Consider the following 57,671-nt stretch of genomic DNA (forward strand, 5'->3'; position numbering starts at 1 on the left):
GTCCCGATGAAGAACTTTATAAATTGCTAGATATTTTAAGTAATCAACCGAACACGGATGCTTATTTGATCAGTGGCCGTGATAAGGAAACCTTTTCCAAATGGTTTCTCCCGAAAAAATATAATATGATCGTGGAACACGGCGTATGGATTTCACAAGGTGGGGAAGACTTCCACCTGTTAGAGAATGTAAAAAACGACTGGATGGTAAAAATACGTCCCGTATTGGAATCTTTTGTTGACCGTACCCCAGGAAGCTTTATCGAAGAAAAAAATTACTCGCTTGCCTGGCATTACCGAAAAACAGATCCCGATTTCGGAAGTCTGAGGGCCACAGAGCTATCGGAAGTATTGACCAGTTTGATAGGTACCGATGATCTTAGTGTGCTCAACGGAAATAAGGTAATGGAGGTTAAAAGTAGCAATGTCAACAAAGGTCGCGCTTCGGTGCGCGTTCTTGGCGAAGGTGATTATGATTTCGTTTTTGCGATTGGCGATGATTGGACGGATGAATTCATGTTTCAAGAACTACCTGAAAGTACGGTGACGGTGAAGGTCGGCAGACAAAAAACCTCTGCTAAATATTATGTCGAGAATACTGAGAAAGTTCGAGAGCTTTTAGACCGTTTTGCAAAGCTGAAATAAAATAATACGGTTACGGGCATGTGTCCTCAAGATAGATATATAGTTACAATGATCATTTAAACACTCGAGGAATCTTGAATTGAAACGAAGACCCCATATTCTGCCCATTATTATCATATCTCAATTTGCATGTACCTCTTTATGGTTTGCGGGCAATGCGATAGTAGACGAACTTGCTATAAAAACAGGATTGGGTGCCGAAATCGTAGGCCATGTACTATCGTCGGTTAATTTTGGGTTTATAATTGGCACCTTGGTTTTCGCACTTTTGATGATTGCCGACCGCTATTCCCCGTCGCGCGTCTTTATGGTCTGTGCATTGCTGGCATCTGTCTGCAACCTTTTACTTTTAGCTAATAATGTTACGACCTCGCTTTTAGTGGTGGGCCGATTTGGCACCGGTTTTTTCTTAGCTGGAATTTATCCCGTAGGAATGAAAATTGCGGCAGATTATTACAAATCGGGCCTTGGAAAAGCTTTGGGCTTCCTCGTAGGGGCACTGGTTTTTGGCACGGCTTTCCCGTATTTGATGGGCGGTACCACATGGGGCAATGATTATACGCTCATTATCAAAGCTACCTCCGGACTTGCTCTATTTGGCGGACTTTTACTTTGGATATTGGTACCCAACGGTCCATTCAGAAAACCCGCCACACAACTGCAACTGAAGGCGGGGCCGGCACTTTTTAAAATTGTAGGATTCCGAAAGGCAGCGCTCGGCTATTTTGGTCATATGTGGGAATTGTACGCCTTTTGGGCCTTTACGCCCTTAGCCGTTCAAACATTCAATATTCTCAACGAGGCTTCACTGTCCGTCCCTTTATGGACAGGCATTACCATAGCATTGGGTGGACTCTCTTGTGTTCTGGGCGGCTTACTATCCGAGCGACTAGGAAGTTATAAAGTCGCAACCAGCGCATTGCTCGTTTCGGGTTTATTTTGTTTGCTATCTCCCCTATTGTTTCAACTCCCTCCGTATGTTTTTCTCGTTGGATGGTGTTTATGGGGAATGGCCGTAACCGCCGATTCGCCTCAATTTTCCAACTTGGTAGCTTCTGCGGTGCCTCCTGAACTAAAAGGTACGGGGTTGACCTTGGTCAACTGTATCGGGTTTGCCATAAGTATTGTTAGTATTCAACTAGTATCCTTTAGTGCAGAAAAAATCAATCCGAGTTGTATCTTTTTGATTTTAACATTGGGACCAGCATTGGGGGTTGCCAATCTATTGAAGAAAAACAACTAGCTTTATTTATGATATTTGGCAGTACTAAACCACTTCGGAAAATGAAAAAATTGACTACCCTCTTTGCCATTCTTATAGCCACTACAATTTGGTCTCAAACCGATTCTCGTATCTATGACATTATCGACGCTGTTTCGGAAGAACGTATTAAAGAAGATGTGACCAAACTAGCGAACTTTGGCACCCGCCATACGCTAAGCGATACAATTTCGCAAACTCGGGGCATTGGTGCCGCACGGAGGTGGATAAAGTCCGAATTTGAAAATATAGCTACTACTTGTAATAATTGTTTGGAAGTTTTCTATCAAAAGAATTTTATAAAAAAGGGCGATAGTGACCGCATCGTAAAAGATGTCGAAATCGTCAATGTGGTCGCTATTCAACGCGGTACAACCTACCCCAATCGCTTTATTATTATGAGCGGGGATATCGACTCACGTGTCAGCGACGCCAACAATTTTACTTCCGATTCGCCCGGAGCCAATGACAACGCCAGTGGAATGGCCGGAACCATCGAAGCCGCAAGGGTACTCTCAAAATACCAATTCGAAAACAGTATCATCTACGTCGGACTATCGGGTGAGGAACAAGGCCTTTATGGCGGTCAAGGGTTGGCAACCTACGCCAAAGAAAAAGGTTGGGATATTATCGGCATTTTCAATAACGACATGATCGGGAATATTTCGGGGGTCGACGGCATCGTCAGTAATGTCGATTTTCGAATCTTTTCAGAACCAGTTCCCCCGACCGAAACCGATAAAGAACGGATGGCCAGACGATTTTATGGCGGCGAGGTCGATGGTATTTCCCGTCAACTCGCCCGCTATGTGCATAAAAACACTCAAACTTACATGCCAGAAATGAACCCCATGCTAATATATCGGTTGGATCGCTTCGGTCGTGGCGGACACCATCGGCCTTTCAACGATGCCGGTTTTGCAGGAATTCGAATCATGGAAGCCCACGAAAATTATACCCAGCAACACCAAGACATTCGTTTTGAAAACGGAATCAATTACGGTGATGTGCTCGAACATGTGAATTTTGCATATGCCAAAAAACTGACTGCGGTCAACGCCATTAATTTGGCATCCCTTGCTTGGGCACCACCAGCCCCAAGAGAAGTAAAAATTGGCGGTATCGTAGCACCTGCAGCCAAAATGCAATGGAGCAAAGTCCACGGTGCCGTTGGCTATAAAATATACTGGCGTGATACGACGGCACCGACTTGGGACCATAGTCGATATGTTGGTGATGTCTCCGAACACACCCTGACTGGCGTGGTTATTGATAATTTCTTTTTTGGAGTAGCCTCCGTCGGAAAAGACGGATTTGAAAGTCCGGTGGTCTTTCCCAATGGAATTTTTCGGTAAATCCTGATAAAAAAATTCCAAATTCCAATTATTCTTTGGAATTTGGTCCTTATATAAAAGATAGATTGCGCTTTTGAAATTGAATGATATGAAAAGGAAAGTATTCGTTGCCTGTATAATGACCGTTGGACTCTCTATAACCTCCTTTGGTCAAACTTTTACCGAACAAGATACCTTACGGGGTAGTATTACCCCAGAACGTGCCTGGTGGGACCTTAATTACTATCACCTCGATATAGAAGTAAAACCCGACGAAAAGTTTATTTCAGGCAGCAATACCATTCGGTATAAGGTTTTAGAGGAAAACAAAGTACTTCAAGTCGATTTGCAACCTCCGCTAAACATTGAAAAGGTTACTCAAGATGGAAAGACGTTAAAAGTACGGTCTAACGGAAATGCCCATTTTATACAACTGGAAAAACCCCAGCAAAAAGGAGCATTCAACGAAGTGGTCGTACACTATTCCGGTCACCCCAAAGAAGCGGTACGGGCCCCTTGGGATGGTGGATTTTCATGGAAAGAAGACAGTACCGGCAAACCTTTTGTCGCCACCTCTTGTCAAGGCTTGGGCGCCAGTGTATGGTGGCCCAACAAAGATCATATGTACGACGAAGTCGATAGCATGGCCATTAGTGTGACCGTGCCCAAAAACCTTATGGATGTCTCTAACGGAAGACTCAGAAGCATAGAAGAAAACAACGATACCAAAACCTACCATTGGTTTGTGGCAAACCCGATCAACAATTACGGAGTCAACGTAAATATTGCGAACTATGCCCATTTCGATGAACTATATCAAGGGGAAGCCGGCCCTTTGACGATGGACTATTATGTGCTTCCCCAAAATTTCGATAAGGCTCATAAGCAGTTTCTAGATGCCAAAAAAATGATGAAGGCTTTTGAACATTGGTTTGGCCCCTACCCTTTTTATAAAGACGGGTATAAATTGGTAGAAGTGCCTTATTTGGGTATGGAACACCAGAGTTCGATAACCTATGGCAACCAATATAAAAACGGTTATTTGGGCAGAGATCTTTCGGGTACCGGTTGGGGCCTAAAATTTGATTTTATCATCATACACGAGTCCGGGCATGAATGGTTTGCCAACAATATTACCTATAAAGACGTTGCCGACATGTGGATCCACGAGAGTTTTACGGCCTACTCGGAAAACCTATTCGTAGATTACTATTATGGAAAAGAGGCCGCGTCGGATTATGTTATCGGAACCCGAAAGAATATCGTTAACGACAAACCCATCATAGGAACATATAACGTAAATGCGGAAGGCTCTGGCGATATGTATTACAAAGGGGCGAATATGATACATACCCTACGACAGCTGGCCGATGATGACGAAAAATGGCGACAGACGTTACGCGGACTCAACAAAGAATTTTACCATCAAACCGTCACGACCGAGCAAATAGAAAATTACATCAGTGAACAATTAGGGCAAGACCTTTCCGTTTTCTTTGATCAATACCTACGCACGAATCAAATTCCTTTTTTAGAATATAAAATCGAGGGTAACTCGGTAAGCTACCGCTACACGGATGCTGTATCCGGTTTTGCTATTCCCATTCGGGTTTTTGTAGACGAAAAACCGCAATGGCTCAGCCCTACTTCGGAATGGAAAACCGAAAAATTGATAGGTGATTCATCGACCTTTACCGTCGATCGTAATTTTTATATCAAAACAAGGAAACTATAAGATTTCGTGTAAAACCTTAACGTGTTTTAAATCGCTTTCACCGGACACCCGATAGCCTTGGTAAAAGTAATTTCGGGCTTCTCCCCTTTTTGAAGTGCCTGTATGGCGTTTTCAAGATAATTGACCTTTGCATCGGCGGCAGATCGTGCGTTGTCGTCTATGGTACCGATATACTGTACTTTTCTATCTTGGTCTAGCAGAAAAACATGCGGCGTTCGTACGGCACCATATTTTGGGAATACCTCGTGTTTTTCATCCGCTAAATATACAAACGGAAACTTCTTTTCTTTGGCTCTTTTTTGCATGGCCTCAAGACTTTCCCTTTCATTACCTTCACTTACATTGGGGTTAATGGCAACCACAGCATACCCCTTTGGGGCATATTCATTATGAATTGCAATTAAGCGATCTTCATACATTTTGGCAAAAGGGCATTCATTACAAGTGAAGACTACAATGTACCCCTTGGCATCTTTAATATCCGACAACGAAAACATCGAACCGTCAACATTTTTAAGTTTAAAGTCCGTGGCAACTTCCTCAATTTTATAGCCTCCGATTTCATCTAAGGTTTTGGTTTGTTCTGGGTTGTGACCACCACCTCGAGGCCCTTTGCGTTCGCCATTTGGCGGTGGCCCTTTTCTGTCTTGGGCGTTTATAGTTGTAGTGGATAAAAAACCACATAACAGGAACAGTGCGACTAAAGCGATATTACTTTTTTTGATCATTTTTTTGGATGTATTGTATTATTGATTTCTTGTTTTAAATCTTCACTATTTTCAAAAGCACGCTCGTAAAAGGCGCGTTCTTTATTATTAAAAATTATGGTAAACGGAATTGCACCCGACCAATTGGGGTCAATTTTGTCTATCCAGCTATTGGCATCGGGATCATCTAATACGACCACGTTTGTAGTGATGCCTTTTTTCTTTAAAAAAGGTTTTAGTTTTGCTTCAATATCTTCGGGAAAATCGAGACTTACCAACAGCATTTCTACTTCTGGATGGTCTTTTTGATACTGTTCAAAAACGGGTAACTCTTTTACGCAAGGCGCGCACCACATGGCCCAAAAATTAATGATATGGGTTTTGTTGGTTTTCGTATATAACAAAGGTTCTAGAGATTCAAAGTCATAGATAGGAATCTCTGCCGTACTTAAGTTCTTCTGTGCTATAGCTGAATCGCTTTGATCTGTAAAACCCAGCAATAGAAAAGAAATCAGAAATACACTAATTTTATACATCAGCTATTTGCTATTATATTGTAGTGTTAAGACGAATGCTTTTGCAAAAGGTTTAATGGATAGACTGCTAATTTCAGGGAAAGTCACAGGAGCTTGCATCTTGCCCTTTATCATTGATTGTATTTTTTATATAAAAAAAGAAGATTATAGGGCTTGCCAGCAGACCATTACATTTATCGAGCTTGTTCGTAATTAATTGAAAAGCATAGAAAATTAGGATTTCATCTTTGGCCAGACACAAAAAAGCCTCTTAAAGTGGGGTATACGAATCAGTTTGGCATCTAATTAATGGCGTGCCTGGCGGTCACCTTTTGCCCGATGTTACTTTTGTATTTATTTGTATTTTTGGTCAATGGGCTTTTCAAAGGAAATAAAAGATGAACTTTTAGTTTTATGTGCAAGGCACTGTTGCGTTTGTAATAGACCTGTAAGACTTAAAATGGAAATACACCATATCCATCCAAAGGAGAAAGGTGGAGAAGATACTTTTGAAAACGCTATTCCATTATGTTTTGATTGTCATTGCGATGCTGGTCATTATAACCCTAAACATCCAAAGGGATTAAAATTTTCTCCTGAAGAGCTAAGAAAACATAAAACAAGATGGTTTCAGAAAGTTCAAGATAATAATATTCAACCACCAAAGGTTGAGTTGGTCAAGTTGAGTTTTCAGGATAGTGATTTTGATGGAGTTTTTAAACCAGTTTTTGTAAAAGAAGTGACGATTTATAATGACAGAAATTTACACAAAAGAACCTATGAGCTTTTGGGAAAAGATCCAATGGAATTCCTTATTGATTTTAAAAAGAAAAATGACCCTTTTAGTCCATATTCCATTCAATTTTTAAACAAAATCGAAACCTACGACGATTATATAGATTTTTTAAATGAAGATAAAATTGAACTTGATGATATAGAAAAAAATAAAGATTGTCAACCAATTGTTCATAGTGCACCAGGTTTAATTAACTTTAGTAGTAGAACAGAAATAAATCTAAGCAACTGTGTTTTGTCACTTAAATTGTCAAATATCGGTGACGAAGTTCTAGAGGACTATAAAGTTTATCTTACTTTTATTAATGCGTCTAGTATAGACTCTGTAAATAAAAAGCGTACTTTTTATGATTTACATGAATACAGTTATAATGTTTTGTTTGATAGAGATGGCAAAGGTGAATTTGAACCCAATTCCAATGTTTTGGTCCAAAAGGATTCAGTTCTTATTGATGATATTTGCTTTAGAGTAAAACCAGATACAAAAGAAGTAATTATTGATTGGCAATTTCTGGCACGAGGTTATTCAACAAATGGTTCTATAAAACTAAAAATCGAATCAGTAATTGAGGATGTTGAAAAAAATAAATTTGTAGAAAAACCAGAAGAAATGGATGAGAAAATCCGATTTCTACCTAAACTAGATTTCAATTAAGTAAATAGTGTAGACGTCTGACAATGATAATTGGAATTTAGAGTAACTGTTTTGTCTCCCCAAAATCCTGTGATTTTTACTTTTTTATCTTTCTCATTTTGATTGTTTCAAATGTTGCATAACTCTCAGCTATAGAAACCACATCTTTCAACATAGGTCCGACAGCTCTTTAGTTATCCAAGCGATATGTATCGTATTTCCCGATTAATTTTTTAGCCCCCAAAAGCATACCCGTTTGTGCACTTGTGCCCAAACGGGGCAACTTGCTTGCCCAATCGAAATCGGAACCGCTTTCGGCCATCGTCGGCTATACCTGAGACGATAAAATCAGCCTACCGCTATTTAAGTCGTAAATAACTATCGACTATTTGCCCTGCGGCTTGTCCTCATTTTTCTTTAGAACAATTGATTTTACCCCTGTCAGCGGCATGGTTCCTTCTTCCCCATTATCGGTATAGCTGGCCGTAAGCACCATTACATTGGCGTCTTTTGTTGGTTTGGGACGAATGGTTCCGGCAACGGGCAACGACTTCTCTTTGGCCGAATTGCTTGCCAATGACATGATATATTCGGTAATCTGTCGGGTTTCGTCTTTAGTAATATTCGGGTGTGCAGGCATCGTTACCTCGCCCCATACGCCGCTACCCCCATTGGCAATTTTCTTTTGCAGGTATGCTTTCGCCTTTCTATCCTTTTGATATTTGTTCGCTACATCGACATACTTGGGCCCAATGGACTTTTCATTTTCCTTATGGCAGGTCTTGCAATCCATTCCTTGGGTAAGCGCTTTGCCTGTAATCGCGGCCGAAACCTGTTGGTGCCCCAACGATTTGTTGACTTCGTCAAGACTTTCCATATAATCGACGGAGACAAAAATATTCTTTTGGTCTATCGCGCTGCCATCTGCATCGGTCACCGAAACCGCATACGCCACAGGAACATTTTCTTGAAAAAAGGAAGAATCCCCTCCTTTTAAATCAATTGCAACTTCAGGTCGTGAATTTCCGGCAACCACGGAAACAATCTCGCTTTTGGTCGTTGCCTTCTTAGCATCTTTGGCTTCTACCGAAATTTTATAATCGCCCGCTTCGGTGTACGAATAGGATACCTCGGGAGTCGATGTTTCCTTGGTCTCCCCGTTACCAAAGTCCCAGAGGTAGGTAATCGCATCATCCTCACGATCACGAGCCTCGACCTTGGCGGTAACATTCAACGGTAATTTACCCGCTGTATGGTCCACAATAATATTATCGATCAATGGAGGTCGATTTCCGGCGTTGTATTCGATATAGCTTAATGCGGAATCATCATTTTGTGAAAACCAACCGCTACCATATTCCAAAAGATAAACCGTACCATCGGGGCCCATTTCCATATCGATCAGGTTGTTTAGGTCGATATCGGATCCAAAAGGCTCCATTTTATTAAAAGTACCGTCTTCAAACAGGGTTACGGCCATCATCCAACCACGGATCCAATCGTAAATAATAACTTTTTCATTGTAATACGCGGGCAAAGTTCCGCCATTGGGGTACATATCGGAATAATACGTCGGACCGGCCATTGCATTTCTACCTCCTGTTTTCACTTGTGGGAAATCGGGGGTCTCAACGTATGGATAATACACATACGCCGGTTGCGCGGGTGGAAGTTCGGTAAGTCCCGTATTGTTTTTTGAATCGTTGATCGGATGTTCGGGGTCGAAGAAATCACCGGACTCTCCCGTCGCATAATCATAGTCACGGTACGCATAATTACCGCCTACGAACAACGGCCAACCAAAATTTCCGGCTTCCCGGGCCTGGTTCATTTCGTCATAGCCCCGAGTTCCACGGGTATCCCATTTATTCTCGCGTGCGTCAGGTCCGACATCGCCCCAATATACCCAACCTTTTTTAGGGTCAACGGAAATACGATACGGATTTCGGTGGCCCATCGTAAATATTTCAGGACGTGTTTTAGCGGTACCTTCGGGAAACAAATTGCCTTCGGGAATAGCATAACTTCCGTCTTCATTTACTTTTATGCGAAGAATTTTTCCTCTTAAATCATTCGTATTACCTGAAGATCGTCGTGCATCGTACTGCTCTTTACCAGGTAGATCATTCAGAGGTGCAAAGCCATTATTGACATATTTGGCTCCTTTTTCATTGAAAGGTGTTGAATTATCGCCAGTCGACAAATACAACATATTGTCGGGTCCGAAAGCTATGGAACCCCCTGTATGACAGCAAATTTCACGTTGACTGTCCACTTCTAAAATCACTTGCTCCGAAGCCAGATCGAAATTGTTATCGATAAATTTAAAACGGGACAAACGGTTTACCCATTTGTCACCTGTAGGAGCGTAATAGGCGTAAATCCAGTGATTATTCGCAAAATCGGGGTCTTTTTGAAGTCCCATCAATCCCTCCTCGGCATTCACGCCAGGTGTGTTCAGCGTTTTGTGATACACATCGAGCTTTGCAACTTCTTTCAATTCTTTGGTTGCAGCATCGTAATGCACTATTTCACCCCGTCTCTGGGAAACCAATATGTCGTTGTTGGGAAGCACCGCCATTTCGGTAGGCTCAAAAAATTCACCATTGACCAATACCTTTTTCGAAAAACGATCGACATCGGGTGGTATTTGAGTTATCGCCTTTTCATAGTTTAAGTTTTTATTTTCACCTATCGCATATTGAATACCGCCCAAAACATGCTTTAAGAAGTTTTCTTCGGTATAGCACTCATCGGTATGCCCGGCTGCCGTATAAAAAGCACGACCCCCATCATACTCATGGTACCAGCTCATCGGATGAAAATCACCATTCTTACCTCCTTCATAGGTCGATTCATCAACGGTCATCAAAATGTTGACATCCGGATTGATTTTTTTGAAGTTGTATAACTCATCTGTTCGGTGCCAGATAGAATCCGTAAAAAAGCTGGTCGCCGCAAAGTTTTTATCCTTAATCACAAAATCGGCTTCGGGCGTACCGGCAGGATGGCTCAAGAAATAGGCCCCGACCAATTTGTTGTACCAGCCCCAATCGTATTCGGTATCCGTTGCCGCATGAATACCTACAAAGCCACCTCCGGCCTGCATATACCGTTCAAAAGCGGCTTCCTGTTGCGCATCTAGTACATTGCCCGTCGTATTTAGAAATACGATAGCGGAATACTGCTTCAGGTTATCTTCGTTGAAAAGTTCGGCATTTTTTGTGGTGTCTACTTCAAATCCGTTCGCGGCACCTAGCTTTTGTAAAGCGGCCATTCCTTTCGGAATCGAAGCGTGTTTGAATCCCATGGTCTTTGAAAAAACCAACACTTTAGGCTTTCCCTCCCTTTTTGTCTTATCGGTGCAAGCAGCAGTAAATACAAGAGCAATAGCAGTAACTGTCAACAAAAAAATCTTCCTCATCAAAGTAAATATTTTATCTTTATTTAATCCTTAAAAATCCAAGCTTATAAATGTAAGCAATGTTTGTGCTATTGACCAAACATGAGCTTTAGATAAAATTTGTCGTGATGAACGAAATGCCCGTGCTCTATTTTAAAACCGATACCGAATGGCGTAATTGGCTGCACGAAAACCACAATAACCACAAGGGGGTATACTTGATATTTTACAAAGTAGATCATGAAAAAGACAGTATGCGCTGGGAAGAAGCCGTAAAGGTTGCACTATGTTATGGTTGGATCGACAGCACGGTCAAAAGTTTAGGAGACGGCAAACGGCGACAGTACTTCTGCCAGCGTAATACAAAAAGTGCTTGGAGCAAAGTAAACAAAACCCATATTGAAGAATTGATAGCCAACGATTTCATGCACGAAAGCGGTTTGGCCAAAATCGATGATGCCAAAAATGATGGGTCATGGGCAGCACTTGATGATGTCGAAAACGGTATTTTACCGACCGATTTGCAAGCGGCTTTCGATGCTAACCCAATTGCCTTTTCAAATTATCAAAACTTCAGCTGGAGCAATCAAAAAAGCTATTTGTATTGGTTGCACCAAGCCAAACGGGAAGCTACAAGAAAGAAACGCATTTCAGAAATTGTGAAGTGCTGTGCCGAGAATATAAAATCACGCAATTAAAACCATTATCATGAAAAACTATATTATTTGTTTGTCAATGCTAACGTTTTTAGCCTGTAACCAGAATAAAACTACGGTTAGTGACACGGCCACATTAATCACCAACGTTGCCATTATTGATGTAACGAACGGTGATATATTGAAAGACCACCAATTCGTTATCGACTCTGGAAAAATAAAGGAAATAACCCGACAGGTCGAAAATGCCGACAAGTTTTCAACTCAAATTGATGGGCAGGGCAAATATATAATTCCCGGTCTAGCCGAAATGCACGCCCATATTCCGCAGCCACCGACTTCGGCCCAACGCACCGAAGATGTTCTTTTTTTATACCTCTCGAACGGCATTACCACCATTAGAGGCATGCTTGGCGACCCTAACCATTTAGAGTTGCGCGAAAAAGCCAAAAACGGCGAAATTTTGAGTCCGCGAATTTTCACCTCCAGTCCTTCTCTAAACGGTAATTCGGTAACGACCCAAGAAGAAGCCATTGAAAAGGTGACGGCCTATCAAAAAGAAGGCTATGATTTTTTAAAAATACATCCCGGCATAAAACGAGAGGTCTTTGACCAAATTGTAAAAACGGCCAATGAAGTGGGCATTCCCTTTGCGGGCCACGTTCCCGTGGATGTCGGCATTCGCCATGCCCTTGAAAGCAAATATGCCTCTATCGACCATGTTGATGGATTTTTAGAGGGACTCGTACCCGAATCGGCAGCTGTAAAACCTACGGAAAACGGATTCTTTGGCTATAGCTTTACCTCCTTGGCAAACACCACAAAAATTGACGAATTGGTACAGCTGGCAAAAGACAACGAGGTTTGGATCGTGCCCACCCAAAGTCTGTTCGAGAGATGGTTTGCTCCCATTTCGGCCGACGATTTGCTAAAACAACCGGAAATGAAATACATGCCAGCAGCTACTTTAGAGGATTGGAAACGCCGCAAAAATCAGTCTACCGACGAAAAAAATGGGTTTGATAAAGATACGTGGCAAACATTCATTACCATTCGACAACAGTTGATAAAAGCGCTCCAAGCTAACGGACATGGTATGCTACTCGGCTCCGATGCCCCACAATTATTCAATGTTCCCGGTTTTTCGATACATCATGAAATTGCAGGTATGCAGCGTTCAGGACTCACACCTTTGGAAATTATTCAGTCAGGAACCCTAAATCCTGCTACGTATTTCGGTAAGGAGGATACCTTTGGCCAAATCAAAGAAGGAATGGCCGCCGATTTTATTTTGGTCAATGCCAATCCATTGGAAGATTTAAATGCCTTAAAACATATTTCAGGTGTCATGCTCGGCGGAAAATGGATAAGTAAGGAAACCATCGAAAAAAGACTGGCCTCCATAGCTAACACGAAATAAGCATTCGTTCGAAAATTCGTTTTTTAGGTTTTTGGTATATTTAGGCAAAATCTTAAAAAAATTGCTATGATTCGAAGCTTATTAGTCTTTATCCTTCTTTGTTCATCTTTTTATATTAGCGCCCAAGAAACGGGTGAAAATTCATTGGGTTCTTGGCATATGTATTTCGGAACCAACAAGGTATCCGACAATTGGAGCATACACACCGAAGCACAATTGCGCTATTATGAAAACGGAAAGAATTTTAACCAATTGCTGCTACGAACGGGGCTTAACTATCATATCAATTCAAATGCTATTGCAACGCTTGGGTATGGGCATATAACCACCGATGGAACCTTTGAAGAGTTTGCCGACGAAGAGAACAGTAAAGAGCATCGAATTTTTGAACAGTTCATTCTAAAAAATAAGGTAGGGGAATTTCTTTTCGAGCACCGGTACCGACTGGAGCAACGCTTTATCGATTTTGGCGATAGAACAGACACGCAGCATAGGGCGCGATACCGACTTCAGTTGACCCTACCCCTGACAGACATTTTCTTTTTAAATTTTTATGACGAAATTTTTCTAAACCTGCAAGACGACATATTCGGACAAAATCGATTGTATGGGGCTTTGGGAATCAACGTTACTAAGAACCTTAGTGCTCAGGTCGGTTATATGAAAAACCATTTCCCAAACGCAAATTTTGACCGTTTACAGATAGGAGTTGTATATAATCCCGACTTAAGAGCTATATTCAAAAAAGAATAAACATGAGCTTACAAAAAGTTACCTTTAAAAATAAAGAAGGCGAAACACTTGTCGGTCGGCTAGAGCTACCGGTTGATCAACACCCTCATAATTTTGTTTTGTTTGCCCATTGTTTTACCTGCAACAAAAACCTTTCGGCCATACGGAATATCGGAAAAGAGTTGACTTCCAATGGCTTTGGCGTTTTACGTTTCGATTTCACCGGTCTTGGCGAAAGCGAAGGCGATTTTGCGGACACCAATTTTTCAGGTAACGTAGAAGATCTCGTCGTTGCCGCTGATTATCTGGCGCAAAACTTCCGTGCCCCCACACTTTTAGTCGGACATTCATTAGGGGGAGCCGCTGTGATCTTCGCAGCCTCGGAAATACCATCCGTAAAGGCAGTAGCCACCATTGGAGCGCCCGCTACGCCCGCGCACGTTAGACATTTACTTAAAAGTAGTATTGATGAAATAGAGTCGAAGGGAAAAGCATCGATTAACCTAAGCGGACGTGATTTCACCATAAAAAAGCAGTTCTTAGATGATTTGGAAGCCAAACCCCTGCCCGAAACTGTAAAAAAATTGCGAAAGGCATTGTTAATAATGCATTCGCCTCAAGACGATATCGTCGGAATTAAAAATGCGGAAGAAATCTATGTTGCCGCCCACCATCCCAAAAGTTTTGTTTCGCTAGATGGGGCCGACCATCTTTTGATGAAAAAAGAAGATTCTATTTACGTAGGTAAAGTTATAGCAAATTGGGCACAACGGTACCTCGACATAGATTCCCCTAAAAAGGAACCGAACACCAAACATCAGGTTGTTGCAAGTCTCGATGCCGAAGACGGATTCACCACTCAAATGAAAGTTGGCGATCATTATATGCTGGCCGACGAACCCAGCGATGTTGGGGGTAACGAATTTGGGCCATCACCCTATGAATTTGTCTCTGCCGGTCTTTCTGCCTGTACAGCCATGACCATCCAAATGTATGCGAAACGGAAAGAATGGCAAATCGACAACGTTGAAGTACATACCTCTTATAGTAAAGAGCATGCTGAAGATTGTCTTGATTGTGAAAACCCGAATGCGAAAATAGACACTTTCAAAAGAGCCATAAAATTGACCTCTAATTTGGATGAAAAACAGATCAAGCGTATTTTGGAAATTGCCAATAAGTGTCCAGTTCACAAAACATTACATAGTGAAACGAGGGTCATCACTTCGCTCTTGAACGAATAGTGGCGTATTTCTAATGGAAGTGGAAGTAAAAGGTCTCTTAAAATTTTAGAATAATTCATTTTAAGCATTGTTCGAGGTGGCATTTTATATGTAACTTTATCCCTAAATTTTTAAAATAAAATATCATGAAAAAATTAGCTTTTGCATGTTTGGGTTTACTTTTATTTACCGGAGTAAGTTGTAAAGATGCAAAGAAGGGACAAGAGGGAGAAGCCACAGAGGTTCAGGCAGCATCCTCGGAAAAATTCAATTTGGTCAAAGATTCGACTAAAGTTAGTTTCACCGCCTACAAGACCACTGAAAAACTTCCTGTTGGTGGCAAGTTTACCACAATAAACATTACGGAATCCACTGAAGGCGGCACGGCAATGGAAGCCTTAAATGGCACCAAATTCAGTATTCCCGTTAGCAGTTTATTTACCAATGACGCAACTGGAACGAGGGATCCCAAAATTTTGGAGTTCTTCTTCGGAGTAATGAATGATACTGAACTCATTTCAGGTGTTTTCAAGGTTTCAGGAGATGACAAATACTCAATCGATGTTACGCTAAACGGACAGACGGGAAATATTCCTTTGGACCGAACGGTTATCGATGACAACAACTTTTCATTCGCCGGAGTAATGAACTTGGAGAATTGGGACGCCTTAGATGCCGTTGCCTCCATTAATAAGGCTTGTGAAGCGCTGCATACCGGTAAAGATGGTGTTAGCAAGACATGGAGTGAAGTTGCTGTAAAGGCAGATGTGCTTTTGGAAAAAAACTGATTCCCCTTATTTGCGATACCTTAGATACTTTCTTTCTCATTTAGAACCCGATTCATAGGTTTCCTGAGAAGTCTGTACATACTATAGGAAATAACTTTCAAGAAAGAAATCCCCGTTTTTGATTTATGTCGAAAACAGGGATTTTTCTATTCCTAACCATCATTTTTAACGCAATGCAAGTGAAAGATAACGCATATCATTTCCGAATTTGATATCGCCTAAAATAATTGGTAATTTTAGTATTAATCAAAAAATCTAAGAGATGAGAAGTGTAAATATATGGGTCATTGCATTGATGGTGAGTCTATCCTACAACTGCAAAGACCAAAAAAAGGAGACTAAAGAAGCAACCGGTGAAACGGAGCAGAACATGAATGAAATGAAAGAAGCTGTCAATACCGAGGCTTTACAATTTTCTATGGAACCCAAAAGTGGCAGTAGTGTCAAGGGCATGGTCAATTTTACCGAAGAAAATGGGAACGTTAAAATGATAGCTGAGTTATCGGGACTTAGTGCAGGTGAACATGCCATTCATATTCATGAAAAAGCAGACTGCTCATCGGATGACGGAAAATCGACCGGCGGACATTGGAACCCCACCAATGAACCTCATGGAAAATGGGGCGCTTCTGAAGGGTATCACAGAGGTGACATAGGTAATTTTACAGCAGATGCCGACGGTAATGCTACTGTTGAATTTGAAACGAATCAATGGTGTATCGGCTGTGATGATAATACCAAGAACATTGTTGGTAAGGCGGTCATTGTGCACGATGGTGTAGATGACTATACTTCACAACCTAGCGGTGACGCAGGTACACGAATAAGTTGTACCGGCATAATTCAATAGTTCGGAATACTAACAATTGAAAAAATAGCGGTCTAAAAAGCCGCTATTTTCTATATATAAAACAATCCTAATATTCTATATGGACCTAGAACCCTTAGTGGAACGCCTTCAACAAAAGGATTTATCCGCCTTTGAAAAATTATATGGCATGTATTCCGAAAACATATGTGGAGTCATCAATACGATTGTACGTAATAATGACCTCGCCGAAGAAATTTGTCAAGATGTTTTTGTGAAAGTATGGAACAACGCAGAAAGCTACAACTCTTCCAAAGGACGCTTTTTTACCTGGGTTTTGAATATTGCACGAAATGCTGCTATCGATGAAGTGCGATCAAAATCCTATAAGAACAGTAAAAAAAACCTATCCGCCGATTACTTCGTAAGTATAGTGGCAGACGACAGTGCCGTCGATAGTTCAATTGACAGTATTGGTCTCACCAAATTGATCAAAGGCCTTAAGGAAAAATGTATACAGCTAATTGATGTGCTATATTTTAAAGGTTTTACTCAAAAGGAAGCCTCCGAAAAATTGGAGATACCCTTGGGAACGGTGAAAACTAGAAATAGAAGTTGCATTTCACAACTCAGGAAAAATATGCAGTTGTAACATGGATGAAGAAAAATACATAGCATCAGGTGTTTTAGAGCTTTACGTAGCCGGGTCGCTTTCTGAGGAAGAGAATTTGGAGGTATATAATAATGCTCAAAAGTATCCCAAGATAAAACAAGAAATCGAAGAAATCGAGGGTTCAATTTTAGCCGTGACCAAAACCCTATCACCCGGTCTTGTTGATGGTTTCGACGGTGTCAAAAGAAAATTGGCAATTGGGGATACCGAAACCGAGGTAGTTCAAATGCCTAAAAAAGAAGTGAACCCAATATGGTATGTCGGTTGGGCCGCTTCACTTTTATTGATTGCAGGACTCGTATGGATGTATACCCAAAATCAAGACCTGAAATCTCAAATAAAAGTTGTAAATCAGACCAATAGCCAGTTAGAACAGCAAATAGCAGATTCATATTCATCGCTTGAGAAGTCTCAAGAATTGCTCGAAACGCTTCGAGACCAAAACGGTACTGTAGTTGCTTTAGGAGGTCAGGAAGTCGCTCCTGAATCTTACGCAAAAGCTTATTGGAACAAGTCGGAAGAAAAAGTTTATATCGATGCAAAAGGCTTGCCCGAACCACCCGATGGTTTCGTTTACCAAGTCTGGTCCTTAAAATTAGACCCGCTCATCCCAACAAGTATGGGACTTTTGGTGGATTTTGTTTCGGACGAAAACAAAGTTTTCGCCTTGGCCAATCCCAACGATACCGAAGCTTTCGGAATCACCCTTGAACCCGCTGGCGGAAGCGAATCACCCACGCTTGAACAGTTGTATACGCTCGGGGTAGTTTCCTCCTCGTAAAGCGGGTGTTTATTATATCATAAAAATGGGCGGTATGTTTTAAACACACCGCCCATTTTTATTTTAGAACTGTAGTCAAATGATAGATTACATTTGCAGTAACATTACCGTATCATCATTCCTAGCAATCAAGAGACCCTTCTTTTTAGCGTCGCCCAAAGCGATAAATGAAGCTCCGCGAACATCGCCCCGAACATATAGCCCAGATTTAGACGACGGAACCGCCTTAAATTCCAGACTTCCATTGTTTGTCAAGTAGAGCCCATAGCTCGCATCGTTTCTTGGAGTTTCCACTTCGGAGGCATATAAATTTCCTAATAGTATAAGGTCTTTCTTCGTATTATCGTTATCCGTTACCAATATCTTATTCACCGAGGAAATTTGAGCTCTGTTCGGTAGCGGTTTGAATTCGAAGGATGTATTGTTCTTGTTTTCAAGAATACAACTAGCAAAATTATTGGCGGCGCGGTGTAGGGAGTTTTCCAACCCATCACCATATACTTCCTTCAGCTCGGCTTTGGCGAATGCGTCGTAGGTTTTAAACTTCTTTTTAATAAATGGCATCTGGTTCGATGTACATTCTCTTCCTCTTAAAGGATACAAAGCACTATCTTGCTCATAACCCAAAACAATATCATTGGAATCATTTTTATCGAAATCGTTTACATACAAATGAAAGGGGGCACTCTCAGAAGCCTTGTACTTATAATTGAGCCCTAGATTACCTGCAATCAAATCAATATCACCATCGTTATCGATGTCATTGGCGGCAAGGCCCGACCACCAGCCAATTTGATCGGCCACTCCAAATTGTTCCGATTTGTTTTCGAATTGGCCGGCTGTATATTTAAAAATTTCGATACTTCCCCATTCTTGTGCAATTACCAATTCCAAGTTTCCATCATCATCAATATCGGCCCAAAGTGCATCGGTCACCATACCGTGTTCCACTAAATCGGGGCAAAGCTTTTCTGTAACATCTACAAATTTTCCCTCGCCATCGGAAAGCCTATTCTCGAAGAGATAACTTTTAACGGGCACCCCATAATTTAAAGGTTGTACCCGAGATCCCACAAACAAATCTAAATCGCCATCTTTATCAAAATCGGCTGCCTTGACTACTTGGCCGCTTGCGGCTATAAATGGAAGTGATTTTTTATCTCTTTTAAAACTACCTGAACCATCATTTAGATACAAACGATCTTGATAGTATTCATTGTCAGGGGCCATTTCGTTCCCCCCACTAACTACATATAAATCTTGATCTCCATCCCCATCTGCATCAAAAAAGAGCGAACCGGTGTCTTCATGTTGTTTGTCACTCTCAAAGGCTTTTATAGACTTTCGGGCAAATTCTCCCCTATTGGACTGAAGAAAAAGTGCCGATGACTGCCCCATGGCTCCTCCGATGAAAAAATCTTCAAGACCATCACCGTTTATGTCCGCTACGGAAAGAGCTGGTCCGAATTGCGACATTTTGTGGGGCAATAACGATTCTACATCAAAATCGTTGTGGGTATTCTCTTTATGCCTGAAAATAATATCTGAACGTTCCGTTACATCGTGAAACAAGAAGTTACGTTTTTTGGCATCGATTTCGCGGGTTCCCGAAGGTTTGTAAACAATATCTAAAACTTGATTTGTTGCTACGTTCTTCAGAATTTGCTGTTTTCCGTCGGGCCATGTAACCGTAACAGTCTCAATATTTTTGACATTGCTCAAACCAAAGTGCATTGGTCCTGCCATTGCCGACTGAAAACCCCTGCTAAAATAATTTTCGCCTAAATATTCCTTACCATCAGCGGACACGACGACCCGTGCTCCTAAACCGTCCTTATTTTCTTGGGGGCCTGTTAAACTAATATCGATATAGGAAGTATTTTGGACATTATTACGATAAAGATGGGCGAAATCATCAATATTATTTACAATTACATCCAAATCACCATCATTGTCAAAATCAGCATAGGCTGCACCATTGGAAAAGGTTGCCGGTTGTTCCAATTCCAATTGATGGAAACGAAGATCTTTATCATTAAGAAAAAGGTAGTTTTTAGTTTTACGACCGGGCATTTTATCCAACAGGTCACCTACATGTTTTGCTAGATCAACTTTCTTCCGACGAATATTTTCTTGGTATTTCTCTTCAAGATAAATTGAAAAGTCGTTGTTTCGAAAATCTCTTTTGATGCCATTGGTAACAAACAAATCTTTATGGCCATCATTATCCATATCAAACAGTAACGGCGCCCAACTCCAATCGGTACTTGATACGCCGGCCAATTGGGCAAGGTCGGAAAAGACCGGAATCGCCGATCCGGCAGAGACCCCATTATTTATTTGAAGCGTATTGTACATGTACTGCCGGTGAAGTCCCAAGTTTTCGATCTTATAAAAATTGGCCACGTTCATACCACTCATACTTGTTTTTTGGGTGTAATTATCCTCGGCCATCATATCTAAGGAAATAATGTCTAAAAAACCGTCGTTATCGATATCCGCCATATCGTTTCCCATGGAAAAAGTAGAAATATGGTTAAAGGCCTCCAAGGCACTTTCAGTAAACGTCCCATCCGTATTATTTAGGTAGAGGTGGTCTTTTTCGTAATAGTCGTTGCTGGTGTATACATCTGGCCACCCATCATTATTAACATCACCAATGGCGACACCCAAACCAAAACCGATATTATTACTTATGATTCCCGCATCTTCAGTAACATTGACAAATTTTCCATTGTCATTTCGATACAGTTTTTCTCCGATTTTATCCGATTTATAGTGGGCAATCTGCTCCAACTCTTCGATACCATACATTTCAATATTATGGTTGATTAAAAACATATCTAAATCGCCATCTTTATCGTAATCAAAAAAAGAAGCTTGGGTCGAATAATGCGGTAAATCTAAATTATAGACTGCTGCTTTTTCTTCAAATACAGGAACCCCATCGGCATCGACACCGGTATTAATAAGCAGTTCGTTTCGTAGTAAATCGTCAGTTTCAAACCGACCCGATTTAAGGATGTAAATATCTTTGAGGCCGTCATTATTAATATCAACTATAGATACACCCGTGGGAAAACCGCCATCACCTTGCGCATTGGCCTTTACACTTACGTTCTTAAATTTCAGTCCGCCTTGATTCAGGTATAATTTGTTTGTACGAAGATTGCTGATAAAATAGACATCTTGAAGCCCATCATTATTAAAATCGGCCACTCCTACCCCACCTCCATTATAAAAGTACTCATAGTAGAATCCGTTCATCGTGGTAGATTCTTCCAATTTGTTCACAAAATTGAGTCCAGTTTCATTGGCATCCAAAACAGTGAACAAAGGTGTATTTATGCTACTTTCCCGGGTTTGTTCCTTTTTTTCGGAACAAGACATAAGGACGAATATTGAAAACGGAAGGAACCCTAGAAATAGATTTAGCTTATTTCTTTTACTCATATGGAAGCCAGAACTTTTTTGCGTTGGGTCGCATAGATCCAAAATAACACCAATACCCCAATTGTGGTAATGCCACCACCTATGTAGGCAATATCATTTTCGAGTCCAAAACCCTCTGGAGCCACAAGTATATAAGTACTACAAACCATGGTCATGAACAGTGCGGGTATCAGTGTTACCCAATATGCCTTATTCTCATAGATAAGATAGGCCGTTATCGTCCACAATACTACTGTCGCCAAAGTCTGATTACTCCATGCAAAATAGCGCCATATGATTCCAAAGTCAATTTGTGTAAGTGCAAAGGCTATTACAAATAAGGGCAAGCTGATGTACAGTCTACTTTTGATACTTTTTTGGTTAGTTTTAAAAACATCGGCCAAAATTAAGCGAGCCGATCGAAATGCGGTATCTCCCGATGTTATGGGAGCCGCTACAATTCCTAACAGAGCCAAAATTCCGCCAACACCACCTAACATGTTTAACGATATTTCATTGGCGGCCCACGCGGCATTATTTCCATTGGCCAACATCGCGCCGTTCAATTCGGTTACATTACCGAAGAAGGTCATCGCCGCCGCCGCCCAAATCAAGGCTACCACTCCTTCAGTGACCATCGTACCGTAGAATATTTTTCTTCCTAATTTTTCGTTCTTCATACAACGTGCCATTAAAGGGGACTGTGTTGCGTGAAAACCTGAAATCGCACCACAAGCAATGGTGACAAAAAGAATTGGGAAAAGCGGAGTTTCTTCCGGATTGGAAGTCATGTTCCTTAAATTGGAGGGTACAATCTCGGGAATGGCATAATCTCCAAAAAACAAAGCAATCAAAAGGCCTACCGCCATCAAAAGCATGGCCACCCCGAAAATGGGATATAATTTACTGATCAATTTATCAATAGGAAGTAGGGTCGACAAGACGTAGTAAGCTAAAATGATACTCACCCATACCCAGAGGTTCCAAATTCCACCTGTCATACCATCAATTATCTTAGCCGGGCCCATAAGAAATACCGTACCCACAAAAATCAACAAGACCACCGTGAATACGCGCATGACCTGTTTAACTTTGGGACCAAGGTAAATGCCTACCACTTCACTAATACTAAGTCCGTCATGGCGCACCGACAACATTCCTGAAAAATAGTCATGTACGGCTCCGGCAAAAATACTCCCTAAAACAATCCATAAAAAGGCAGCTGGGCCAAACATAGCACCGGCGATAGCCCCAAAGATGGGCCCCAACCCTGCAATATTCAAAAATTGGATAAGAAATATGCGCCATGTCGGCAATGGCATAAAATCAACGTCGTCCCTTAAACGAACTGCCGGAGTTTCCCTTTGCTGGTCCACACCGAATATTTTTTCGACAAACTTGCCGTAAGTGAAATAACCCAGAATCAAAACCAGTATGGAAATAATAAATGAAATCATGGTATTTAGGCCTATTAATTGTTGTTTTCCTCTAAATATTGTGCTACAAGATAAGCATACTTCTCAGAATCGGAACTTGAAAAATTTTCAAGATTTTTATGTATGATTCTACTTTTGATCCGCTGTTCTTCCAAATGTTGCAAATAACTCTTTAGTTGGTTCTTGGTCATTGCCCCAAGTTGTGAAGATATATCTTCCAAAGTAGCTATCGAAGCGCTCTCTAAATGGTCTAACAAAAGACTTCGACTGTTAATATCGACTTTGGCAAAATTGTTCCAAAAAGGGCGTTGCAGTTTTTCGGTATTCCAAAAAACGTCGGGCAAATTTTTAATGATAAAAGAACGGACCATAGGAATACCCGACTCAAAAATTTCACTTATCCGATCAACGTATTCAGGGTACTTTTCTATCTCCAGTCTATTTAAGGCAAACATTTGATAATCTACCGAATTGCTGTTTAACATTGTCCGTACCATCTCTTCATTGACCAATGACATCGTGTATTTTTTGATATCCTCTTTTATGGCGCCATGCACCAAGTGCCAAGCGACATAGCAGGAATAAAGCGCACCGGCCACCACCGACTCCTTTACTTCGGTTATAGTCGCCCCCGAAAGTGCGTCGGCACCCTCAACCTCGGGTTGCTCAGGCTTTACGACAAGTTCATCAATACTTCTTCGCTCCAATATAGACAGCTTATCGCTCAACAAATGATGCAACTTCAGATAATCTGCCTGTAAAAATTCGTCATGATCATGTTTGGTCAAGGGAAGACCGGGAAACCGATCAAAGCCCGCATATTCACCCAAAAGTGTCCAATACAACCGAATATGCATCAATCGACATTCCCCATCGGCACATACCGGAGTTTCGATATCGGATGTATATAAAACAGGATTGGATTTCTCATCAGTCAGCATGCGCACCTCTTGCTGCCCCATCGAATCTACCATAATCGATAAGGGCGTTTCTTTTTCAATAAGCTTTACACCCTGATCCCAATCCATTAGGTAGAATTCCGGACGATCAATTAACACCTCGTCTTGATCACCTTGGGGCAATGTATGAATCGAAGCCCCGATTTGTGCCCTGCACACGGCCAACAAGAGAAATACTATGACCCCAAGGCTGTTTTTCATTGTTTCGACTCTGGTATTTTAGGATATTTTTGTTCTTCTATCAAATCTAGGTATTCGTCTAAATAGCCCTTATAAATATCCCTCGGATTTACATCATACTTTTTGCAAAGAGCAGCGGCGAAACCTACAGCGGCCCCCATCTGGCCCGTTGTTCTCATAACCCGAGGGCCACCTAGACCAGCATGTGAACAGCTAAAATTACGTCCGGCCATAAAAAGATTGTTAATATTCTTGGAGTAAAGGCTTCGATATGGAATGTAATACTCCGGCGTTTTATAGAAAAGAGCCTTCGAAATAAAATCAGGATTCTTTTCGTCGGTCAAGACCGTTTGGTAATGCACATCGACCTCCCTTGTTTCGATAACTACTGCATCGGGAAACTTAGTACCTTCCTTTGCATCGTTAAACGTAAAAATATGGTCTCCGACCAATCTGCGGGATTCCCTTTTGCCTACCAAATAAGAAACCCACTCCAAAGCAATCTTATCATTCTCGGGGTTTTGTTTCGCATTGCTAAAGGAACCGTAAATAGCCCGTAACATATGATCGCGTATTTCTTCGGCATCATCTATTTGATTTAAATCGTTTCGACTAAACTCCCAATACCATTCGCCATTAATCGCCTTATGCTCCTTTACAACTGGCTTGGCCCACGGTACTTCAGGAAAAGGTTGTACAGTCTCGGTTTTCTTCGAACCCCATAATACGGAGGATCCCATTACGGCATCATCCGCTTCTTTAGGACTCCAAAGTTCACCATGTTCTTCCCAAGCTTCTCCGTAGGTATCGACACTTTCCCGGCCGTAAGAGAACTCGGCCCCCGTCCAGTAACCGATCCATCCATCCCCTGTAGAATCTACGAAATAGGGGGCCGTAAATCTTTTTCGTTCCCCCGTTGCCGTTTGTCTGGCGTCAACATATTTCACTGTATTATCTTCTGCCTTCGCGTCATAGGCTCTCCAATTTAAGAACAGATCTATGTTGTCATAGCTTTTAACATTCGCATCCCGTTTTTCTTGGTCCAATTTGGCTTCGGCCGAACCGTTGGGGTAATGTTCTGTATCGATTTTCTTTAAAATACGTTCAAAATGCCCATAAATACCTAACGTATGTACCCTAATCTCGCTACTGGCATTGCCACCTAAAACCGGACGATCGTGAATAAGCGCTACTTTTAGCCCCTGCTCGGCACCTGCAATAGCCGCCGCACAACCAGCGAGACCGCCACCAACGACCACGAGGTCATAGGTATTTTCTTCTTTGGGGGCATTGGGTTCGGCCGTAATCGTTTTACGCCACTCGGCCAACTTCTTTGGGGAGGAAGGAGGTTCTTTATCAGAAGTAGAAAAATAGATGGCATCGCATCGGCCATTGAAGCCAGTTAAATCGATAAGTTCGAGTGCGACACTTTTATCTTTACCTATTTTCGTTTTACCGACATATTCCCATCCCCAGCCGGAACGAAGGCCCAAGGTCTTATCAAAAGCCATATCACCTACCTTTAAGCTGAACCTTCCCGGAGCGTCCCATTCGCCGGGAGCCCAGTTCATCGTTCGTACCCAAATATGATACTGCCCTCCTTTTTCAAAGGTTACTTCGGTACTGGCGTTCTCGACTTTTTTTCCGATGCCGTGTGCCATAAGATAAGGAGAGCCCATCTGTTCTACAAATTGTGGGTCGACAACCCAGCCGCCCGGATTATCAAAACTCTCTGCCTCAACCAAAAGATCCTGAGCAGAAACAGAAATGGCACTACAGAATACCAATAAAAGTGTAAATAAATATTTCATGTTCTTCTTTTTTATTTATTCATAAATGAACCAAGCTGTTGCGCTACATGCTTTATCCGTTTTTACCTGAGCCCAATGCGCACTAAAACCTTCTGGGAATTCATACGTTAATTCTTCCCCTGCCTTGATATCAAAGGTTTTATATTTCATTGGCTCGTCAAGATAGTGATTCACATATATCAAAAGCGTAATTTTCACATCTTTGTCAGCCCTCAATTTAAGGGTTTTCTTATCATAACCCGTCATTAAATATAGGTCAGAAAGTTCATTTGCCTTTACCGCTGAATCTTTCCAAGGACCGCCCTTCCCTACTGGTTTTCCAAAACTCCACAAGTCATCGATACCTCCGAACCAAAGACTTGCCTCACCATCGGCTGATGTATAGATATGTTCTGAATTGGAAGCATCTTTCTTTATTCCACTTAAGACCAATAAACCGTTCCAAGTATTAAAATCAGATATTTGTTTATTATGGGTAGCTACCGGTCGCATCATTTTATACCGCGGTTCTTGCCCCACTTTGAACAAGGGGAGTTCATAAAAAGTTCCTCCTACATTGGCCAGTTCTCGTTCTGATTCGACTTCTCTTCGAAACCGCGTGGTTCCCGGAGGTAAGATGTCTTGATAATCCACTTTTCCCTTAGGTAATCTCAAATCGTACTCTTTCGCATGTACGATTATCGAAGCCTCATCTTCTGACCAAACATGATTTGCCGAAACGGCATCACTTTCAACCTTATTATTGTTAAAGTCTACTTGCGCACCAACGCTTTCAACCGTCAAGGCCTCTAAAGAGGTCGTATCTTTAATACCTTTTACAAATTCAAAATCGAATTTAGTAAATTCGAGACCTTCCTTTTTTGTGAATTCGCCACCCTGAATTGCTCCAGTATACACACTAAGGTTAAAATTGGTCTTATTACTATACAATTTTGCATGGTTCACTTCTCCGGCATAATCGATATCAGCCAAATCTTTGAATAGATCCGTACCTTCAAAACCATCTTTCAGATTATCATCGGTAAAATGGAACGCTGCCGTTAATTCCGATGCTCTATTAGAGGTCAATCGAATCCATTCCGCTTTAAGTCCTTTCTCAAAAATATGGTTGGTATAACCACCCTTTTCAATAGCTATTGTTTTGAGTGCCGTCCAATTATTATCACCATTGGGGTCAATTTCCAAAGTAACGCTCACTGGGGTGTTTCCTGAATTCTGTAGGTGCAGAATGCGATTATCGAAACCAGACATTAAATAAGGGTCAGATGGTGTTTTAGCGACCACCTTTTCTTTCAACCACACGGCACCATATCCTGATGCGGGACCCCAATTGGACAACTCGCTGTAATTACCAAACCAAAGGTTAGATTGTGGTTGTCCTGCCAAGGGATTCCCCTGAATACTGGTTTCATCCGTAGCCAAAACAATCTGGTCGTTCCAATTCAAAAAATCGGGAATGTACCGTAAGTGGGAACCCATAGGTTTAATGCCTGCTGTGTTCGATGCGGAAAAGCTTTCGGGAAAATCATAAAACATCCCGTGCATATCCATCATCATTTTACCATTGCCCACCGCCCTGATCCTAGGCCATTCAGTGAACCAGCCGTGCGGAGGGTCGTTGTTATAGGTCGCTTTCGGAAGCAAATACGTATGCCACTCACCATTGTCGAGTACTTTTAAGCGTACCGATTTTTTGTCCCAACCAATTGCCCATAACGGCGAATCATCGTTCGGCACCGCATAGATACCGTGTTTAGTCGTGATATCGGTAAATTGACTGCGCTCGATGACCTTGAAATTATCACCGTCGAATTCGGCTAGAATCCCTAAGTTGTCCGGACCAAATATGCCTTCTTTATCCACCTTCCAACTTTCTTCCCATTTGTAGTGTTCATTCGCCCAGTCTTGGGTGTCATGAGTCACCCTACCCTCACTGGCATGTTCACCATTGTTCGAAACCACTAATCTGCCTTGGCTTGTGTATCCGCCTTTGCCATGCCAGCCTGGTAAAGGATCGTCGAAAAGCTTGTTTACTTCCAAGGTATTCACGTTCAACTCATAAAGCATCCCTTCCATGTCATACATATAGACCATGGTCTCGGGATTTTTCAAATGTCGTGCATAGGCATTCAGACGACCTTCCATTCTACTGTAAGGTACCACCCTAATATTTCCCGTACTATCAATAACGTAAGGGCCTATCAACAATTGGTTAGATTCTTGATGAACCATTCGTGCGGTCGGGGTACCGCCAATACTACCTTCAAAAATCTCCATATTCATATCCTCATCGATAATATAGAGTTTATGTTCGCTACCCTTGGGCTGATGTGCCGCATAATTTATCATGTACAACTTATCGTTCCATACCGCCAAGGCACCGATACCGCATTCACTTCCGAAGCCATACGTTCCATCTAATCTGCCATGGGCGTAGGTGGTAAGGTGCGGATATACCCCGCCAATTTTCAAATCTCCGGAAACCTGGGTGATTTCACCATCTTTGCTGACTACCTCCGCAGCCTTTTTTATCGGCGTTTTCGTTAATTCTTCTGCCTTATTTTTGCAGGAAACCATTACTAGGGTCAGCACCCATAGCACCATTAAAATTTTTCTCATCTCTCTAAAATTTGCACTAATTATAACTTTCTGAAGCTTAGGCATTGTAAGACCCCCGAAAATCGCTTTTCGGGGATTTACAAAAACTAACTAACTCAAAACTAACTATTAGTACCCCTCATTTTGAGTGAGGTTTGCATTAAGTAATCGTTCAGACGCCGGTATCGGCCACAAGTATTGTCTTGTCGGAAAATTGATGGTATTCAAAGATCTACATAGCCCAGCATTCAGCAAAGCCGAGAAGTCCGGAAGTCCATCCGCATCAATCTCTGGAGTCATGCCCCAAAACCAAAGTCCGGGCGTAACAACATTATCCATTAGTGGTCCAGTCGGTGCCACCCCAACGTTAGCATCGGTTGCGACGTTCAACAGCCCGTATGAATTTCCGGTAAGTGCTTTTTCCGCCAATCGCCATCGAATCAAATCCATGTACCTACGCCCTTCAAAGGCAAGTTCGGCACGCCTTTCATTACGCACTTTATAGCGTAGCTCGGCCTGATCTGTAGTCACGATTTCGGGGTTGGGTATTCCAGAATTGGCATAAGCCCTATCCCGTACTTGGTTCATAGCATCCAACACGCTTTGATCAATTTGATTGAGTTCGATCTTTGATTCGGCATACATCAATAATACATCGGCATAGCGTATAACAATCAAATCGGGGTCGGTGCGATAATCTTTCCAATCTTCATCAATCCCTTTTTTCCATGCCAATCCATTAAAAGAAGCAAAGGCGGCTACTGAAGGGGTATCATCATTTCGACGTAAATCACCGGAAGCAAAGTCTAAGACCTCTTTTTTCTCAGGATGGGGCGTATATTCAATAGCTATAAAATTAGACCCATCGGCCGAAGACAGCCCATCACCATCTTCCAAAGAACCAAAGGGCACGATAGTCATGTTACATCGGGGATCTCTATTCTTAAATGGATTTTGAGGATCAAAAAGCGGCGATTCGTCTACGGGCAGCCCATCGGTACACTCGAAAGACGCCAAGAGCTCCCAAGTGGGGTTTCTTGCACCCCAGCCGCCATGGTTTCGTGGCAAATAATCTCTAACGTTATCATTTCTGATTACGTTCAAATCTGAACTTCTCGGAATATGGAATATGGTCTCATTCGAGTTTTTGGTACTTGACCGGAATAACTCGGAAAAATCGGCATGCAACTCATACTCGCCCAAGTCTATACAATCTTCAGAAGCCTCTGCGGCAACTGCAAAATCGCCCATATACAAGGCTATTCTAGCTTTCATGGCATATGCCGCACCTTTGGTAGCATATTTCAGACCATTATACGATACCGGAAGATTAAGTGCCGCATCATCATAATACCCATAGATTTTTTGGAGAATCTCGTTTTTATTGGTCCGGCCCATTTCAAAAGATTCATCAACGGTAAGCTCCTTTTCATAGAAAGGAACGTCACCATAATGCGAAATGAGGTACGACCAATACGATGCCCTTAAAAAATTGGCTTCGGCCATAAAAAGAGCGGTGTCTTCGGCAGATAGTACGTCTTGGTTCTCTAACTGATCGATAACGACAAGAATTCGAGTGATGGCCTTATAAATATTTTCCCAAGAGTCTTGGGCCGCACCGTATTCGGAACTTACCGTACCTGCTTTAATATCGTCTAAGGCATCTCGTCGCTGCCAATCATCGGTGAGTCCGGCAGCAGATTCATCAGTAGGCCAAAAAACTTCGCGGTACCCCTCGTTTAACGATTGCCTAAATTGATCTTTATTTTGGTACCAAGTGGCCGAGCTTGCGGCATCTTCCTGTACCAGATCCAACTCGGTGCATGAAAAGCCGGTCAGCAAAATGGCAAGTCCGGCGAGTATGTTATATATCGTATTTTTCATTGTTTTTCGTTTAGAAATTAGCTTTAACTCCAACCAAGAAAGACTTGGTGATCAGGTATCCGCTCCCTTGCTCGGGATCTATGCCTTTGGGGAGGTTATCAAATGTGAACAAGTCGTTACCGGCAACATATATCCTGAGTTGTGAAAACCCACTGTCACCAAGCATCTCGGTAGGTAAGGTATACCCTAAAGAGATATTCTTGATTCTAAGATATGACCCATTGATCAACCAATAATCGGAGAAACTAGTATAATTATTTCCCACTGCATTTTCAGAGAGTCTAGGGTAACTGGCGCTTTGATTTTGTGCGGCGGTGTTATAAGCGCTCCAATAGCTTCCCGCATATAAATATGAAGGAGATTGCCAGCTTTCTTGAAAAGGTTTGATAAAACCTTGAGACAGGTAGAAGTTCTGCTTACCAACCCCTTGAAAAGTAAGTCCGAAATCAAATTTTTTGTACGCCAAATTAAAGTTTCCACCATATTGGTATCTAGGCAAAGAACCTCCCAAAATAGTTTTGTCCAATTCGTTGATAACACCATCGGGCGTACCATCGGGGCCACTGATGTCTTTGTATTTTATGTCTCCCGGACTGACAACATCACTAGTTACGGCCGAGTTATCTACCTCAGCTTGGGTTTGATAAATACCATCGGATAGGTAGCCGTACCAAGACCTGAACTCACTGCCCTCTTCAGAAAGGATATTACCGTCAAAAAGACGTTTCCCGTTGACATCTCCAATAATTGATTTAGAATCAAAAACATTAGCAGAGGCCCCGTATCTAAGATCGCCAATATTATCACGCCAAGAAAGAGACAGCTCCCATCCATCGGTATCCATACTTCCCACATTTACCGTGGGATCATCATATCCACCGAAAGCGGGAATACTCAAATCGAGGAGCATATCGGTCGTTTCCTTCTTAAAGTAATCACCAGTTAACGACAAACGGCTATCGAACATGTTCAAGTCGATACCAAAGTTCAAAGAAGTAGTCGTTTCCCAGGTCACGTCTTCAATAGCCAAAAATCGTTGGGCAGCAGATCTCACTGCCTCTACGTCGTTTCCGTTGGCAATTAACGTATTGCTAAACTGCAGTACGGAGAGATACAGGTAATTACCTAAACGGTCATTGCCCAAACTACCATAAGAAGCCCTAAGTTTTAAAAATGAAATGGTCGGGTCTAACGACTCCATAAAATTTTCATTGGAAATAACCCAACCAGCCGAGACAGAGGGAAAGGACCCCCATCGATAGTCTTTTCCAAAGCGGGAGGAACCATCTCGTCGAACAGTTCCCTGAATATAATACCGACTATCGTAATTATAGGCCAATCTTCCGAAATAGGAAGCATAGGCATTTGCCGAAACAGTAGATCCATCATCAAAAACCTTATCGACCGGAGCCTGATTTAAAAATGGATAGTCGGCGGTAACAAACTCGGTACCCCTAACATCTAATCTTTCATATTCAGCCGAGAATTCCTCATACCCCACAACAGCGCTGATGTTATGGTTCACTATTATTTTATCATAGTTTACCAAGGCTTGTGTCGTCAAGGTATTGTCGTTCGACCTTACTTCATTTAGATAGGTCTGGGTGGCATTGTGACTCGAAATATAGTTGGGATCCGCTAACTGATCGGGATCATTGAAGGCCCAATAGGGAATGGTCTTATTGAACTTTTTATACTTGTTGAATTCAAAATTCGGTGCCAGATTAAGTGATATCTTTAAATCGTCGATAGGCTTATAAAACAGCCCCACCTTTCCGTAGAATAAATAGGTATCACTATTACTATACCCACCTTCCTGCAATTCGGCATATACATTATCTCCTGATTTACCTTCTGCTATTCGCCCATCTTGCCATAAGGCGGCGTATACGGGTGCAGAACGTATGGCTCTTTCTGTGGGGTCTAATGAAGGGCGATCGTCTCTCGTTATCTTAAGTGCAAAGTCTAAATTGGCACCCATTTTATCGGAGATTTTGATATCATTGTTGACCCTGGCCGTGTAGCGCTTCCAATCGCGCCCGTCATACAAGGCATCTTGATATTCGTAACCGAAGCTTGCATTGGTTTTCAATCTGTCGGAACCTCCACTTATAGAGATATTATGTCTATAACCAGTAGCGGATTTTCGGAGTATCAGACTACGCCAATCCGTATCGGGAAATTGATCAGGGTTTATTGCACTATTGGTAGGATAATTGGCAATCAAATCTTCTGACCACGTAGGGTATTCATTATTATCGTTACCATTGTCATTCCATGCCTTTTCATTATCCATTTGCATGTAGCGAACCGCGCCCACTGTCTGTCTTGTTTCGGTAGGTGTATTGATTATATATTCCCCACTATAGCCCATATTAAAGACTCCGCTCTTGCCGCGCTTGGTCGTAATAATAATAACGCCAGCTGCGGCTCTTGATCCGTAAATAGAAGCGGAAGCACCGTCTTTAAGCACGGAAATACTTTCAATTTGATCCGGATTCACATCGTTGATACTTGAAACAGGTACATCGTCTACTAGTATCAAGGGAGCACTCGCCCCTTGTAATGTCGTAACACCCCTTACTCTTATTTCATTGCCTGAACCGGGTTCTGAGTTACTTCTTGTAATACTGACCCCCGCAACGGTACCTTGCAAGGCATTGGAAACATTGGTGGTGCTACGTGCCGCAATTTCATCACCCTCAATAACGCTGACGGAACCCGTCAGGTCTTTCTTGGCCTGGGTACCGTAGCCTACAACAATTACCTCTTCAAGACCTGCTGCACTTTCTTTTAAGGTGATAGCGATGTTCTCTTGGCCGTTCACCAATATTTCCTCGGTCGCATAACCAATATAAGATACGGTCAGCACCACATTTTGATTGGCAACGGCCAACGAAAAGTTCCCGTCAAAATCAGTCTGTGTACCATTCGTTGTTCCTTTTTCAACGATACTAGCACCGGGTAGCGGAACTCCGTCACCATCGACAACCGTACCGGAGACCATAAACTCTTGTGCAACAGTTTCCGCAATTGCATCAATCTCCGAAGTCGGTGTTTTAGACCTTCTTTTGATGACCACTTGACGGTCATCAATTTTATAATCTAAATCTGTATTTTGAAAAGCTTGATTTAGTATGGAGGTAAGTTGTGCTTCTTTTAATCGAATCGACACTTTTTTATTTGCATCCAACACTTCATCCTTATAGAAGAATATAAATTCGCTATGCTCCTGAATCTCTTTGAACAACTCTTCATACGTCACCTCTTTGACATCAATATCTATCTTGGTCTGGGCATAGGTATTATTCGCATATACCGAACTAAGACCGATACAAATAAATAAGGCAAATATTTTCATAAGGGTGAACAGGTTACATATCGGTGTCTTTTTGACCCCGAGAGCGGGGCCACTGACGATTTTATTCATAATTTTGTTTTTAGTTGAGTTAATGATGCCAAATTATTTGGCAATGTTAATTTTCCGGCCAGGAGATGGGCCAACATCTTCTGGCTTTTTTTTAAAATTGGTTAGTTGGTCGTTACATCATATGGTTTCTCCGTTTTTAGTTAATACTTATTCTTTTTTCGTTTATTTTCTTGTACTGTAATGGTGTGGTTTCTTTAATAATACCTATCACTTTTTCTACGTCTTCCCTTAAATCGAGATAACCGGAAAAGGTCTCTTCAGCCAAGGTCTGATTTTCAATCTCAATGTCGACATTATAATAGCGTGCGAGCCTTTTCATAATATACTCGAGATTATTGTTTTTAAATATGAAAACGCCTTTTCGCCATGAAAAATAGTGGTCAACATTCACTTTTTCAGAAGTCACCATTTTATTTTTCTTATCGTAACTAGCCAAGGTACCAGGGGTTATTTTTATCTTATTGCCTGTGTCACTAGTAGTATCAGGTTTATATTGAATTTGAACACTTCCACTCTTGAGTACGGTGTTTACCTGAGTATCATCAAGATAGTTGCTCACATTGAAAACCGTACCCAAAACTTCAATTTCCTGACTCTCGGAAAGCACCATAAACGGATGACTTGCATCGTGTGCCACTTCAAAAATCGCTTCTCCCTCTAAATACACTTCTCTTTTATCTCCTTTAAAAACAGCGGGATACACCAATCTCGAACCAGAGTTCAGCCAAACCATACTACCGTCGGAAAGTTTCAGGTTTGATCGTTTTCCATAGGGTACTAAAACCGTATTATAGACCATTTCCTTTTCCGAAGAAGCGCTCTGATCGACAACTTTTGACCCTCCTACACTTACCTTTTGTCCCGTGGAAGAATAGGAGATGTCCGTGGAATCTTCATCAATTTTCACGTTTTCCCCTTCGTTAAGAATTAATACCACTTTGTCAGAATCGTTTACATCAACTTTTTTTGCAGATTTTACAAAATCTGTGATGGATGTTTCGACAGGACGATTAAAATAGAAACCTAATGCCAAAAGAACGGCGATGGAAGCAGCAGTACCCATTGCATAGCGCTTACGCAATCTTTTTTGTTTTAACCTGTCAAGGGACGTATAGATTTTACTTTTTAAAGCGACCTTTTCAGTATCACTAAGCGAAGTAAAATCTATGTTGCTTTTTTTCTTATTTTTCATACCTCTTATTATTTAGCCATTCGAAATCTTGAATCAGATCAAGGAAATTTTCAGTATCCTAAAAACCAATTTTATGAACTGCTAAAACACTTCTATATTAAGATAAGTAGCCACTTTACTTTTTATAGACAAAAAAAGTGTGCTTTTCTTAACATTCTTTAAAATGTACTGTTAGCCTCATGTAAATTTTGAAAGACCATCACCTATTCATGATAACAGCGTACTTCAAAAACTTTGGCCAAAGGATCTCCATGCGTTTTTTGAATATTTAATCTAAGGGCACTTACTTCCAAGGTATCAAACCGATGTTCGACCCTCCTTAAAAAATTAAATTCGTTTTCAGCCACTATTTTTTGACCACCTGACCCTATTGCTTCAATGGTATAGTCTGAAACGGTTTCGGGTTGCGGTCCCCTAACCTGTTGGTCATTTACCCAATCTTGCCCAGAAAGTCGCAAAAATCGCTCTAGCCCCGTATCGAAAGTCAACTCTATGGTGTTAATTTTAACTGGTTTTTCCCACCTTAATTCAACCCATTGTTCCCCATTATTCATATCACCACACCATTTATGAGTCTTCCCGTCGTTAATCTCCCGATTGATGCCGTCAATAACATTAGCGGCCTTGCCGTCTTCAATTTCCGAGGAAGCCTTTACGTTCGCTGATTTTGCCAAATCTTTTTCGTCATTGTTAGTCACGCCTAAAATAGCTTGATCTTGTCTCAGCAATAGTTGTTGTAGATTTTCCATGTGGGTCTTATCATTACCAACTTGTGAGGGAAGCAGATTCTTTTGCTTGCAATAGAACATGGCCGTACCTATTGCCTGACCCAATGTAGCACAGGTCGCCATTACCCGAGTCGAAGACAACGCCACATGTGATACACTAATATTGCGACCAGCCATCAATAGATTACTGATATTCTTACTGTACAAAGATTTAAAGGGTATCGAATAAGGCCCTTTTAAAGGAATCGAAACATATGGCACCTCTCCAGTGGTATCCATGCCCCCAGGTGGGTGATCATCTAATGGCCATCCGCCATAGGCGACACGATCTTCAAAGAGTGTGGCACCCTGTATATCTTCTTGCTTCATAATATAGTCTCCTACAACCCGACGACTCTCGCGCTTACCGGGAATCATACCTACCCATGATAATGCCCAATTTTCTGAATCAGGATGGTTACCCGAGTTTTTGATATAATCCCACACTCCAAACAGCACACTCATTAAATCATGCCTATTTTGTTGACCGTCACGAACAATATCAATTTCACCCCCTAATTCAAGCCACCAATACCCATATTCATAGGTTTGAATATTTCTATGGATAAAATCTTTGGTTGTATATTTTCTCGCCCATTTAGGGGGGCTAAACGGCATTTTTTTATCATATTTTTTGGACATGAAGAGCAAACTGTTGCCCATGGTTTTTTGGTCGGCAACATCTACTGCAAGTGATTCTCCCCACTGCGATTTTGCCTCTCTACCTCTCATATATTCGGCACCGGCCTTGGCCGCCAAGGTGGCATCACCCGTACAATCGGCAAAAAAATCAGCCGTGATAATCGAAATTTCTTCGGTCGGGGAACAAAGTCCCCACACTTTTGTGATACGACCGTCAACAACTTCGGCATCGTAAAGTGTAGTATCAAGTAGTAAGGTTATATTTTCTTCGGACACTAATTTGTCGTACAGCACATAATCCCACATTTCATAGGAACGTTGAGGATTCGTTACGGCCTCCGTCAACACCAATTCTTCCAATATTCCGGTTTCACGCCATACTTGTTTTAATTGGCTAGCCCCTGAAATATGCATTCGTATTTCACAACTTGCGTTCCCCCCCAATCTGGAACGGTCTTGTATCAAGATGACCTTGCTTCCGTTTCTTGCGGCCGCAAGAGCTGCACAAATACCAGCCATTCCTCCACCAGCTATTAGAATATCGGCTTCATATTCTTTTTTGTGATATACATTGGTATCAATAGAAAAATCTTGTAGCCCCTTAGTTTTGTCGGTGATTAATTTTTCAATTTCTTCTCCCGTGCCATTCCCAAAAAGGGTAATTGGACTCATTAGAAATGTACCGGAGCCAAGCCCTAAGGCCTTCATAAATTCTCTTCTCTTTGCCATCGTAGTTATTATTTTATTTGTTCTTCGTAGTTTCTGAGTTTTTTATTTACCTTTTTATTTTCCAGTTTCATCTCGGACAAGAACCGATAAGCATTTTTCGATAATGTCCCACTTTTTGAATTCATCATATTGGCCAACTTGCCCAATTCCTTATTTTCGAGGTTCTCGCGGTTATCACCAAGAATAGTAAAGACCTTTTCAATTTGATTTTCCTGCAACCCTTCCAAATTATCCACCAAGGAACTCAATGCCCCTCTACTTAAAGCCTCACCCTTTAATTTATTGAGTATTTCGTTTTGCATTTTAAATTCTAGCCGAGGCAGAAGCTCCGCAGAACGTTCTTGATATTCATCGATTGCCCAAACACTTTTCGGTAACTTATCAATGGCAAAAAACGGCACATACGATTCCCCTTCGGTGAGCAAATCAAAAAGGTAAGGTTCAAATTTATTTTTCTCCAAATTGACCTTGTTCAGCGCATAAAACTGTTGATTATAGTTGCTCGATTGTAACATTTGAATTAATAGGTCATCATTCAAGAATGTCTCGGTATATTTGACAATTTTATCGGCAATGACACCATTTACAATATGCCATAGGGTGTGAGAACTATAAACAGCACCTTTTACTACCGCCCCACTAAGTGATTTGTAGGTTGCACCGGTTACACCGTCAATAACATCTGATTTGATTACAACTCTAGGATCAACAAGGTCTTTAGCTTCATAATTAGCCAATAGCGACGTTTTATCAGCTAAAATTTCTTTCATTTTTTGATGATCGGAGGCGGTAAATCGGATATGGTCAAACTTGGTAAACGGGTCCTTTTTCGATTCTTGATAGGCCAAAAAATTACCTAATAAATCCCAGTATATATCAACAATTAGTTCATAACAAATACCCTTTTCGCAAACTGGTGTCACAACATGGCTCGAATAATAATCGGGTCGATTTTTTCGATTGTAGACCAAGTCGACCTCAACTTGAACCGAATCTTTTATATATGCGGTAAAAGCTTTCTTTTTTCTTTTTTTTGGTTTCTCATCTATCACAAATGACATACAGCCCCACAAAATGGTCAGTATTACTACTATTTTGACAAGTTGGTGAGAGTGGTTCAATGCGCTCGAAATTTTTGTGCTCCCGAAAATCGTTAGACAGTAATCGGGAAGCCTTTCTATTTCAATAAGCAATCAATTGGCTATTTATAGACAAGAAAAACGACTTTTTATAGGGAAAAAAGAATACTGAATAAAAACAGTAGGGAGAGTGGATACTTTCTTAATGATTTGATAGCCCTATATATAATAGTTCTTGCCGTGGCAACGGAGACATTCATAATTTCGGCAATTTCTTCGTAGGGCCTATCTTGATTGAAACGCAGAAACAATCCTTTTTTTTGCTTTTTGCTAAGTGTACTTAAGGCATCAACCAATTTCTCACTTTTCTCATTGGCTCTTTCTGCATGAATAAGATCATCTTCATGTGAGGGGACAAAATTTCTATGTTCCTCAACACCGTCTAAATATGCCTCCTCTTGAATGGGAATAATCTTCCTTTGGTATTTCTTATTAATTTTTCGTTTTAGTGACCTGAGCAAGTAAAATTTTACATTATCGGTCTGTGCAAGATTGTTCCGATACTTGTATAAATCGACGAAAAGATCATGAATACAATCCATAACATGATCCTTGTGATTCGATTGTTGCATTCCATAAGAAAAGAGCGTGTCCACAAATTGGTCGTACAATACGCCCAAGGCATCGGTATCGCCCTTTTTTACTTTTTTCCAGATTGCTGCCTCCGCCTTTTGGGAAAGTTCCGATCTAGAATCGCTCGTTTTCATTAATTCCTTAATATAAAATCTATTATTCTTTAAAATATAAGAAAGACTAAGCAGTGTTCTTTCTAACAATATTATGACAAACGTAGCATTGTTAAACCTTGGTTACTTAAGAATTCGTTCTTTTTAGTATTCAATTCTTGCCAACATCGAGATAAATGTAATAAAATATTGTTTATTCCAAAAAATATGGAACATCTTCTATAATGCACCTCAGAACTTTATGTTCACTAGTGCTTTTACTATTATATACCCTTTTCAAACTTTCAACTGGGCAAAATGCAACAAATAATCTAAAGAAGGTGTTTTTTACTTGCACCGTTATGACATCCCGTCAACCAAATTTGCAACTAAGGCTGTCCATCCTGTCTGATGCGAGGCCCCTACCCCTCGGCCATTGTCTCCATGGAAATATTCATAAAACAAGACCAGATCTTTAAAATGAGCTTCACTATACTTCTTTTCGTGAAGACCATGAACGGGTCTATTTCCGGCGTCATCCTTTTTGAAAATCTGAACCAATCGCTTAGAAAGTTCATCACTTATCTCTTTTAGAGTCAACATGTTTGAACTACCCGTCGGGTAGGCAAACTTCACTTTGTCCCCAAAATAATCATGGTACTCAACTATCGAATTGATGAAAAGGTAGTTCATGGGCATCCAAATCGGTCCGCGCCAATTCGAATTACCTCCAAAAATACCCGTATTCGATTCGGCAGGTTCGTAGTCTATGCAATAATCGACTCCTTCAATACCGATGGTGTATGATTTTTCATGAAGTTTTGACAGAGACCGTATGCCATAGTCCGATAAAAACTCTTGCTCGCTCAATACGCTGTTCATCATCACTTGCAATCGTTTTTTAGGCACCAAAGACAAAAGAACATCTTTATCTTCGGCATATTCTTCCATAACTTGATATTTCGTATTTTCAATACGGTGCTTTCTGAACCACTCCATACTTCTTCTGAAACGCGGCAATTTATCCAACCAATCTTTTTTTATGTTCAAAACCGCGGTCATTGATAAAAGCCCAGAAATGGAACGGACTTTAATCGGATGGGCTTCCCCATTTGGCAAAATGAGTCGATCATAGAAAAATCCATCTTTCTCGTCCCAAGAACCCTCATAATCTTGACCAATATTATTAAGTGCTTCCGCTATAAACACAAAGTGTCCCAAATATTTGAGCGCCATGTCTTCGAACGTTTCATCTTCCATAGCGATCAAGAGCGCCATTTCAAGCATATTTAAACAATACAGCGCCATCCACGACGTTCCATCGACCTGTTCGAGAACGCCCCCACCGGGAATTCCTTTACTACGATCAAACACCCCAATATTGTCTAAACCCAGAAATCCGCCCTCAAAAACATTGTTGTTCGAACTATCCTCCCGATTGACCCACCATGTAAAGTTCAAGGCCAATTTGTTAAACATTCTTTTTAAAAAATTGATATCGCCCTTTCCGGTTCTCTTTTTCTCAGTTTCATAAACTTGAATAGAAGCCCAGGCTTGCACAGGTGGATTGACATCACTAAAATTCCATTCATAAGCAGGAATCTGTCCGTTCGGTGCCATATACCATTCTTTGGTAAAAAGCAGCAATTGCTGTTTGGCGAAATTGGAATCGACCAAGGCTAAAGTAATGCAGTGGAAGGCCGTATCCCAAGCCGCAAACCACGGATATTCCCATTTATCGGGCATGGACAAAATATCGTGGTTACGCAAGGTTTTCCAGCTACTATTCCGTCCTTTTAGACGCTCAACTGGCGGGGGTGATTCGTTCGAGTCTCCCTTCAACCATCGTTCAACCTCATAATTATAATATTGTTTGGACCACAAAATACCTGCTACCGCCTGCTTTTGTATTTCTTTGAGTTCTTCAGAATTTCCGTTGACATACGTCTTAAGAAAAGCTTCCGATTCATTCATCCTATCTGAGAATAAAGTATCAAACTCTTTGTCAAAAGGAGTAGTCAATGTATTGGCAGTTAATCGTAATTTCAATTCGCGAGTTTCCCCAGGCCCAATATTGAGTTCATATAAAGGTGCGAATTTTGTGCCCTGATCCTTACCTTCAGCTAACGTATAATCACTATTAATGACTGCATCATGAAAAAGATCCTTCTTAAAAGGGTGGTCATTGGCTTCGTTATATATCTTAGTTCTATTAGTCTCGTTCTCAGTAAAAAGTAAATGAGCGGGTTTTTCGAAATATAAGTTATAGTTGCCTACGTAGTTATGCGCAATGGATACATAAGGATCTTGATTCGAGCCCTCTTTTTTTATCACTGGTTTTTCCGATACCTTGGCGAAGTCCCAAAAATTCCGAATCCAAAGTGTTGGTAGAACCTTGAGGGCAGCAGAATTAGCGCTTCGGTTACTTATTGAAATTTTTATAAGCAAATCTTCCCCGTCCGCCTTGGCATATTCGGTTAAGACATCGAAATAATCATTCGAATCAAAAATTCCTGTATCCAATAATTCAAACTCAAGTTGATTTTCATCACGCTTTTTATTCTCATCAACCAAACGGTCGTACGGAAATTCATTTTGAGGGTATTTGTACAAATGTTTCATGTACGAATGGGTCGGTGTATTCTCTAGGTAATAGTAAAGTTCTTTTACATCTTCCCCATGATTGCCCTCAGGACCCGTTAGCCCAAAAAGACGTTCTTTTATAATGGGATCTTTGCCATTCCATAGTCCAATGCCAAAACAAATATTGCAGTAACGATCCGAAATACCGGCGATACCGTCTTCTCCCCATCGATAGGTTCTACTTCGAGCATGATCATGCGGAAGATAGTTCCAGGCATCACCATTTGAACTATAATCTTCCCTGACCGTACCCCACTGACGTTCACTTAGATAAGGCCCCCATTTTAGCCAATCTTTTTCTTTGGAATAGTGTGCTTCAAGTCTCTTTTGTTCTTCCGTTAGTTCGCCCATTCAAAGAGTTTTTACTTTTAGTTGTTCAACCGCTTTCGACAAAAATGTAGTCTACCTTAGCTTACTTAAAGCTATGAAAAAGCTTCCGATAAAACCTTTCATAGTCATCGTCTTACCCGAGATGTTTTCCTGCAAATTAAAGTATTTTCTTGTGCGAAATCAGGTCTCTATGCAAAAATTAGTAACCTAAATCGAAAGTAGAGATTGCAATAAAACCCGTTTCGCTAAATGTAGTGATTCTAGTCAATTTGAAAACGTAATTACAATTTATCGATCACTTCTCACCCGATGCAGTTGCATCGCCTTGACCAACCATTTTGAGAGGGGTTTTCGCGGATTTCGTTTCTTTAGATCGATATAAATTCCCAATTTCTTTAATACGGGAACTTTATGTGTTTCGACAAACTCGATCAGCGTGCCATCAGGATCTTCGACGTAACTAAAATGTCCAGCTGCCGCACCCATATCGTAACTATCGGCACTATCAACCGTAAATGGGTAATTCAGTTTTTTCGCATGTTCTCGAAGCGCCTCCATACCATACACGTCGAAACATAAATGTATATAACCCAAATCACCCCAGAGTCGATCTTTGTATATTCTATCGGGTTTGCGACCTTCAATCTGAATGAGCTCAATTTCAGCAGGGCCGAAAAGTTCTCCAAATCCACCTACTGTTGTAACACTACGTTTTAGAAGTACTCTTCGAAAGGAAGCATTGCCGCCTGGCAGATTGGAAAAGTCTTGGAACACCGATTTTTCATCGTAAATAACATTGTCAAAACCCAATAGATTTTTATAAAAATGGATAGCTGTTTCAATGTCAGAAACTCCAACAACCACTCCCAGAACACCCCCTGAAACCGATTTTGACGAACAATAACAGTAGTTATCGGCCACCATCTCCACTAAGTTGCCCCATGGATCCGCAAAAAAGAAATGAGGCCATCCGAGTTCGGTAGTATGGATTTCCGTAAGAAATGGTAATTGTAGTTCTTTTAATTCTTTATAGGTTTCATCAATCGCGTTTGACCGAAGTTTCATGATATTAATTCCCAAATCACCCAACAAAATAGGTTTTATTGGGGCTTCGGGAATTCTGTCCGTGAACTGCCAAATTTCTAATCCGCCGCCGCCAACCATGTTCAACGCCAACATAGCTAATCTTGAAAAGGCTTTATTGTCAGTGTATTTCGTCATCAAACCGGCAGTGGCCTCGTCTTGAAAGACCAAAATATCAAATCCCAGATATTTTCGATACCAATTAAAAACTTTTTTGGCATCGGCAACTCCTATACCAATTTGTTGAATTCCATTAATGATTTCTTTCATAAGCTAATTAGGAACCTTTTTGATAGGGAGATCGAATCAAACGGTTGTGTAGGTTTTTCAATTTATTTGCAGGGTATCCAAGTTTAAACAAAATTACCAGAAGCAGATTGGAAAGGTTAACCCTCATATATGAGTTGTTTTGATATTTTCTGGCCGATACGACCAAATCGTTATTTATAATTTTATAACGTACATCGCTCTTTTTCATTCGCTCGAAGAATTCAAAATCTTCCATAACCACCTGATGCCTATCAAAGCCCTGTAATGCCTCGAAAACGGTTTTTCTTATGAAAAGACACTGGTCCCCGCCTCCTGTAAATATACCATCCTTGGCTGTAAACATAGCATTAATCTTGAGAAATACATTTTCTTTATCAAATCGATATGAAAAGAAACCCGCGTCATAGCCCGCTTGAATTGTATTTTCTATATCGTACAAAAACGATTTCGGTGGTCTGACATCCGCGTGTAAGAAAACAAGAACATCCCCCTTAGCCAATTTAGCCGCCTCATTCATCTGCGAGGCCCTACCCATACCATTGCAGCGCAAAAATTTAACATGTTCGGCTACATCGATACTTTCAGAATTATCGGTATTACAAGAAGATAAAGAAATAAAAACCTCCACTTCACTTATCGCAGTGGCCGATGACAAATCTACTAAAAGTGATTTTAAGTTGTCGTATTCATTGTGTGCCGGAATTATTAAACTGATCATAAACGAATACCTTTCATTGATTTTAAGGAGTCAAGCTTTTGGAATCAATTAGTCACTCTTTCGTGAATTTCTTTACATATAATATTTTGCAGTAAAATAGGTGCAATAATTAGGAGTTATAAAATAATAACCCATCATCTGATAGTATTATTATTTTTTTCGACCAAACGCCAAACCTCAACATTTAAATTTTCGTAAGGGGTATTACATGGAAAAATGAAACAGCAATGAAACGTACGATATTAAAATCTTTTATGTTCTCCCTTTTTATGCTCACCCTATATACCGCCAAAGCGCAAAATAAAAGTATTTCATCTATAGATATGAATCAACTATCGGAAAAGTTTCTGACAAATGTTAAAAACAATGCCGACACGAACGATATCAGGGCGCAGTTATATGGCACTACTTTAGAAATTTTGGAGGAAAGTCTAAAAACCGATGAACAAAAATTGGCTTTTTGGGTGAACATTTATAACGCCTATATTCAGGTGCTACTTTCTGAAAATCCTGATTTATATGAAGACAAAAGAGACTTTTTCAAGAGAGAACAAATTCCGATTGCAGGTAGATTGGTATCGTTCGCGAAGATAGAGCACGGTATTATTCGTAAATCGCAATGGCCATTGGGACTCGGAATGGTACGAAAGTGGTTTCCAAATAAATTTGAGCGCAAATTAAGGGTCAGCAAACGTGATTACCGTGTACATTTTGCCCTCAACTGTGGTGCTAAAGATTGTCCGCCAGTTGCCATTTACAATGCTGCACAGCTTGACGAACAGTTCAATCAGAGCACTAAAAAATACTTGGAACGGACTTCGGATTATGATACCAATAAAAAAGAAGTTGCGGTCACCTCGTTATTTAATTGGTTCAGGGGAGATTTCGGATGTAAAAATGGAGTGAAAAAAATTTTAAAAGATTTTGATATTATTCCTACGACAAAACGAATAGCTATTACATATAAAAACTATGATTGGACCCTTGACCTTGATAATTGGATCGAACTTTAGTAAAAAATCCGGTGAAAATACAAGTTGCTCTTAAATCACTTACTACTGCGGAACGGGGTAAATCAGAAGGCTTCTTTAATGGTGAAATAGAAATTGCCGCCTTCATTTGACATGGCGTAATCGACACGTAGTCGAACACCATCCCTTTTGTTTATAATATAGCGCAACCCTACCCCAGCCGCATTGCGGTAAGATGACTCCAACACCTTTCCAAGGTCTGAAGCGACCGTGCCGGTTGAACCAAAGGCCGCTCCCCCGAACCTACCGGCAATTGGAAATCGATATTCCAAAGCAAAACTTAGTTCGGCATTGTCTTGAAAACGACGATTATTAATACCTCGTGTACGTTTCGACCCTAGATAATAGAGGTCGTAGAAGGGCGTATTCTTGCTGCTATGCGCCATGAAAAGATTGGATGCCAAAATATGGCGCTTCGCTAATTTTTGATAATACCTGGTATCGAGTTCTGCTTTGTAATATGAAAACGAAGAACCTAATATTTTAGAGGAAGTAAAAACATTTCCTTGGATATAAAACCCTTTTGTAGGATAGAAAATATGATCTCGTGAATCATAAAAGGCAACGAGACCGATGTTTGAAACCGTACCGTCCCTTTTTCCAACAACCTCGGAAGAACTTAAAATACCATTCTCCTTAATTTTTAGGTCTGAGAACATATCGAGTTCATAACCCAATCCTATTGAAAAATCGGTAAACAATTCACGCACTATTGAAAATCTAACCCTGGGAAACATCACTTCATAGGTTTCTTCGTCTTTCTCTCTGGAATCCATGCCCACCCCATAGAAATTATAGAAATACTTGTAATATCCGAATTCTCCGATAACACGCCATTTTTCATTATCCCGATAGAATTCAAAAGGCATATAGAGTAAAAATTGGCTTTTTGTAGTATAACTAATTCCGAGTTGCACCGAAGAAGGCCGAGTATCCCTATTTTCAGGATTTAACCAAAAAGTTCCTATTCCCAGACCACCAAAACCGAATGCAGTTTCCGGCGTGTAAAAAGCTACCGGAAAAGCCGAAATCTTTAAATTCTTCTTTACGGTACTATCTTGCTGTGTTTGATTTTGGGCCACCATTACAAGATGGCAACAGCACAGCATAAATATGGGTAATATGATGTTCTTGATCATTTATATGAAAAGATGTTAATCGACGCATAGCCAACGAGTTCGTACACATCAAGTGGATTATGTTTAAAAAATAAATATGTTATGAATTCAAATTACAATGGCAAAATATTGAAATTCAAACCTATTCATTGCCCCATCCGATTAAATTACTGGTCGATATAAAAAAACTCAAAATGTTTATGTGCGATACATATGTATAAATCTGCATTCGAGATGAAAAAAATTATAGTTTAGCTCCGTTCATCTGCTTTGCTTTAAACGTTTCCACTTTTTTCTGTAAGAAATAATATGCTGAGATTACTTTGAAAGAGGTTAGCAACATCAAAATTATATATAGCGCAAAGAAGTAATAATCAATAAGAGTTTATTGAGTTCACATTAAGAACTTAAAAGTTCTATTTTATTTGTGTACTTCTTACGGTATAAAAGTATTTTGGTTTTACCGTTTACCTAAGATTTAGAGATACGCATCTAAAAAAACACCTAAATAATACATAAGACGACGCTATCTATACTGAAAATCAAAAAGTCACTGTAAGAAATTGTCATTACAATCGCATCTTACGGGATTATACCGCCAACATCAAACAGTTTTCGAATGAATGCCAATCTATTCATTATAATTAGATTCATTGAATCGAATAGGTATCTGTTTTCTTAAATTGCCATAATCTGGATGATTTGAGATTCCGCTTTCGAAACAACTAAACATTTATGCGCAAATTTCTGGCAATAAAAAAAGCCATTCTACCCACTTTTTTAGGTTTAGCCTTTCTGTCGGTTTTTCTGTTGGGAAATTTAAAGTTCTCTTTCGACTTTAGTCAATTTTTTCCGAAGGGGGATGAAGATCTAATTTTTTACAACGATTTTATAAAAGACTTCGGAAGTGACGACAATTTTCTATTAATTGCCATAGCAAACAAGCCCACTGTTTTTGAAAGTAGCTTTTTAGAAAAGTTCCATCAATTTTCAATGGATTCAAAAAAGTTCTCTTTTGTAAAAGAAAGTCAATCGCTCACGACGTTATTTTATCCCTTAAAAACTTCTTTTGGCTATACCCGACTACCCATCATACATTTACAGGATTCTACGAAGTACGCTGCCGATTGGGAAAAACTTAAAAAAAACGAGCTTTTTTTGAACACCCTGATAGACGAGAAAGGTTCTTCTATGGTCATTGCACTTGAAACAGACGATGAACTCGATTACGATCAATCATTGGCATTATTGAACGAAGTACGCCAATCGTTAACAAAAAATGAACTAACCGAGTACCATCTTATGGGCCGGGCGTTTTTCTTCGAAGCAATTGTACAGATGCAAAAACGAGAGTTGATCGTAACCACTATTATTTCAACGGCATTGGTATTCTTCATACTTCTTTTAGTCTATCGCCGCATCGCCATTGTTCTCATTTCACTTTTTTCGATTGTAATGGCCTTGTTACTTTTCTTAGGAGTTTTATCTGCCCTAGGAAAAGAACTGAATGCATTGGCTGCTTTCTACCCGATATTATTATTGATTGTTGGCACTTCGGATGTAATCCATATAATGGATAGTTTTTTACTAAAAATGCAGATGAAAGAAGATAAGGAAGCTGCTATGATAGCTACCCTTAAAGAAGTTGGACTTATTACGTTATTAACATCGATTACCACTGCCATTGGTTTTACTTCGCTACTATATTCGCGATTGGAGAGTATAAGTAATTTTGGTGTTAATTCTGCTATAGGCGTAGGTGTGGCTTACATCACAGTCGTTTTATTGACAAGCACACTATTATTGATAGTCAAGCCCACACACCTGCTATTAGAGAAAGATACAACATTCAAATGGTCAGTATTTTTATCGAAATTAAATGCATTTACCATTAAAAGAAAGCGGCCCATACTAGTCGGTGCTTTAATTTTAATACCTATCTGTTTTTTGGGAATTTCGAAAATTAGTACTAATTATCAATTTTCGGATGCATTGCCAGAAGGAAGTATTATTGCCAAAGATTTCACTTTTTTTCAGAGGAATTATTCGGGTTTTAGACCGTTAGAAGTGGCTGTTACGACCGAAAAGCCCAACAAAGTGACAGATTTTGCTTTGGTAAAGGAAATTGAAAAGGTTGAAAATAAATTAAAAACAATAGCCGCCATTGGTAATGTACAATCGGTAACCTCTATTTTTAAGACACTCAATAGAGCACATCATCTCAATAAATCGGAATATTATTCGCTACCTATAGAAAAAAGTACTTTCGAAGAATACAAAAAAGAAATCAACAGCCTCGCCAAAAGGCGATTGTTAAAGTTTGTAGATTCTACCGAAACAAAGGCTCGAATAACATCAAAAGTTTTAGATGTAGGGGCAGATAGCTTAAATACTATCTACGACGAGATAAATACATTCGTAGCGACTCGAACCGATAATGCCTTATTACAATTTAAACTGACCGGCAAAGGACTTTTATTGGATAAAAATGCGATCTATGCAAGAGATAGCTTACTTCAAGGATTGTCCCTCGGACTCTTAATGGTAGCGCTATTAATGTCAATACTTTATAAAAATGTAAAACTTGTTCTGATATCACTTATACCGAATGTACTACCACTCTTAATTGCTGGAGCATTGTTGGGGTTTTTAGGCATTCCTCTCGAGGCCTCCATTTCTATTGTATTTGCCATTGTGTTCGGTATTGCGGTCGATGATACCATCCATTTTTTAGCAAAGTACCGATATTGTAGGTCAACAGGGTTAGATAAAGAAGCTGCCTTAGAAAAGACATTCTTAGAAACAGGGAGAGCTTTGATAATAACCACACTTACCCTATTTTTCGGGTTCATGGTTTTATTGTTTTCAATTCACAAACCAAGTATTACGATTGGTTTGCTAGTAAGCACGACCCTATTGGCCGCGCTAATCTTAGATCTATTGTTGCTTCCAATACTGATTCGGAAGATGTTGTAATCTTACATCCGTTTACTAGTAGCATCCTACAAAAGATTAAACAAGGTGGAAAAGTGAAGGGTCAAACGATTTTGCCCAAGAATGTAACATATCAGGCATACTAAATATAGAGCTGTAGAAGTTTCCTTTCAGCACGGTGGCAAATGAAAGAAAAATATTGATTAAAGGGTAATTACTATTTTCTAGACTTCAATGTCTTTCGCAAAGCTTTATGTGCAATCAAGACTTTAAAGGCTACTAATAACATTACTGATATCCACAAGGCAAACAAAACATATTCCATAAAATATCGGGGGATTAAAGTTGGTGGCTATATTTTTTAAATGTCGGTTGCAAAAGGTAAAAATTTAGTGTAAAAACTACAATTATTAAATACGGAACGTAAGTATAGTGATTTTTGTTGTATGCTCCTACAAAAAAATTAAAAATATTCTGAAAATTACTTGTTTAAACTAAGAAAATACCTCAATTTTTGTAATTGGGAGTGTATTTTATACACAAGCTTACTAAAAAAGAGAAATATCAATAAGAATATGCTTCCGACGAAACATTCTTTTTTTCTAAGCTATTAATGAGGAATTTTATCCTTACACATACAGACCTATTTTATATATGATAGCCATAAATTATTCTTTTATTGATTTTACTTTTTTTTCACCTGTCTCCTTATAAATTTCCACATTTTGATACAATACCATCAGTTCAAAAATTTTTCCTTCAATGTACCGCTTATCAATATTTAAGGATTTTCCCTTTTCCTGTTCCTTAAGATAGCTGTAGGGCAAAAGAGTATAAGACTCAGGCGTCGGTGTATTGACAACTTCTATTTCAGACAACCGAAAAGCCCTTATATCCTGTTGTGTTTTATAGTTATACAATCCCTTTTAAGCATAAATGTTGCCACAATATAGTTTCAGCGACTTTAAATAGTATCTATACAAATCTTTTACTCTTCCATCATGACCGTAATAGTCCGCCAAATTTGCATAAAGCCGGATTTTAAGTTTGCTGCTTTTTATCTTTCTAAATTTTGAGATTGTTATCGCCCTTACCTACGAAGGTTTAGTCAAAGGGGATTGGTTTATGATGGTAAAAAAATGCTAGGAAATAAATTTTTTAGCTGTAGCTATAAAAGAAAAAATCAAACAAAGGTTTGAAATTTAGTTAATACATCCTTGGTCATCTATAGCCCTTTTGAACTACTTTTAAAATTATATTTCTTGAAACGAGAAGGTCTATATAGAAGGATGTCCCATATTTTGTTTTAATTTGGTGTTTTAAATCTTCTGTGCATGAACCCATCCTCAGCTGGTTGGATCGATAAATTTGGATTCCTCGTAAAAGAGAAAAAAAATCTTTTTTCTGATTTTTACGATCTCTACGAAGAACTTAAGATTAGCGGATTTATTTACGGTATCAATGTGTCCGGACCAAAATTTATCGAGGCCCAACATCGACCTTCGGAAGACGAAAATGCAAAGGTCAATTTGCTTACGGCTCTTTATTATACCTATAGCTTTGAATACCCAGACTCTAATTTTACAGACTTTCTAGAAAGCATCTTTAAGTTCTATAACAGCCTGGAGGTTGCCAAAATATCGTTTCTGAATAAACTACTCACAGGAAAAAAGACTTCGGCACAATTAGAACTGTTGATCGACTCTCGTGTATATCTCGATGATAATGTAATCAGTAAAACATTTAATAGCATTATCACCAACTCACTTTTATTTATCGATGTATTGACCTTTAAAAAGTATTTAAGGGGAGAAACCGATATAAAGGCATATGCCCAAAACCTCGAATACATTGCTATAAATCTGACCTATCACGCCCTCAATTCCAAAGAAAAGAACAGAACTGACGAAAGACTAGCCCAATTATTCGCCTCATCATTGACTTTTATAGATGCGGAACATGAGAGTTTCGATGGTTCATACCGAGAAAAGCTACTACATAATTATTCGAGAGCAGAGAATCAATATTTTTTAGATATGGCTTGCCTGACCGTATGGGAAGATAAATCGTTGGACTATAAAGAATCAGAATTCATATTCGGAATCGGAAAGGATTTAAATTTAGAGAAGGCCAAAATATCTAAATATCTAGAAGATGTCACTACTTTCTTTTCGTTGAATTCAAAAAGAATGCCTCATTTAAAAGACAGCAATCTTGCCGTTCAACTTTATGAAAGTATGGCCAAAGTGGTAAATAAACTTATTTTACGTAATAGCAAAAGACTGCAAAAAGAACTTTCAGAAAGTAAGGAACTTGTCGCCCTTTTATCGAAATCAACTCTTCGCGATTTAAGTGCTGAAGAGAAAAAGAAGGTGCAAAATCAATTGCTCGATATCTTTAAAAGTATTCCTTCGTTGGCTATTTTTATGCTGCCAGGCGGCGCGGTATTGTTACCTATTTTCATCAAATTGATTCCGAAACTTTTACCCTCTTCTTTTGATGAAAATCGTGTCGAAAAAGACGAATAATACGATTTTTTAACAGTATAAGAAAAATCTATTGTTATATTCATCTATTTATATATCAGAATATTAAAATATTTTATTGCAACCATAGCTTGAAGTCTTGTACACGCTCCCTACTCACAATGATTTCTGCCTCCGAAAAGCGGTTTAACTTGATTTGAAGTCTTGAATTTGTGTATGAAACAATGTCTTTTACATGGTCGACATTCACAAAAAACTTCCGGCTGACACGGAAGAATATTTCAGGGGAAAGTTCGGTCTCCAGATTCTCCAAGGTAGTATCCAGCAAATAATTTCGGCCATCTAAAGTCGCGGCATAAGTTCCTTTATTTTCGCTATAAAAACATTCAACATCGGTAGCGTTGATTATTTTTAAATGCTGCCCCACTCTCGCCGTGAATCTTTTTTTATATTCCCTTTCCAACGGATTGACCAATAGTTTTTTTACTTCCTCAAAATCTAGCGTCAACTTATTAGTCTTTGGCTGCAGAGATTGATATTTATCTACCGCTTTCTTCAAATCTTCATCGTCGATCGGTTTTAACAAATAATCCACACTATTCAATTTAAAGGCTTGGAGCGCATATTCATCATAGGCCGTAGTGAAAATCACAAAGCTTTGAATATCTATTTTGTCAAAAATCTCAAACGAGAGCCCGTCGGAAAGTTGAATGTCTAAAAAAATTAAGTCGGGGTGTTCATTCTGCTCGAACCAGGCTATGGATTCCTCTACGGAATGCAACATTACCGAGACCTCGACCCCAATAGCCTGCAAAAGCCTGTTTAAACGTCTTGCCGAAGGCTTTTCATCTTCTATGATAATTGTTCTCATTGATTGGTTGGTCTTAATTTTTTGGATTTTTGATTTAGAGAGCTCGATAAACCCCTCTTCTTACCTAAATTTCTCGGCATTCTTCTTATCCTCATCGATATACTTTTGAATTTGCCGCTCTTCCCATTCTTTATTAAAAAAGGGACTGAACCCAAACACTTTCGCTGCATGAAAAGCAAGCCCTATACCCCAAAATATGGGCGTAAAGAAATGACCTAAATCCCAAAAGCTATCCATATCTCCTGAAACGGAAGAATACACTCCCACCAGAATAAAAACATTCACGGCCATATAAACGAACAAGTGTATGTAAAAACCTTTAAGCTCCTCCACTCGTTTCTTGGCCCGTCTAAACTTGTTATTATATCTTTCTTCCATTATTTCCATTGTTTTTGTTTTTCATCTTCCTGCATAAATTCCTTAATTTTTCGCTCCTCCCAATTACTACCGAAAAAGGGATTCAACCTAAAAGCTTTTGCCGCTTGAAAGCAAAGCCCGATACCCCAACCTAGGGCCGCCCATAAAAACCAGGGATATCTCCACTCATCCATCCAATAATTAAGCGCTGCCAAAAAAGAAATGAATATAACGTACGAGATAAGCCCGTTATAAAAGCCCTTTATAGCAGTCACCCGTTCTTTTGCCCTTATATACTTTTTCTCATTGTTAGAATTTTCCATGCTATTATTTTTATTTGGTTTATTCAAATTTCGTCAGACTGTCACTCATATTAAAAAAGAGGATACCGAAATGTCGTTTTAGGGGGATAGACTGCAAAAAGTGATAAAATATGACCAAACCACGGCCTTTTTCTAGAATTTATCCTCGTCCATATATTCCCTGATTTTACGCTCTTCCCAACCTTTCCCCCAGAGCGGATTGTACTGAAAAGCTTCAAGACCGTGCATGATGACGCCAAAACCCCAGCCAACAATGGGAAAAATAACCCACGGGAAGCCCGTCGTTTGATAATTTAAGTATGCCAAAAAGGGAATTACCAAGCAATAGGTGATCAAATTGTAGTAAAATCCCTTTATGCTCTCTACACGTTCTTTCGCTTTTTGATAGCGCTTATCGTCAATAAATGTCTGTTGTGCTTCCATAACTGATATTTGTTTTATGAGCATCGGCAGCCGTACGCTAAATTCCGAAGCTGTTTTAGTAATAATTATTTTTCGATCCGTTAAAATACCATACCGTTCTTGTATGTTGCGCAAACCAACACCACTCCCTTTCTTGACCACTTGCTTCTCTTGGAGATTATTACTGACGACAAGCACACCCTCTTCTTCACGAACGACTATATGCAATGGGCGGTCTGCAGTCACAACATTATGCTTTACCGCATTTTCAAGCAACAACTGCAAAGACAACGGCACTATCTTTGCTTCGGAATTGGAGCTCTTCTCTGGAATATCAAAAACAATACTCTCTTCAAACCGCATCTTTAAGAGTTTAATATAGGTTCTCGCAAACTCAAGCTCTTCATCTACCGTTATCAGGTCTTTGTTCTTCTGCTCTAACACGTAGCGGTAAACCTTTGACAAAGAGGTTGTAAATCGTTGTGCTTGCAAGGGATCCTCTTCTATCAAACTGGTAAGTACATTCAAACTATTGAACAAAAAGTGGGGGTCTAGTTGATTCTTGAGCGCATCAAATTTAGCCGAAGCCGTACCCGCTATGATTTTTTGCTCTTTGACCTTGGTTTCCTGCCAATGCTTGTAATAATAGAAAGCGTAGAAAACACCTACGACGACCATGGCAATTATCAATGAAATATAATAATCCCTTGGTCTTTCGTTTTTCAGGAATTCAAATAAGGGGATTTGACGAATGCCTACGCCTAATATTATTCGAGATACAAATATCGCCACGATAGACGCCCCAAAATTACCCAGAACTCCAATCACTAAACGCTTCAATGAACTCATATCATCACCGAATAGCTCATTGAAATACCTCCAAACATAAATATTTGAAAAATAGATGATTATCGAGAAAATCATATTCTCGTAGTATTCCCTCCAAAATATCTGAAAATTGAAGCCCTCATCGAACTTTCCCATAAAATACAGAATCACCAGTATGACAATACTGATAAGAGTTCCTATCAAAAGAGCATTTCCGATATCTTTACTAAATCTCCTCATTCACAGTTTCTTTTCCAATTTTATAGCCATTTCCAAAAAATCATGACTTCCGCTTAAAGTTAACAAAAAGTTTATTTGAAGTTTTTACGGCAACCAACTTAAAACAATCAAAGAGCCTTTCTATTTGCAATTACAAAAACTCAAGACCAAATGTAACAAAGAACCTTATTTTTAAAAATTTGGAAGTTCCCAATTGTCATTTTTAAGGAGTGGGCTGTAAAAACTACGGCACCCAACAATCGCCTTTCGGCGAATCAATTAAATTAACATTAAAAATTACCTTAATTTTGCCGCATGACCAGAAACCTCCAGATACGATTATCGCTTGAAGAAGAAGCTCAAGAAGGGTCTCTTAAGAAAAAGACAGCCAAGCATTTAGGGGTTTCAGAAAAAGACATACGATTAAAGGTGTTGCGGAAATCCATTGATGCCCGAAAACCGATTATCGTCTTCAACTACAAACTAGTGGTTTACACTAAGGAAGACCTCCCCGAACAAAAAGAATACAGTTTTGATTACCAAGATGTATCCAATGCAAAATCAGTGCATATCGTTGGATTCGGACCGGCTGGTATGTGGGCGGCACTACGTTGTCTAGAACTTGGTTACAAACCCGTGGTATTGGAACGTGGTAAAAACGTGCAAGAACGCCGTCGCGATTTAAAAGCGATCAATCGCGACCATATCGTAAATGAAGACAGCAATTACTGTTTTGGGGAAGGTGGCGCCGGAACCTATTCCGACGGAAAGCTTTACACCCGAAGCCTAAAACGTGGCGATGTACGCCGCATTTTTGAGAGCCTGGTACATCATGGAGCGACCGAACAAATCTTAATCGACGCACACCCGCATATCGGCACCAACAAACTGCCGAAATTAGTAAAAAACATACGGGAGACTATTCAAAAATATGGTGGAGAAGTTCATTTCAATGTTAAAGTAACAGATTTTGTAACTAAGGACAATGAATTGAAATCCATTATTTTAAATGGAAATAATGAAATGAATGTGCAGCGCGTTATTTTAGCGACGGGGCATTCGGCACGTGATATTTTTTATCTTTTAGAATCGAAAAAAATTGCCTTAAAAGCGAAGTCGTTTGCCATGGGTGTCAGAGTCGAACATCCGCAACACATAATCGATTCTATCCAATACCACTGTGAAGGCCCTCGTAACGAAATGCTTCCGGCGGCGGCCTATAGCCTTGTGCATCAAGTCAAGAACCGTGGCGTTTATTCTTTTTGCATGTGTCCTGGCGGATTTATTGTTCCGGCCGCCACTGCGCCCGGTGAAGTTGTGGTGAACGGCATGTCCCCTTCCAAAAGAAACAACCAATTTGCCAATTCCGGTATTGTCGTTGAAATAAATGTGGACGAGGATATTCCCAAATATGATAAGTTTGGTGCTTTAAGAGGATTGGAGTATCAAAAAAGTCTAGAGCGTTTAGCGTTTACATCAGGTGGGCGAACACAAACCGCCCCGGCACAGCGATTGACCGATTTTGTGGAAGGCCATCTTTCCCGAGACCTAAATTCAACTTCTTACCAACCGGGATTACAGTCCGCCCCCCTTCATTCGCTCTTGCCAAAATTGATAGGAAGCCGGTTGCGACAAGGTTTTGATGCGTTCGGAAAGAAAATGAAAGGTTATTACACTTCAGAAGCCAATGTAGTTGGCGTGGAATCACGTACTTCGTCCCCCGTGACCATTCCGAGAAATGAAAATTTAGAGCATCCTGAAATCAAAGGGCTTTTTCCTTGTGGCGAAGGAGGCGGTTACGCTGGAGGTATCGTCTCGGCGGCTATGGATGGGGAACGATGTGCAGAAGCCGCTGTAGCCGGGCTCTAAGCGAACGCTGTCTCACTTTTCCGCATGGCCACCCCGAGGTCGTTCCAACAAAGCGAAACCCCATGCATTTAGGCACATTTCACGGTTATCCAAACTTTAGACGTATCTTCGCGGCTTATTTTATTTATAGATGACATTTAAAGACCTCGAATTAGCAGAACCCATATTAAAAGCCGTTGAAGCGGAAGGTTACACTAACCCCACCCCGATTCAGGCACAGGCCATTCCTATTCTTTTAAGAGGAAAGGATCTTTTGGGCGTTGCTCAGACAGGCACCGGAAAAACGGCAGCTTTCGGTATTCCGATCCTCCATCATTTATACACCGCAAAAAACGGTAGCCAAGGTAAAAGACGCATCAAAGCATTGGTAGTGACCCCAACACGGGAACTGGCCATTCAGATCGGGGAAAGTTTTACGGCATACGGTAAGTTTACCGGCCTTATAAACACGGTGATTTTTGGTGGCGTCAAACAAGGCAAGCAAGTTCAGGCCTTACGCAACGGCGTTGATATTTTAATTGCCACTCCCGGACGGTTATTGGATTTGATGAACCAAGGGTTTATCTCGTTTCGCGATCTGGAGTTTGCCGTTTTAGATGAGGCTGATCAAATGCTTGACATGGGTTTTATTCATGATATCAAAAAAATCATCGCCAAGTTACCTCCAAAACGCCAATCACTTTTCTTTTCGGCCACCATGCCCAACGATATTGTAACCCTTTCAAAAAAATTGCTGGGCGACTTTGAACGTGTGACCATAAAACCCGAACAAGCCACAGCAGAGAAAGTAGAACAAGGCGTTTTCTTTGTAAGCAAAAAGAACAAGCCAAAACTTTTGGTGCATCTGCTAGAGGAAAAACCCAGCGATTCGGTACTCGTATTTTCAAGAACAAAACACGGAGCGAACAAAATTGTAAAAAAATTAGATCAGGCCGGTATTCGGTCGGCCGCTATTCATGGCAACAAGTCACAAACAGCACGGCAAAAGGCATTGGGTGCTTTTAAAGATGGAAAATTAAAAGTGCTGATCGCCACCGATATCGCTGCTCGCGGTATTGATGTGGAAGAACTATCGCTAGTCATCAACTACGACTTGCCAAATGTCTCGGAAACGTATGTGCATCGTATTGGCAGAACAGGACGGGCCAGTGCCAGTGGCATTGCTTTATCTTTCTGTGATAAGGAGGAAAGGCCATATTTGCGTGACATCGAAAAA

42 protein-coding genes (2 of these 42 running past the window's edge) are annotated in these 57,671 nt (G+C 40.3%); 18 read left to right on the top strand and 24 right to left on the bottom strand.

Features of this window, described 5'->3' with window-relative positions; all coding sequences use genetic code 11:
- From BLS33_RS09305 to BLS33_RS09320, 4 genes are all read left to right on the top strand, one after another.
- Positions 1-644 carry the 3' portion of a bifunctional alpha,alpha-trehalose-phosphate synthase (UDP-forming)/trehalose-phosphatase gene (locus BLS33_RS09305; RefSeq protein WP_089887784.1) on the top strand. Its footprint begins 1,570 nt before the window's first position, so 644 of the gene's 2,214 nt are visible here — the last part of the coding sequence; the start codon falls outside the window, past its left edge; the stop codon is at positions 642-644.
- A 79-nt stretch (positions 645-723) separates the two neighbouring features.
- Positions 724-1,887 (top strand): MFS transporter, encoded by a 1,164-nt coding sequence (locus BLS33_RS09310; RefSeq protein ID WP_089887786.1) that lies wholly within the window; start codon positions 724-726, stop codon positions 1,885-1,887.
- A 41-nt stretch (positions 1,888-1,928) separates the two neighbouring features.
- Positions 1,929-3,260, top strand: a complete 1,332-nt coding sequence (locus BLS33_RS09315) for a M28 family peptidase (protein ID WP_089887788.1) — start codon at positions 1,929-1,931, stop codon at positions 3,258-3,260.
- An 88-nt stretch (positions 3,261-3,348) separates the two neighbouring features.
- Entirely contained in the window at positions 3,349-4,974 is a 1,626-nt protein-coding gene (locus BLS33_RS09320) for a M1 family metallopeptidase (RefSeq protein ID WP_089887791.1), read from the top strand.
- A 26-nt stretch (positions 4,975-5,000) separates the two neighbouring features.
- Here BLS33_RS09320 and BLS33_RS09325 read toward each other — a convergent pair whose 3' ends face one another.
- Positions 5,001-5,702: a thioredoxin family protein gene (locus BLS33_RS09325; RefSeq protein ID WP_089887794.1), complete on the bottom strand. Its 702-nt coding sequence runs from the start codon at positions 5,700-5,702 to the stop codon at positions 5,001-5,003.
- Positions 5,699-6,217: a TlpA family protein disulfide reductase gene (locus tag BLS33_RS09330; protein WP_089887796.1), complete on the bottom strand. Its 519-nt coding sequence runs from the start codon at positions 6,215-6,217 to the stop codon at positions 5,699-5,701. The genes BLS33_RS09325 and BLS33_RS09330 overlap by 4 nt, the downstream gene beginning before the upstream one ends.
- A 352-nt stretch (positions 6,218-6,569) precedes the next feature.
- Between BLS33_RS09330 and BLS33_RS09335 the strand changes: the two genes are divergently transcribed.
- Positions 6,570-7,646, top strand: a complete 1,077-nt coding sequence (locus tag BLS33_RS09335) for an HNH endonuclease (protein ID WP_089887798.1) — start codon at positions 6,570-6,572, stop codon at positions 7,644-7,646.
- A 169-nt stretch (positions 7,647-7,815) separates the two neighbouring features.
- Here the strand turns inward: BLS33_RS09335 and BLS33_RS25295 are convergent, their stop codons facing one another.
- Both BLS33_RS25295 and BLS33_RS09340 read right to left on the bottom strand, forming a co-directional pair.
- A complete protein-coding gene (locus tag BLS33_RS25295) occupies positions 7,816-7,947 on the bottom strand; it encodes a hypothetical protein (protein WP_262495066.1) in 132 nt (43 codons plus the stop codon).
- 63 nt (positions 7,948-8,010) lie between these two features.
- The gene (locus BLS33_RS09340; protein ID WP_089887800.1) at positions 8,011-11,049 is read right to left on the bottom strand and encodes a ThuA domain-containing protein; all 3,039 of its coding nucleotides are present in this window, start codon (positions 11,047-11,049) and stop codon (positions 8,011-8,013) included.
- A gap of 107 nt (positions 11,050-11,156) precedes the next feature.
- Here BLS33_RS09340 and BLS33_RS09345 point away from each other — a divergent pair, with 107 nt between their 5' ends.
- The 8 genes from BLS33_RS09345 to BLS33_RS09380 all read left to right on the top strand — a co-directional run bounded on the left by BLS33_RS09345 (position 11,157) and on the right by BLS33_RS09380 (position 18,109).
- Positions 11,157-11,726 (top strand): YdeI/OmpD-associated family protein, encoded by a 570-nt coding sequence (locus BLS33_RS09345; protein WP_089887802.1) that lies wholly within the window; start codon positions 11,157-11,159, stop codon positions 11,724-11,726.
- 10 nt (positions 11,727-11,736) lie between these two features.
- Positions 11,737-13,104, top strand: a complete 1,368-nt coding sequence (locus BLS33_RS09350) for an amidohydrolase family protein (protein ID WP_089887804.1) — start codon at positions 11,737-11,739, stop codon at positions 13,102-13,104.
- A 66-nt stretch (positions 13,105-13,170) separates the two neighbouring features.
- Positions 13,171-13,857, top strand: coding sequence for a DUF2490 domain-containing protein (locus tag BLS33_RS09355; protein WP_089887807.1), 687 nt, complete (start codon positions 13,171-13,173; stop codon positions 13,855-13,857).
- Between the two features lie 2 nt (positions 13,858-13,859).
- On the top strand, positions 13,860-15,080 hold the full coding sequence (locus BLS33_RS09360) for a bifunctional alpha/beta hydrolase/OsmC family protein (RefSeq protein WP_089887809.1): 1,221 nt from the start codon (positions 13,860-13,862) through the stop codon (positions 15,078-15,080).
- A 125-nt stretch (positions 15,081-15,205) separates the two neighbouring features.
- On the top strand, positions 15,206-15,847 hold the full coding sequence (locus BLS33_RS09365) for a hypothetical protein (RefSeq protein ID WP_089887811.1): 642 nt from the start codon (positions 15,206-15,208) through the stop codon (positions 15,845-15,847).
- 262 nt (positions 15,848-16,109) lie between these two features.
- Entirely contained in the window at positions 16,110-16,697 is a 588-nt protein-coding gene (locus BLS33_RS09370) for a superoxide dismutase family protein (protein ID WP_089887813.1), read from the top strand.
- A 79-nt stretch (positions 16,698-16,776) separates the two neighbouring features.
- Entirely contained in the window at positions 16,777-17,307 is a 531-nt protein-coding gene (locus BLS33_RS09375) for an RNA polymerase sigma factor (protein WP_089887816.1), read from the top strand.
- Between the two features lies 1 nt (position 17,308).
- Complete coding sequence (locus BLS33_RS09380) at positions 17,309-18,109, top strand: anti-sigma factor (protein ID WP_089887818.1); 801 nt, start codon at positions 17,309-17,311, stop codon at positions 18,107-18,109.
- A gap of 87 nt (positions 18,110-18,196) precedes the next feature.
- Here BLS33_RS09380 and BLS33_RS09385 read toward each other — a convergent pair whose 3' ends face one another.
- The 14 genes from BLS33_RS09385 to BLS33_RS09450 form a co-directional block, all read right to left on the bottom strand.
- Positions 18,197-21,499: a VCBS repeat-containing protein gene (locus BLS33_RS09385; protein ID WP_176801362.1), complete on the bottom strand. Its 3,303-nt coding sequence runs from the start codon at positions 21,497-21,499 to the stop codon at positions 18,197-18,199.
- Positions 21,500-21,558: 59 nt separating this feature from the next.
- Positions 21,559-22,998 carry a carbon starvation CstA family protein gene (locus BLS33_RS09390; RefSeq protein ID WP_089887822.1) on the bottom strand — a complete coding sequence of 480 codons (1,440 nt, stop codon included), beginning with the start codon at positions 22,996-22,998 and terminating at the stop codon, positions 21,559-21,561.
- 14 nt (positions 22,999-23,012) lie between these two features.
- Positions 23,013-24,137, bottom strand: a complete 1,125-nt coding sequence (locus BLS33_RS09395) for a hypothetical protein (protein ID WP_089887824.1) — start codon at positions 24,135-24,137, stop codon at positions 23,013-23,015.
- Entirely contained in the window at positions 24,134-25,927 is a 1,794-nt protein-coding gene (locus BLS33_RS09400; protein ID WP_089887827.1) for an FAD-dependent oxidoreductase, read from the bottom strand. The genes BLS33_RS09395 and BLS33_RS09400 overlap by 4 nt, the downstream gene beginning before the upstream one ends.
- A 15-nt stretch (positions 25,928-25,942) precedes the next feature.
- Complete coding sequence (locus BLS33_RS09405; RefSeq protein WP_089887829.1) at positions 25,943-28,546, bottom strand: hypothetical protein; 2,604 nt, start codon at positions 28,544-28,546, stop codon at positions 25,943-25,945.
- A 108-nt stretch (positions 28,547-28,654) separates the two neighbouring features.
- Complete coding sequence (locus BLS33_RS09410) at positions 28,655-30,409, bottom strand: RagB/SusD family nutrient uptake outer membrane protein (RefSeq protein WP_089887831.1); 1,755 nt, start codon at positions 30,407-30,409, stop codon at positions 28,655-28,657.
- 10 nt (positions 30,410-30,419) lie between these two features.
- Positions 30,420-33,839, bottom strand: coding sequence for a TonB-dependent receptor (locus BLS33_RS09415; protein WP_089887833.1), 3,420 nt, complete (start codon positions 33,837-33,839; stop codon positions 30,420-30,422).
- Positions 33,840-33,975: 136 nt separating this feature from the next.
- Positions 33,976-35,031: a FecR family protein gene (locus tag BLS33_RS09420; RefSeq protein WP_089887835.1), complete on the bottom strand. Its 1,056-nt coding sequence runs from the start codon at positions 35,029-35,031 to the stop codon at positions 33,976-33,978.
- 203 nt (positions 35,032-35,234) lie between these two features.
- Positions 35,235-37,169, bottom strand: a complete 1,935-nt coding sequence (locus BLS33_RS09425) for an FAD-dependent oxidoreductase (RefSeq protein WP_089887837.1) — start codon at positions 37,167-37,169, stop codon at positions 35,235-35,237.
- 8 nt (positions 37,170-37,177) lie between these two features.
- The gene (locus tag BLS33_RS09430) at positions 37,178-38,230 is read right to left on the bottom strand and encodes a hypothetical protein (protein WP_089887839.1); all 1,053 of its coding nucleotides are present in this window, start codon (positions 38,228-38,230) and stop codon (positions 37,178-37,180) included.
- Positions 38,231-38,397: 167 nt separating this feature from the next.
- The gene (locus tag BLS33_RS09435) at positions 38,398-39,015 is read right to left on the bottom strand and encodes an RNA polymerase sigma factor (RefSeq protein WP_089887841.1); all 618 of its coding nucleotides are present in this window, start codon (positions 39,013-39,015) and stop codon (positions 38,398-38,400) included.
- Positions 39,016-39,333: 318 nt separating this feature from the next.
- Positions 39,334-41,967, bottom strand: a complete 2,634-nt coding sequence (locus BLS33_RS09440) for an MGH1-like glycoside hydrolase domain-containing protein (RefSeq protein WP_089887843.1) — start codon at positions 41,965-41,967, stop codon at positions 39,334-39,336.
- Between the two features lie 267 nt (positions 41,968-42,234).
- A complete protein-coding gene (locus BLS33_RS09445; RefSeq protein ID WP_089887845.1) occupies positions 42,235-43,299 on the bottom strand; it encodes a VOC family protein in 1,065 nt (354 codons plus the stop codon).
- Positions 43,300-43,306: 7 nt separating this feature from the next.
- Positions 43,307-44,017 (bottom strand): glycosyltransferase, encoded by a 711-nt coding sequence (locus BLS33_RS09450; protein ID WP_089887847.1) that lies wholly within the window; start codon positions 44,015-44,017, stop codon positions 43,307-43,309.
- 227 nt (positions 44,018-44,244) lie between these two features.
- On the opposite strand from BLS33_RS09450, the gene BLS33_RS09455 reads away from it, so the two are divergent.
- Positions 44,245-45,030 (top strand): DUF547 domain-containing protein, encoded by a 786-nt coding sequence (locus BLS33_RS09455; protein ID WP_245731351.1) that lies wholly within the window; start codon positions 44,245-44,247, stop codon positions 45,028-45,030.
- Positions 45,031-45,092: 62 nt separating this feature from the next.
- On the opposite strand, the gene BLS33_RS09460 is transcribed toward BLS33_RS09455, so the two are convergent.
- Positions 45,093-46,187 carry a BamA/TamA family outer membrane protein gene (locus tag BLS33_RS09460; protein ID WP_089887849.1) on the bottom strand — a complete coding sequence of 365 codons (1,095 nt, stop codon included), beginning with the start codon at positions 46,185-46,187 and terminating at the stop codon, positions 45,093-45,095.
- A gap of 714 nt (positions 46,188-46,901) precedes the next feature.
- Between BLS33_RS09460 and BLS33_RS09465 the strand changes: the two genes are divergently transcribed.
- On the top strand, positions 46,902-49,142 hold the full coding sequence (locus BLS33_RS09465; RefSeq protein WP_089887851.1) for an efflux RND transporter permease subunit: 2,241 nt from the start codon (positions 46,902-46,904) through the stop codon (positions 49,140-49,142).
- A 626-nt stretch (positions 49,143-49,768) separates the two neighbouring features.
- On the opposite strand, the gene BLS33_RS09470 is transcribed toward BLS33_RS09465, so the two are convergent.
- Complete coding sequence (locus tag BLS33_RS09470; RefSeq protein WP_089887853.1) at positions 49,769-50,020, bottom strand: hypothetical protein; 252 nt, start codon at positions 50,018-50,020, stop codon at positions 49,769-49,771.
- 414 nt (positions 50,021-50,434) lie between these two features.
- Here BLS33_RS09470 and BLS33_RS09475 point away from each other — a divergent pair, with 414 nt between their 5' ends.
- Positions 50,435-51,628 carry an LETM1-related biofilm-associated protein gene (locus tag BLS33_RS09475; protein ID WP_089887856.1) on the top strand — a complete coding sequence of 398 codons (1,194 nt, stop codon included), beginning with the start codon at positions 50,435-50,437 and terminating at the stop codon, positions 51,626-51,628.
- Between the two features lie 73 nt (positions 51,629-51,701).
- Here BLS33_RS09475 and BLS33_RS09480 read toward each other — a convergent pair whose 3' ends face one another.
- From BLS33_RS09480 to BLS33_RS09495, 4 genes are all read right to left on the bottom strand, one after another.
- On the bottom strand, positions 51,702-52,457 hold the full coding sequence (locus BLS33_RS09480) for a LytR/AlgR family response regulator transcription factor (protein ID WP_089887859.1): 756 nt from the start codon (positions 52,455-52,457) through the stop codon (positions 51,702-51,704).
- Positions 52,458-52,517: 60 nt separating this feature from the next.
- A complete protein-coding gene (locus tag BLS33_RS09485; RefSeq protein ID WP_089888181.1) occupies positions 52,518-52,835 on the bottom strand; it encodes a 2TM domain-containing protein in 318 nt (105 codons plus the stop codon).
- On the bottom strand, positions 52,835-53,137 hold the full coding sequence (locus BLS33_RS09490; RefSeq protein ID WP_089887862.1) for a 2TM domain-containing protein: 303 nt from the start codon (positions 53,135-53,137) through the stop codon (positions 52,835-52,837). The genes BLS33_RS09485 and BLS33_RS09490 overlap by 1 nt, the downstream gene beginning before the upstream one ends.
- A gap of 132 nt (positions 53,138-53,269) precedes the next feature.
- Complete coding sequence (locus BLS33_RS09495) at positions 53,270-54,607, bottom strand: 2TM domain-containing protein (RefSeq protein ID WP_089887864.1); 1,338 nt, start codon at positions 54,605-54,607, stop codon at positions 53,270-53,272.
- A gap of 294 nt (positions 54,608-54,901) precedes the next feature.
- On the opposite strand from BLS33_RS09495, the gene BLS33_RS09500 reads away from it, so the two are divergent.
- Both BLS33_RS09500 and BLS33_RS09505 read left to right on the top strand, forming a co-directional pair.
- Positions 54,902-56,455 carry an NAD(P)/FAD-dependent oxidoreductase gene (locus BLS33_RS09500; RefSeq protein ID WP_089887866.1) on the top strand — a complete coding sequence of 518 codons (1,554 nt, stop codon included), beginning with the start codon at positions 54,902-54,904 and terminating at the stop codon, positions 56,453-56,455.
- 130 nt (positions 56,456-56,585) lie between these two features.
- Positions 56,586-57,671, top strand: the 5' portion of a protein-coding gene (locus BLS33_RS09505) for a DEAD/DEAH box helicase (protein WP_089887868.1). The gene runs 210 nt beyond the window's last position; 1,086 of the gene's 1,296 nt are visible here — the first part of the coding sequence; its start codon is at positions 56,586-56,588; the stop codon falls past the right edge of the window.

The sequence above is a fragment of the Kriegella aquimaris genome (assembly GCF_900103215.1).
Lineage (GTDB): Bacteria > Bacteroidota > Bacteroidia > Flavobacteriales > Flavobacteriaceae > Kriegella > Kriegella aquimaris.

Excerpts from the sequence above, each read along its gene's own strand:
- BLS33_RS09315 (WP_089887788.1), top strand. The coding sequence starts at position 1,929 with ATGAAAAAATTGACTACCCTCTTTGCCATTCTTATAGCCACTACAATT.
- BLS33_RS09485 (WP_089888181.1), bottom strand. The coding sequence starts at position 52,835 with ATGGAAGAAAGATATAATAACAAGTTTAGACGGGCCAAGAAACGAGTG.
- BLS33_RS09365 (WP_089887811.1), top strand. The coding sequence starts at position 15,206 with ATGAAAAAATTAGCTTTTGCATGTTTGGGTTTACTTTTATTTACCGGA.
- BLS33_RS09500 (WP_089887866.1), top strand. The coding sequence starts at position 54,902 with ATGACCAGAAACCTCCAGATACGATTATCGCTTGAAGAAGAAGCTCAA.
- BLS33_RS09380 (WP_089887818.1), top strand. The coding sequence starts at position 17,309 with ATGGATGAAGAAAAATACATAGCATCAGGTGTTTTAGAGCTTTACGTA.
- BLS33_RS09490 (WP_089887862.1), bottom strand. The coding sequence starts at position 53,137 with ATGGAAAATTCTAACAATGAGAAAAAGTATATAAGGGCAAAAGAACGG.
- BLS33_RS09440 (WP_089887843.1), bottom strand. The coding sequence starts at position 41,967 with ATGGGCGAACTAACGGAAGAACAAAAGAGACTTGAAGCACACTATTCC.
- BLS33_RS09340 (WP_089887800.1), bottom strand. The coding sequence starts at position 11,049 with ATGAGGAAGATTTTTTTGTTGACAGTTACTGCTATTGCTCTTGTATTT.
- BLS33_RS09445 (WP_089887845.1), bottom strand. The coding sequence starts at position 43,299 with ATGAAAGAAATCATTAATGGAATTCAACAAATTGGTATAGGAGTTGCC.
- BLS33_RS09320 (WP_089887791.1), top strand. The coding sequence starts at position 3,349 with ATGAAAAGGAAAGTATTCGTTGCCTGTATAATGACCGTTGGACTCTCT.
- BLS33_RS09325 (WP_089887794.1), bottom strand. The coding sequence starts at position 5,702 with ATGATCAAAAAAAGTAATATCGCTTTAGTCGCACTGTTCCTGTTATGT.
- BLS33_RS09405 (WP_089887829.1), bottom strand. The coding sequence starts at position 28,546 with ATGAGAAAAATTTTAATGGTGCTATGGGTGCTGACCCTAGTAATGGTT.
- BLS33_RS09435 (WP_089887841.1), bottom strand. The coding sequence starts at position 39,015 with ATGAAAACGAGCGATTCTAGATCGGAACTTTCCCAAAAGGCGGAGGCA.
- BLS33_RS09425 (WP_089887837.1), bottom strand. The coding sequence starts at position 37,169 with ATGGCAAAGAGAAGAGAATTTATGAAGGCCTTAGGGCTTGGCTCCGGT.
- BLS33_RS25295 (WP_262495066.1), bottom strand. The coding sequence starts at position 7,947 with ATGGCCGAAAGCGGTTCCGATTTCGATTGGGCAAGCAAGTTGCCCCGT.
- BLS33_RS09460 (WP_089887849.1), bottom strand. The coding sequence starts at position 46,187 with ATGATCAAGAACATCATATTACCCATATTTATGCTGTGCTGTTGCCAT.
- BLS33_RS09390 (WP_089887822.1), bottom strand. The coding sequence starts at position 22,998 with ATGATTTCATTTATTATTTCCATACTGGTTTTGATTCTGGGTTATTTC.
- BLS33_RS09450 (WP_089887847.1), bottom strand. The coding sequence starts at position 44,017 with ATGATCAGTTTAATAATTCCGGCACACAATGAATACGACAACTTAAAA.
- BLS33_RS09465 (WP_089887851.1), top strand. The coding sequence starts at position 46,902 with ATGCGCAAATTTCTGGCAATAAAAAAAGCCATTCTACCCACTTTTTTA.
- BLS33_RS09355 (WP_089887807.1), top strand. The coding sequence starts at position 13,171 with ATGATTCGAAGCTTATTAGTCTTTATCCTTCTTTGTTCATCTTTTTAT.
- BLS33_RS09395 (WP_089887824.1), bottom strand. The coding sequence starts at position 24,137 with ATGAAAAACAGCCTTGGGGTCATAGTATTTCTCTTGTTGGCCGTGTGC.
- BLS33_RS09345 (WP_089887802.1), top strand. The coding sequence starts at position 11,157 with ATGAACGAAATGCCCGTGCTCTATTTTAAAACCGATACCGAATGGCGT.
- BLS33_RS09370 (WP_089887813.1), top strand. The coding sequence starts at position 16,110 with ATGAGAAGTGTAAATATATGGGTCATTGCATTGATGGTGAGTCTATCC.
- BLS33_RS09330 (WP_089887796.1), bottom strand. The coding sequence starts at position 6,217 with ATGTATAAAATTAGTGTATTTCTGATTTCTTTTCTATTGCTGGGTTTT.
- BLS33_RS09480 (WP_089887859.1), bottom strand. The coding sequence starts at position 52,457 with ATGAGAACAATTATCATAGAAGATGAAAAGCCTTCGGCAAGACGTTTA.
- BLS33_RS09400 (WP_089887827.1), bottom strand. The coding sequence starts at position 25,927 with ATGAAATATTTATTTACACTTTTATTGGTATTCTGTAGTGCCATTTCT.
- BLS33_RS09430 (WP_089887839.1), bottom strand. The coding sequence starts at position 38,230 with ATGTCATTTGTGATAGATGAGAAACCAAAAAAAAGAAAAAAGAAAGCT.
- BLS33_RS09350 (WP_089887804.1), top strand. The coding sequence starts at position 11,737 with ATGAAAAACTATATTATTTGTTTGTCAATGCTAACGTTTTTAGCCTGT.
- BLS33_RS09420 (WP_089887835.1), bottom strand. The coding sequence starts at position 35,031 with ATGAAAAATAAGAAAAAAAGCAACATAGATTTTACTTCGCTTAGTGAT.
- BLS33_RS09410 (WP_089887831.1), bottom strand. The coding sequence starts at position 30,409 with ATGAAAAATACGATATATAACATACTCGCCGGACTTGCCATTTTGCTG.
- BLS33_RS09335 (WP_089887798.1), top strand. The coding sequence starts at position 6,570 with ATGGGCTTTTCAAAGGAAATAAAAGATGAACTTTTAGTTTTATGTGCA.
- BLS33_RS09495 (WP_089887864.1), bottom strand. The coding sequence starts at position 54,607 with ATGAGGAGATTTAGTAAAGATATCGGAAATGCTCTTTTGATAGGAACT.
- BLS33_RS09475 (WP_089887856.1), top strand. The coding sequence starts at position 50,435 with ATGAACCCATCCTCAGCTGGTTGGATCGATAAATTTGGATTCCTCGTA.
- BLS33_RS09385 (WP_176801362.1), bottom strand. The coding sequence starts at position 21,499 with ATGTCTTGTTCCGAAAAAAAGGAACAAACCCGGGAAAGTAGCATAAAT.
- BLS33_RS09415 (WP_089887833.1), bottom strand. The coding sequence starts at position 33,839 with ATGAATAAAATCGTCAGTGGCCCCGCTCTCGGGGTCAAAAAGACACCG.
- BLS33_RS09375 (WP_089887816.1), top strand. The coding sequence starts at position 16,777 with ATGGACCTAGAACCCTTAGTGGAACGCCTTCAACAAAAGGATTTATCC.
- BLS33_RS09360 (WP_089887809.1), top strand. The coding sequence starts at position 13,860 with ATGAGCTTACAAAAAGTTACCTTTAAAAATAAAGAAGGCGAAACACTT.
- BLS33_RS09455 (WP_245731351.1), top strand. The coding sequence starts at position 44,245 with ATGAAACGTACGATATTAAAATCTTTTATGTTCTCCCTTTTTATGCTC.